General features: G+C 47.0%; 55 protein-coding genes, 1 riboswitch and 1 other annotated feature (1 of these 57 running past the window's edge). Of the genes, 35 read left to right on the top strand and 20 right to left on the bottom strand.

What is annotated here, in order from left to right; translation table 11 throughout:
* Nucleotides 1–9: 9 nt before the first annotated feature.
* Nucleotides 10–1,005 carry an ABC transporter substrate-binding protein gene (locus AC4E8B_RS19660; protein ID WP_490215051.1) on the bottom strand — a complete coding sequence of 332 codons (996 nt, stop codon included), beginning with the start codon at nt 1,003–1,005 and terminating at the stop codon, nt 10–12.
* A gap of 145 nt (nt 1,006–1,150) precedes the next feature.
* On the opposite strand from AC4E8B_RS19660, the gene AC4E8B_RS19655 reads away from it, so the two are divergent.
* Nucleotides 1,151–1,951: an alpha/beta hydrolase family protein gene (locus AC4E8B_RS19655; RefSeq protein ID WP_490219796.1), complete on the top strand. Its 801-nt coding sequence runs from the start codon at nt 1,151–1,153 to the stop codon at nt 1,949–1,951.
* A gap of 21 nt (nt 1,952–1,972) precedes the next feature.
* Entirely contained in the window at nt 1,973–2,215 is a 243-nt protein-coding gene (locus tag AC4E8B_RS19650; RefSeq protein ID WP_490215049.1) for a DUF2584 domain-containing protein, read from the top strand.
* Nucleotides 2,216–2,279: 64 nt separating this feature from the next.
* Here AC4E8B_RS19650 and AC4E8B_RS19645 read toward each other — a convergent pair whose 3' ends face one another.
* Complete coding sequence (locus AC4E8B_RS19645) at nt 2,280–3,365, bottom strand: citrate synthase/methylcitrate synthase (RefSeq protein ID WP_490215047.1); 1,086 nt, start codon at nt 3,363–3,365, stop codon at nt 2,280–2,282.
* A gap of 109 nt (nt 3,366–3,474) precedes the next feature.
* Here AC4E8B_RS19645 and AC4E8B_RS19640 point away from each other — a divergent pair, with 109 nt between their 5' ends.
* Both AC4E8B_RS19640 and AC4E8B_RS19635 read left to right on the top strand, forming a co-directional pair.
* A complete protein-coding gene (locus AC4E8B_RS19640; protein WP_490215046.1) occupies nt 3,475–4,353 on the top strand; it encodes a LysR family transcriptional regulator in 879 nt (292 codons plus the stop codon).
* A gap of 73 nt (nt 4,354–4,426) precedes the next feature.
* Entirely contained in the window at nt 4,427–4,873 is a 447-nt protein-coding gene (locus tag AC4E8B_RS19635) for a DUF4385 domain-containing protein (protein ID WP_490219794.1), read from the top strand.
* A gap of 111 nt (nt 4,874–4,984) precedes the next feature.
* Here AC4E8B_RS19635 and pckA read toward each other — a convergent pair whose 3' ends face one another.
* On the bottom strand, nt 4,985–6,574 hold the full coding sequence (gene pckA, locus AC4E8B_RS19630; protein ID WP_490215044.1) for a phosphoenolpyruvate carboxykinase (ATP): 1,590 nt from the start codon (nt 6,572–6,574) through the stop codon (nt 4,985–4,987).
* Nucleotides 6,575–6,844: 270 nt separating this feature from the next.
* Between pckA and AC4E8B_RS19625 the strand changes: the two genes are divergently transcribed.
* On the top strand, nt 6,845–7,087 hold the full coding sequence (locus tag AC4E8B_RS19625; RefSeq protein ID WP_490215042.1) for a hypothetical protein: 243 nt from the start codon (nt 6,845–6,847) through the stop codon (nt 7,085–7,087).
* Between the two features lie 391 nt (nt 7,088–7,478).
* Here AC4E8B_RS19625 and qoxD read toward each other — a convergent pair whose 3' ends face one another.
* The 4 genes from qoxD to qoxA are packed head-to-tail and all read right to left on the bottom strand — an operon-like array spanning nt 7,479 to nt 11,303.
* A complete protein-coding gene (qoxD, locus tag AC4E8B_RS19620; protein WP_490215040.1) occupies nt 7,479–7,763 on the bottom strand; it encodes a cytochrome aa3 quinol oxidase subunit IV in 285 nt (94 codons plus the stop codon).
* A gap of 2 nt (nt 7,764–7,765) precedes the next feature.
* A complete protein-coding gene (gene qoxC / locus AC4E8B_RS19615; protein ID WP_490215039.1) occupies nt 7,766–8,362 on the bottom strand; it encodes a cytochrome aa3 quinol oxidase subunit III in 597 nt (198 codons plus the stop codon).
* Nucleotides 8,362–10,314 carry a cytochrome aa3 quinol oxidase subunit I gene (gene qoxB / locus AC4E8B_RS19610; RefSeq protein ID WP_490215038.1) on the bottom strand — a complete coding sequence of 651 codons (1,953 nt, stop codon included), beginning with the start codon at nt 10,312–10,314 and terminating at the stop codon, nt 8,362–8,364. Before qoxB ends, qoxC begins: the two co-directional genes overlap by 1 nt.
* A gap of 41 nt (nt 10,315–10,355) precedes the next feature.
* On the bottom strand, nt 10,356–11,303 hold the full coding sequence (gene qoxA / locus AC4E8B_RS19605) for a cytochrome aa3 quinol oxidase subunit II (RefSeq protein ID WP_490215037.1): 948 nt from the start codon (nt 11,301–11,303) through the stop codon (nt 10,356–10,358).
* 364 nt (nt 11,304–11,667) lie between these two features.
* Here qoxA and AC4E8B_RS19600 point away from each other — a divergent pair, with 364 nt between their 5' ends.
* The 3 genes from AC4E8B_RS19600 (at nt 11,668) to asnB (ending at nt 16,187) form a co-directional block, all read left to right on the top strand.
* The gene (locus AC4E8B_RS19600) at nt 11,668–12,036 is read left to right on the top strand and encodes a thiol-disulfide oxidoreductase DCC family protein (protein WP_490219792.1); all 369 of its coding nucleotides are present in this window, start codon (nt 11,668–11,670) and stop codon (nt 12,034–12,036) included.
* Between the two features lie 104 nt (nt 12,037–12,140).
* Nucleotides 12,141–12,319, top strand: a riboswitch (SAM riboswitch).
* 431 nt (nt 12,320–12,750) lie between these two features.
* Nucleotides 12,751–13,950 carry a methionine adenosyltransferase gene (gene metK / locus AC4E8B_RS19595; protein ID WP_490215036.1) on the top strand — a complete coding sequence of 400 codons (1,200 nt, stop codon included), beginning with the start codon at nt 12,751–12,753 and terminating at the stop codon, nt 13,948–13,950.
* A 332-nt stretch (nt 13,951–14,282) separates the two neighbouring features.
* Entirely contained in the window at nt 14,283–16,187 is a 1,905-nt protein-coding gene (gene asnB, locus AC4E8B_RS19590) for an asparagine synthase (glutamine-hydrolyzing) (RefSeq protein WP_490219790.1), read from the top strand.
* Here the strand turns inward: asnB and AC4E8B_RS19585 are convergent.
* Both AC4E8B_RS19585 and AC4E8B_RS19580 read right to left on the bottom strand, forming a co-directional pair.
* Nucleotides 16,184–17,059, bottom strand: coding sequence for a C39 family peptidase (locus tag AC4E8B_RS19585; protein WP_490215035.1), 876 nt, complete (start codon nt 17,057–17,059; stop codon nt 16,184–16,186). The genes asnB and AC4E8B_RS19585 overlap by 4 nt on opposite strands.
* A 120-nt stretch (nt 17,060–17,179) precedes the next feature.
* A complete protein-coding gene (locus AC4E8B_RS19580) occupies nt 17,180–17,692 on the bottom strand; it encodes a gamma carbonic anhydrase (protein WP_490215034.1) in 513 nt (170 codons plus the stop codon).
* Between the two features lie 166 nt (nt 17,693–17,858).
* Here AC4E8B_RS19580 and AC4E8B_RS19575 point away from each other — a divergent pair, with 166 nt between their 5' ends.
* Together AC4E8B_RS19575 and AC4E8B_RS19570 are read left to right on the top strand one after the other, a co-directional pair.
* Nucleotides 17,859–18,662 carry an alpha/beta hydrolase gene (locus AC4E8B_RS19575; protein WP_490215032.1) on the top strand — a complete coding sequence of 268 codons (804 nt, stop codon included), beginning with the start codon at nt 17,859–17,861 and terminating at the stop codon, nt 18,660–18,662.
* Between the two features lie 20 nt (nt 18,663–18,682).
* The gene (locus tag AC4E8B_RS19570; RefSeq protein ID WP_490215031.1) at nt 18,683–19,774 is read left to right on the top strand and encodes a tetraprenyl-beta-curcumene synthase family protein; all 1,092 of its coding nucleotides are present in this window, start codon (nt 18,683–18,685) and stop codon (nt 19,772–19,774) included.
* 137 nt (nt 19,775–19,911) lie between these two features.
* On the opposite strand, the gene mnmM is transcribed toward AC4E8B_RS19570, so the two are convergent.
* Nucleotides 19,912–20,484 (bottom strand): tRNA 5-(aminomethyl)-2-thiouridylate-methyltransferase MnmM, encoded by a 573-nt coding sequence (gene mnmM, locus AC4E8B_RS19565; protein ID WP_490215030.1) that lies wholly within the window; start codon nt 20,482–20,484, stop codon nt 19,912–19,914.
* A 102-nt stretch (nt 20,485–20,586) separates the two neighbouring features.
* The gene (mnmL, locus tag AC4E8B_RS19560; protein WP_490215029.1) at nt 20,587–21,558 is read right to left on the bottom strand and encodes a tRNA modification radical SAM protein MnmL/YtqA; all 972 of its coding nucleotides are present in this window, start codon (nt 21,556–21,558) and stop codon (nt 20,587–20,589) included.
* A gap of 323 nt (nt 21,559–21,881) precedes the next feature.
* Here mnmL and AC4E8B_RS19555 point away from each other — a divergent pair, with 323 nt between their 5' ends.
* Both AC4E8B_RS19555 and AC4E8B_RS19550 read left to right on the top strand, forming a co-directional pair.
* Complete coding sequence (locus AC4E8B_RS19555) at nt 21,882–22,145, top strand: YtzC family protein (RefSeq protein ID WP_490215028.1); 264 nt, start codon at nt 21,882–21,884, stop codon at nt 22,143–22,145.
* A 13-nt stretch (nt 22,146–22,158) separates the two neighbouring features.
* Nucleotides 22,159–22,341, top strand: a complete 183-nt coding sequence (locus AC4E8B_RS19550) for a hypothetical protein (protein ID WP_022544302.1) — start codon at nt 22,159–22,161, stop codon at nt 22,339–22,341.
* Between the two features lie 39 nt (nt 22,342–22,380).
* Here AC4E8B_RS19550 and AC4E8B_RS19545 read toward each other — a convergent pair whose 3' ends face one another.
* On the bottom strand, nt 22,381–23,184 hold the full coding sequence (locus AC4E8B_RS19545) for an alpha/beta fold hydrolase (RefSeq protein ID WP_490215026.1): 804 nt from the start codon (nt 23,182–23,184) through the stop codon (nt 22,381–22,383).
* 253 nt (nt 23,185–23,437) lie between these two features.
* Here AC4E8B_RS19545 and AC4E8B_RS19540 point away from each other — a divergent pair, with 253 nt between their 5' ends.
* The 4 genes from AC4E8B_RS19540 (at nt 23,438) to AC4E8B_RS19525 (ending at nt 28,935) form a co-directional block, all read left to right on the top strand.
* Nucleotides 23,438–24,625 (top strand): MDR family MFS transporter, encoded by a 1,188-nt coding sequence (locus AC4E8B_RS19540; RefSeq protein WP_490215025.1) that lies wholly within the window; start codon nt 23,438–23,440, stop codon nt 24,623–24,625.
* A 454-nt stretch (nt 24,626–25,079) separates the two neighbouring features.
* Nucleotides 25,080–26,444, top strand: coding sequence for a sigma-54 interaction domain-containing protein (locus AC4E8B_RS19535; protein WP_490215024.1), 1,365 nt, complete (start codon nt 25,080–25,082; stop codon nt 26,442–26,444).
* 323 nt (nt 26,445–26,767) lie between these two features.
* On the top strand, nt 26,768–28,087 hold the full coding sequence (locus AC4E8B_RS19530; RefSeq protein WP_490215023.1) for a GntP family permease: 1,320 nt from the start codon (nt 26,768–26,770) through the stop codon (nt 28,085–28,087).
* A gap of 71 nt (nt 28,088–28,158) precedes the next feature.
* On the top strand, nt 28,159–28,935 hold the full coding sequence (locus AC4E8B_RS19525) for a 3-hydroxybutyrate dehydrogenase (protein ID WP_490215022.1): 777 nt from the start codon (nt 28,159–28,161) through the stop codon (nt 28,933–28,935).
* A 295-nt stretch (nt 28,936–29,230) separates the two neighbouring features.
* Here AC4E8B_RS19525 and AC4E8B_RS19520 read toward each other — a convergent pair whose 3' ends face one another.
* A complete protein-coding gene (locus AC4E8B_RS19520; protein WP_490215021.1) occupies nt 29,231–30,091 on the bottom strand; it encodes an IS4 family transposase in 861 nt (286 codons plus the stop codon).
* An 885-nt stretch (nt 30,092–30,976) separates the two neighbouring features.
* Nucleotides 30,977–31,195 (top strand) — a binding site (T-box leader).
* A gap of 99 nt (nt 31,196–31,294) precedes the next feature.
* On the opposite strand from AC4E8B_RS19520, the gene leuS reads away from it, so the two are divergent.
* The 3 genes from leuS to AC4E8B_RS19505 all read left to right on the top strand — a co-directional run bounded on the left by leuS (nt 31,295) and on the right by AC4E8B_RS19505 (nt 34,463).
* A complete protein-coding gene (gene leuS / locus AC4E8B_RS19515; RefSeq protein WP_490215020.1) occupies nt 31,295–33,712 on the top strand; it encodes a leucine--tRNA ligase in 2,418 nt (805 codons plus the stop codon).
* A 161-nt stretch (nt 33,713–33,873) separates the two neighbouring features.
* The gene (locus AC4E8B_RS19510; RefSeq protein ID WP_490215019.1) at nt 33,874–34,179 is read left to right on the top strand and encodes a rhodanese-like domain-containing protein; all 306 of its coding nucleotides are present in this window, start codon (nt 33,874–33,876) and stop codon (nt 34,177–34,179) included.
* 101 nt (nt 34,180–34,280) lie between these two features.
* Nucleotides 34,281–34,463, top strand: a complete 183-nt coding sequence (locus tag AC4E8B_RS19505) for a sporulation protein Cse60 (protein WP_490215018.1) — start codon at nt 34,281–34,283, stop codon at nt 34,461–34,463.
* A 19-nt stretch (nt 34,464–34,482) separates the two neighbouring features.
* On the opposite strand, the gene AC4E8B_RS19500 is transcribed toward AC4E8B_RS19505, so the two are convergent.
* Entirely contained in the window at nt 34,483–35,742 is a 1,260-nt protein-coding gene (locus AC4E8B_RS19500; protein ID WP_490215017.1) for a BaiN/RdsA family NAD(P)/FAD-dependent oxidoreductase, read from the bottom strand.
* Between the two features lie 283 nt (nt 35,743–36,025).
* Here AC4E8B_RS19500 and AC4E8B_RS19495 point away from each other — a divergent pair, with 283 nt between their 5' ends.
* Complete coding sequence (locus tag AC4E8B_RS19495) at nt 36,026–37,642, top strand: putative polysaccharide biosynthesis protein (RefSeq protein ID WP_490215016.1); 1,617 nt, start codon at nt 36,026–36,028, stop codon at nt 37,640–37,642.
* A gap of 128 nt (nt 37,643–37,770) precedes the next feature.
* On the opposite strand, the gene AC4E8B_RS19490 is transcribed toward AC4E8B_RS19495, so the two are convergent.
* Nucleotides 37,771–37,998 (bottom strand): hypothetical protein, encoded by a 228-nt coding sequence (locus AC4E8B_RS19490; protein WP_490215015.1) that lies wholly within the window; start codon nt 37,996–37,998, stop codon nt 37,771–37,773.
* Between the two features lie 117 nt (nt 37,999–38,115).
* Between AC4E8B_RS19490 and AC4E8B_RS19485 the strand changes: the two genes are divergently transcribed.
* Nucleotides 38,116–38,835: a pseudouridine synthase gene (locus AC4E8B_RS19485; protein WP_490215014.1), complete on the top strand. Its 720-nt coding sequence runs from the start codon at nt 38,116–38,118 to the stop codon at nt 38,833–38,835.
* A 66-nt stretch (nt 38,836–38,901) separates the two neighbouring features.
* On the opposite strand, the gene AC4E8B_RS19480 is transcribed toward AC4E8B_RS19485, so the two are convergent.
* Complete coding sequence (locus tag AC4E8B_RS19480) at nt 38,902–39,123, bottom strand: DeoR family transcriptional regulator (protein WP_009795247.1); 222 nt, start codon at nt 39,121–39,123, stop codon at nt 38,902–38,904.
* Between the two features lie 436 nt (nt 39,124–39,559).
* On the opposite strand from AC4E8B_RS19480, the gene AC4E8B_RS19475 reads away from it, so the two are divergent.
* The 6 genes from AC4E8B_RS19475 to dat all read left to right on the top strand — a co-directional run bounded on the left by AC4E8B_RS19475 (nt 39,560) and on the right by dat (nt 46,107).
* The gene (locus tag AC4E8B_RS19475) at nt 39,560–40,855 is read left to right on the top strand and encodes a M48 family metallopeptidase (protein WP_490215013.1); all 1,296 of its coding nucleotides are present in this window, start codon (nt 39,560–39,562) and stop codon (nt 40,853–40,855) included.
* Nucleotides 40,856–40,988: 133 nt separating this feature from the next.
* Entirely contained in the window at nt 40,989–41,717 is a 729-nt protein-coding gene (locus AC4E8B_RS19470) for an MOSC domain-containing protein (protein ID WP_490215012.1), read from the top strand.
* A gap of 52 nt (nt 41,718–41,769) precedes the next feature.
* On the top strand, nt 41,770–42,483 hold the full coding sequence (locus AC4E8B_RS19465; protein WP_490215010.1) for an ABC transporter ATP-binding protein: 714 nt from the start codon (nt 41,770–41,772) through the stop codon (nt 42,481–42,483).
* Entirely contained in the window at nt 42,476–43,663 is a 1,188-nt protein-coding gene (locus AC4E8B_RS19460; RefSeq protein ID WP_490215009.1) for an ABC transporter permease, read from the top strand. Before AC4E8B_RS19465 ends, AC4E8B_RS19460 begins: the two co-directional genes overlap by 8 nt.
* Before the next feature lie 114 nt (nt 43,664–43,777).
* The gene (gene pepV / locus AC4E8B_RS19455) at nt 43,778–45,196 is read left to right on the top strand and encodes a dipeptidase PepV (RefSeq protein WP_490215007.1); all 1,419 of its coding nucleotides are present in this window, start codon (nt 43,778–43,780) and stop codon (nt 45,194–45,196) included.
* A gap of 44 nt (nt 45,197–45,240) precedes the next feature.
* Nucleotides 45,241–46,107, top strand: coding sequence for a D-amino-acid transaminase (gene dat / locus AC4E8B_RS19450; protein WP_490215006.1), 867 nt, complete (start codon nt 45,241–45,243; stop codon nt 46,105–46,107).
* A gap of 89 nt (nt 46,108–46,196) precedes the next feature.
* On the opposite strand, the gene cysK is transcribed toward dat, so the two are convergent.
* Entirely contained in the window at nt 46,197–47,129 is a 933-nt protein-coding gene (cysK, locus tag AC4E8B_RS19445) for a cysteine synthase A (RefSeq protein WP_490215005.1), read from the bottom strand.
* Nucleotides 47,130–47,357: 228 nt separating this feature from the next.
* Between cysK and thpR the strand changes: the two genes are divergently transcribed.
* From thpR to AC4E8B_RS19425, 4 genes are all read left to right on the top strand, one after another.
* On the top strand, nt 47,358–47,915 hold the full coding sequence (gene thpR, locus AC4E8B_RS19440; protein ID WP_490215003.1) for an RNA 2',3'-cyclic phosphodiesterase: 558 nt from the start codon (nt 47,358–47,360) through the stop codon (nt 47,913–47,915).
* A gap of 29 nt (nt 47,916–47,944) precedes the next feature.
* Complete coding sequence (locus tag AC4E8B_RS19435; protein WP_490215001.1) at nt 47,945–48,907, top strand: NERD domain-containing protein; 963 nt, start codon at nt 47,945–47,947, stop codon at nt 48,905–48,907.
* Nucleotides 48,908–49,108: 201 nt separating this feature from the next.
* On the top strand, nt 49,109–51,250 hold the full coding sequence (gene pulA / locus AC4E8B_RS19430) for a type I pullulanase (protein WP_490214999.1): 2,142 nt from the start codon (nt 49,109–49,111) through the stop codon (nt 51,248–51,250).
* Nucleotides 51,251–51,617: 367 nt separating this feature from the next.
* Entirely contained in the window at nt 51,618–52,397 is a 780-nt protein-coding gene (locus AC4E8B_RS19425) for a phosphotransferase (protein WP_490214997.1), read from the top strand.
* On the opposite strand, the gene AC4E8B_RS19420 is transcribed toward AC4E8B_RS19425, so the two are convergent.
* Both AC4E8B_RS19420 and AC4E8B_RS19415 read right to left on the bottom strand, forming a co-directional pair.
* Nucleotides 52,394–52,672, bottom strand: a complete 279-nt coding sequence (locus AC4E8B_RS19420; RefSeq protein WP_490214996.1) for a YtzH-like family protein — start codon at nt 52,670–52,672, stop codon at nt 52,394–52,396. The genes AC4E8B_RS19425 and AC4E8B_RS19420 overlap by 4 nt on opposite strands.
* A gap of 111 nt (nt 52,673–52,783) precedes the next feature.
* Nucleotides 52,784–52,963 (bottom strand): hypothetical protein, encoded by a 180-nt coding sequence (locus tag AC4E8B_RS19415; RefSeq protein ID WP_490214994.1) that lies wholly within the window; start codon nt 52,961–52,963, stop codon nt 52,784–52,786.
* A 284-nt stretch (nt 52,964–53,247) separates the two neighbouring features.
* On the opposite strand from AC4E8B_RS19415, the gene trmB reads away from it, so the two are divergent.
* Both trmB and AC4E8B_RS19405 read left to right on the top strand, forming a co-directional pair.
* Nucleotides 53,248–53,886, top strand: coding sequence for a tRNA (guanosine(46)-N7)-methyltransferase TrmB (trmB, locus tag AC4E8B_RS19410; RefSeq protein WP_490214993.1), 639 nt, complete (start codon nt 53,248–53,250; stop codon nt 53,884–53,886).
* A gap of 470 nt (nt 53,887–54,356) precedes the next feature.
* A complete protein-coding gene (locus AC4E8B_RS19405) occupies nt 54,357–55,196 on the top strand; it encodes a YtnP family quorum-quenching lactonase (protein WP_490214992.1) in 840 nt (279 codons plus the stop codon).
* Between the two features lie 53 nt (nt 55,197–55,249).
* Here the strand turns inward: AC4E8B_RS19405 and AC4E8B_RS19400 are convergent, their stop codons facing one another.
* Nucleotides 55,250–55,564 (bottom strand): PepSY domain-containing protein, encoded by a 315-nt coding sequence (locus AC4E8B_RS19400; RefSeq protein WP_490214991.1) that lies wholly within the window; start codon nt 55,562–55,564, stop codon nt 55,250–55,252.
* A gap of 213 nt (nt 55,565–55,777) precedes the next feature.
* On the opposite strand from AC4E8B_RS19400, the gene AC4E8B_RS19395 reads away from it, so the two are divergent.
* Both AC4E8B_RS19395 and AC4E8B_RS19390 read left to right on the top strand, forming a co-directional pair.
* Nucleotides 55,778–56,851, top strand: a complete 1,074-nt coding sequence (locus AC4E8B_RS19395; protein WP_490214990.1) for a M42 family metallopeptidase — start codon at nt 55,778–55,780, stop codon at nt 56,849–56,851.
* 95 nt (nt 56,852–56,946) lie between these two features.
* Nucleotides 56,947–57,008: the 5' end (the start) of a DUF84 family protein gene (locus AC4E8B_RS19390; protein ID WP_490214988.1), read on the top strand. It continues 460 nt past the right edge of the window; 62 of the gene's 522 nt are visible here — the first part of the coding sequence; it begins with the start codon at nt 56,947–56,949; its stop codon lies beyond the right edge, outside the window.

The following is a 57,008-nucleotide window of genomic DNA, read 5'->3' as shown; positions in this document are numbered from 1 at the left end:
GAACCTTGCCTATTTCATTACTTTTTCGGCAATCTCTGTGTTCACTAACGTTGTATGGTCAATCCGTTTTGGAAGCTCTCCGGCCTCTTCCATAATATCCTGGAGGTTTTTCCATTCTTCTTCATCCAATATCGGATCCGCTGCAAAGGAGCCTTGGCTTCTGTAGCGGTCCACTACCGTTTCAATAATATCCAGATCAGTATCTTCGAAATACTTCTGGATTACCTCAGCTGTTTCTTTCGGTTCATGCGAATCAACCCACTGCTGGGCTTTATAGACTGCACGTGCAAATTTCTCAACCGTTTCACTGTTTTCTTTCATATAGCTTTCTTTTGCCATAAAGGTGGTATAAGGTATATGGCCGGATTCAGTGCCAAAGGAAGCGACAATATGGCCTTTGCCTTCTTTTTCAAATACGCTGGCAGTCGGCTCGAATAGCTGGACGAATTCACCGGTGCCTGAAGCAAAGGCAGGAGCGATATTTGCATAATCAACATTCTGGATCAGGTTTAAATCTTCCTGCGGATCGATTCCATGCTTCTTCAATACAAACTCGCCTGCCATCTGCGGCATTCCGCCTTTGCGCTGGCCAAGGAAGGTTTTGCCCTTCAGCTGATCCCATGAAAAGTCGTCGATCTTCTCGCGTGATACGAGGAAGGTTCCGTCCGTCTGTGTCAGCTGGGCGAAATTGATGACAGGATCATTCGTGCCCTGGCCGTACACGTAAATGGAGGTTTCTGACCCTACAAGCGCCACGTCAGCTCCATCAGAAAGAAGCGCCGTCATTGTTTTATCGCCGCCCGGAGTGGTTGTCAGCGTAACATCAAGGCCTTCTTCTTCAAAAAAACCCTTTTCCAGGGCAACATATTGGGGAGCATAGAAGATGGAACGGGTCACTTCCGCAATCCGGACGCTCTGGACTTCGTCTTTGCCGCAAGCCGCCAGCGGCACAAGCAATACAAATGCAGCCAGCAAAGAAAACCCTATTTTTAAAGATCTTTTCATGCTATTGCCTCCTGTGTGTAAAGATGTGTACTTTTATCTAAGCTATCGTATGATTTGGGAAAAAAATGTGTGAATGCCCAGGAACAGAAAAATGAGGGAAGGCTAATTGCCTATGTTCCGCAGGGCCAAGGAGATGAAAATGTTAATGGAAGAATTCATTATAGATAAGCAGCGGTACCCTTCCCCAAACCCGGCGATCGAACTGAGCCTTGTCACATATATGGCAGGCGGGCTGAAAGTAAAAGGCCTTCTGGCAGAGCCAAAGGCTGAGGGAGTATATGAGGGTTTCCTCTATTTGCGGGGCGGCATCAAGAATGTAGGAAAAGTGAGGCCGGGAAGGATTGTTCAATTTGCTTCAGAAGGGTTCATTGTCTTCGCGCCATTTTACCGCGGAAACCAGGGAGGGGAAGGGAATGAAGATTTTGCCGGTGAAGACAGGGAAGATGCATTTTCCGGCTTCCGGCTGCTCGAAGCACATCCCAGGGTAGGCAGGATCCATATTTTTGGCTTTTCCAGGGGAGGGGTCATGGCGCTTCTTGCCGCCATCCATTTTCCTGATGCAGCATCGGTCGTTACATGGGGCGGAGTCAGCGATATGGCTTTGACGTATGTGGAGAGGAAGGACTTGAGGAGAATGATGAAGCGGGTCATCGGAGGGACCCCGGTTAAATATCCTGAACGATATGAAAGCAGGACGCCCCTCTACCACCTTGAGGACATGAAACCGCCTTTGCTGATCATTCATGGAGCAAAGGACCATAATGTTTCGGTCGAGCACGCCTACAGGCTTGAAAAGCGGCTGAAGTCATTGGGGAAGCCGGTAGAGAGCTGGTATTTCAACGAATATACCCACTACTTCCCGCCTGCTGTCAACCGCAGGGTGGTATCCGATTTAACTGCATGGATGAAAAAACAGGCTGAATGCTGTACTATTAGAGTAGATTAGAGAATGAAGGAGAGATATTCTATGGGAATGCCTTTGGAATTAAACACGATGATTGTGACAAAGGGCAGGGAAACCAGGCTTGAAGACAATTATTTTACACTTGAAAAAGAAGGCTACAGGATTTATCCGCTAGATATCCCCGTAGAAGTCCGCAAAACCAAAGAAGCTGATCTAAGCGGCACCGCCCTCATCAAGAAGCTTGAAATGGAAGAGGGAAAAACACGCATCACCTATCAGCTGGTTGCATTGAATTCAACTAACTAACAGACACAGGCCCCCGCGTAGGAGGCCTGTTATTTTTTTGTGTATAAAGCAAGCTGCATCCAGCTCAACATTCTTTGTGCAGCGGGCCGATATACAGTGACTCCGGGCGGAAAATTGCATTGTTATCCGACTGCTCAATGATGTGGGCTGTCCATCCTGCTATCCGGGCAGCTGTGAATGTGGGCGTAAAGAGAGAGGGATCCATCTCGAGGGCCTTCATGATGGCTGCTGCGTAGTATTCAACATTTGTATATAATGACCGGCCCGGCTTATACTCGTCCAGCAGCCTCAGCGCTGTTTTTTCCGTTTCCATCGCCATATCAAGCCATATATCATCGCCGCCAAACTGCTGAAGCTTCTCCTTTAATGCCGCTGCCCGCGGATCCAGCGTTTTATAGACGCGGTGGCCAAACCCCATCAGCTTTTCCCCCCGCTCCAATTTTTCCCTGATGACAGCTTCTGCGTCCCCCCGCTCCATTATTTCATCCAACAGCTCTATCACCCCTGAAGGTGCGCCTCCGTGAAGCGGGCCTTTCATGGTGCCGATTGCGGAGGTAACAGCAGAAATAAGGTCTGATTCTGTGGATGCAGTCACTCTTGCTGAAAAAGTCGAGGCGTTCATTCCATGTTCCATCGTGAGGAGCATATAAGCTTCTAAAGCCTCTGAATGGGCTCTTTCCGGGACTTCTCCTTTTAGCATAAAGAGATAATTTGCGGCATGGCCCAGCACCGGGCCAGGTTCTACTGGAGGCTTTCCTTCAAGAAATCTGCTTCTGAAGGCGATGATCATCGGAATCAAGGCGGTCAGCTGGACAGCTTGCCTGACAGCAGGCTTTTCCATGCTTCCTCCGAGAGAAGATACAGCGGTCCTTAAAACGTCCATCATACCGAAAGAGGCAGGCATGGCTGCAATGATGCCGGCCACATGCGGAGGAAGGGTGTATGAGTGGAGCTCATTCTTCAAGCCATCCAGTTCTCCGCTGGCAGGCAGGCGGCCATGCCAAAGCAGGAAAGCTGCTTCTTCAAAAGAACATTCCCTTGTCAGTTTCCCTATTTCATAGCCCCGGTAGACCAGCTTACCCTTAAGTCCATCCACTTGGCCAACAGAGGTTTCAGCAGCAATGATTCCTTTCAATCCTTTAGCAATCATTATCATTCTCCTTTCCTTATCTGCTTTCATTGTATAATATATTAATTATTAGGAAAATTAATTATTTTTAATTTAATTGATTAAGAAACTTAATCAGAAAGGATCAGTTATGGATCTAAACTGGGTGACTACATTTATTGCAGCCGCAGAGGCTGGAAGCTTCCGAAGAGCCGCAGATCTGCTTTATATCTCACAGCCTACCGTCACTGTGCATATAAGGCAGCTGGAAAAAGAGATTGGGGCATCCCTTTTTGAACGGGGAGGAAGAAAGGTGGAACTGACCGAAGAAGGCAGAAGATATCTGGAGCACTGCCGGAAGCTGCTGGCTGTCCACCAGGAAAGCCTTGAAGATCTGCAGTCTTTTTCGCAGGGTTTCACGTCATCGCTGAAAATCGCCATTTCCCCGCTGATTGCTGATACCATCCTTCCTTATGTACTGAAAAGCTATACAAAACAGCATCCTCAGGTCGAGGTTTCCGTCATGATAGCTGATTCTTCTGATATAGAAGGAGCCGTCAGCAAAGGGGAAGTGGATATCGGGCTGTCATGTCTTCCGGCTGCCGGACCGTCAATGATATCAGAGCTAATATACAATGACCGGGTAATGCTTGTCGCCGGCCATGACGGGAGAGATTCGGAGAGTGCCCCGCCCCTGGAAGAAGAAGAGGTGCTATTGTCTGCCTATCTTCTTACACATAACCACCCCGGCTATTGGGACCAGCTTTGCAAGGCGGTGAAGATCCGCTACCCCCGCGTGAAAATGATGCGGGTGTCCCAGACGCATATAACCAAGCGCTTTATAGCCGAAGGACTTGGCGTTTCTTTCCTGCCTGAATCGACTGTCAGGCGGGAGCTGCTGGAAGGAAGGCTTCTGGAGATAGAATGCAGGAATATACAGCTGCCGCAAGCTGGTACCTATGCAATCATGAGATATGGCCATTCAAAGCAGAGGGAATTTCTAAGCTTTTTATCCAATTACAGAATCTAGGAATGAGCAAACTGTTTCCATGCTGTTTTGAAGCCTGCCGGAAAAGGAATGGATAAGCAGGGAGATGATAACATTGGCATTTGATTATACACTGGATTTTGATCAAATTGATTTCCGCAAAAACCCGGAGAAGTACAGGGTTGGGAGAGGGGAGCAGGGAGTGCTGCTGGTCGAGCCATATAAAAGTGAAATTCTTCCCCATTGGCGGTTCCGGACGCCGGAGATCGCAAAGGAGTCATCGGAAAAGATTTATCAGCTGTATATGGAGTACAAGGAAAAAGGAGATTTTCCCGGCATGGATATGAGCCGCAAATTCATTCAGATGGGCTATACCCGGGCAAGGAGGTATGCGAATTATAAAGGCGGCCGCAAGTATGATGAAGATGGAGATGTGAAGGAAAGGAATCTTGATCAGGAAAAAGCGGAGTCAGCCCGCATTTTTAAGGAAAAGTGGAATCTGATCAGAGAAGACCAGGAATATCTGGAACTAAAAAAAGAGCATCAGAAGAAATATGGATAAAACAGAAAGCCGTGCCTGGATTTCAGGCACGGCTTTCTGTTTAAGGTCTATCAGTGTGAACGCGCGGGAGGCTGTCCGCTGAAGCGGCTGCCTGCGCGTTTGAATGTGTGGTTAAGCTTCTGAAGGACCGCCTTTTTCCTCGATTTCAGCAGGTACGTCTGTGAATTTCTTGAAATTGGCCCTGAATTGCGCGGCAAGCTCTTTTGCTTTTTCGGCATATGCTTCAGGGTCTGCCCATGTTTTCACTGGCTGAAGGACATCATCAGGCACACCAGGCACATGAAGCGGAATTTCAAGGCCGAAAATTTCATCCTTTGCCGTTTCAGCATGATTGAGTTCGCCGATCAAGGCAGATTGAACCATTGCGCGTGTATAGGCAAGCTTCATGCGGCTGCCTGTTCCATACTCCCCGCCTGTCCAGCCTGTATTGACAAGGAAGACATTTGCATTATGCTCGCTGATTTTCTCGCCGAGCATTTGGGCATATCTCATCGCTGGCAAAGGCAGGAACGGCGAACCAAAGCATGTTGAGAACGTCGCCTGTGGAGAAGTGATGCCGCGCTCCGTTCCGGCAAGCTTTGACGTATAGCCGCTCAGGAAATGGTACATAGCCTGCTCCTTGGACAGCTTGGAGATTGGAGGGAGCACCCCAAAGGCATCCGCTGTCAGGAATATGATGGTGTTCGGGTGGCCGGCGACGCTCGGATCGACGATATTGTCTACAGCCTGGAGCGGATATGCCGCACGGGTATTTTCAGTCAATGTATTGTCGTCGTAATCGGGAAGACGCGAATCCTGGTTGACGATGACATTTTCAAGGACTGAACCGAAGCGGATGCTGTCAAAAATCTGCGGTTCCTTTTCGTGTGTCAGGCCGATGCATTTTGCATAGCATCCTCCTTCGACATTAAAAACCCCAGTTGATGACCAGCCGTGCTCGTCATCGCCGATCAGGCGGCGGCTTGGGTCAGCAGAAAGCGTTGTTTTTCCTGTTCCGGACAGACCGAAGAAAAGGGCAACATCGCCTTCTGTACCGACATTTGCGGAACAGTGCATAGGCAGGATGCCGTTTTCCGGAAGGACATAATTCATGATCGAGAATATCGACTTTTTGATTTCCCCTGCATATTCTGTACCGCCGATCAGAATGGTCCTGCGTTCAAAAGAGACAATGATGAATGTTTCAGATTGAGTCCCGTCAATAGCCGGATCTGCTTTAAAATCAGGGGCAGAAATGACTGTGAAGGCAGCTTCATGCTCGAGCAGTTCCTCCTCGGACGGACGGATGAAAAGCTGATGGGCAAAAAGATTATGCCATGCATATTCATTGATTACCTGAATAGGGAGCCTGTGCTTTGTATCCGCTCCTGCAAAACCCTTAAACACGTAAACTTCCTCTTTATTTCTCAAATGATCGATTACTTTAGTATAAAGGTTAGAAAAGATTTTCTCAGAAATAGGCTGGTTAACCAGTCCCCAGTCAATTTTATCTTTCACGGATGCTTCTTCAACAATATATTTATCCTTTGGCGACCGGCCGGTATATTTTCCGGTTGTGGCGCAGACTGCACCAGTTGCCGTCAGGATGCCTTCCTGTTTATTCAGTACTTTTTCCACAAGCTGGGGTACAGACAATTGCATTTGAATGTTACGGCCTTGCAATAGGGTGCTAAGTTCATTTGGGATGCTTACAGAGTTCATCTGATGAATACCTTCCTTTGCCAATTTGTTTTTGAAAGTGATTACATCTCAGTAATAGTATAACACATTTATATAATTAATCTATACTATTTAACTTTTTTCCTTGTGGTAACAATAAATTGTAACAATTCTCCTATTCTCACATGAATACTGCATGAATTACCTTTATGATGGGTAAAAAAATACTAAAGTCAAGGGATATTTTGTGAATATATATTGACAATATAGTGAACAAAGATGGATAATAATGAAAAAAGGGGAGCGATAAGCATGAACAACAATCAAAAGATTATTATCTTCACCAAAAATATCGGCGGAGCCATCCTGGCAGCAGGAATTCTCACTTTTCTGGCTGGATTTTTTGCAAGCGGTTCCAGCTTACTGACTCCTGTCGGAATCGGGATGGTCATCGGGGCAGTTTTCATTTTCCTCATGGGCACCTTCTTTAAAGCAACAGAAGAAATGCTCGAAAAAACAGAAGGCTGCAGACTGACAGTACAACATAAAAAATAGGAGCGTCCGTTGACGCTCCTTTTGTTTTGCAGGAAAAAGGGTACTGAAATATTTTCACTGCCTTTTGGGTTCTATGTGCTTTTTTAGATGAAGCTATGATCATGAACTACAGGTATAGTAATGGATTAATAAATACGGGAACCCAAAAAGCACAAAAAAATTGGAACCGCCTGTTGATTGGAGTGCAAGGCACGTAGACTCCTGCGGGATTGCAGCGAAAATGTTGAGACCCCACAGCGCGGAGCGCGAGGAGGCTCAACTTCGCCCCGCGGAAAGCGAAGTGCCTGGAACGCAAATCAACAGCCCTCATTTATAAGCCAAAAAAAATAGGAGCGCCACAAAAGGCTCTCCTATTTCTTATGCCTTAAACAAGGCGCTTCCGCTTTTAATCCTACATATAACCCCAAATCATAGTGAGCAATGTACCAAACACAGTCACCAGGGCAATAAAGATCGAATAATAAATATTGGTAAAAATCGTACCTTTATCCTCTGACTCACCTGCGTGCATGAACACAACCAGCTGCAGGGCAGCCTGGATGAATGCCGTAATAACAAGGATCGTCAGCCCGACTGCATAGGACATATCAAAGAAGTAAACCATGAGGGCCACCGCTGTCAGGACTAACGAAGCCACAAAGCCCATCACTTGTTTGCGAGGAAATAATTCGCTCATGTTTACATCAGTCCTTTCAGATAAATGAAGCTGAAGATGAAGATCCACACAACATCAAGGAAGTGCCAGTAAAGTGAATAGATGAACGACTTATTGGCAGTGTGGGGATTCAATCCGCGTTTTTTCACCTGAAGCATGATTGCCAGTCCCCAGAAAATCCCGAATGTGACGTGAAGTCCGTGAGTCCCCAGTGTAGTGAGCAGAATCGCTGTAAAGGCGCTTGTCTGAAGCCCTGCACCTTCATGCACATAAGTGGTGAATTCAAAAATTTCTACTCCTAAGAATCCTGCTCCAAGAGCAATAGTGATCCCGAAGAATGCAAGCATTGCTTTTTTATTGCCGAGCCTCATAGCGTGAATAGCCAGCCCGATCGTGAAGCTGCTTGTCAAAAGAACAAATGTCTCTATTAAAACCGGTGTGATTTCAAAGATTTCACCGGCAGACGGACCGTTTCCGGTCCTGTCCACCAAGGTAAAATATCCGGCAAAAAGTGTTGCGAAAAGCATGATTTCCGCACCAAGGAAAATCCAGAATCCTAAAATCTTCGTCTTATTTTCTTCAGTACTGAATTCAAGCGGCAGCGAGTGATCTATTTTCATTAGTTAGCACCCCGCATTTTAGTTTCATTTTCAGTTTGTTCGATTTCCTTAACCGGGATATGGTAGCCATAATCTTTTTGGAACGACCATACTGCCATGCAGGCAAAGATGCCGATCGTCGCAATGATGACTGGAATCCACATAGCAAAAATGAAGGAGAAGCCCCATGCAAAGAAGATGCAGCTCAGTATGAAAGGCAAGCCGCTGTTATTCGGCATATGGATTTCTTCATATTTGCCAGGGAACAAATTGTGTCCGTGCATTTTCGCATCCCAAAGCCCTTCAGAAGTCTTAACTTCAGGCAGCACGGCAAAGTTATATACCGGCACCGGTGTATTAGTCGCCCATTCAAGAGAACGTGCATCCCAAGGATCTGAACCGATATCTCTTGAAGCGTAGCGTGTGCTGTAGTACACATTGTAAACAATCAAGGCGAATCCGACAGCAAGGCCTGCAGCTCCTATAAAGGAAAGCATATTCCAGATGCCGTATCCTGTAGCTTCAGAATAAGTGTACGCACGGCGTGCCTGTCCGTCCAAGCCTGAGAAGAACATCGGCATAAAAGCAAGGAGCGTACTCATGGAGATGATCCATGCAGTCAGCTTGCCGATTTTTTCGTTCAGGATATAGCCGAACATTTTCGGCCAGTAGAAATGGAATCCGGCAAGCATCGCGAATACAACACCCGGGATGATAACCATGTGGAAGTGGGCAACCAGGAACATAGTATTATGGTACTGGTAATCCGCAGCCGACATGCCGAGCATAACGCCTGTTACCCCGCCTATTGTGAAAATCGGGATGAAGAGCAGGGAGTAAAGCATTGGCGTCGTAATGGTGATTTTCCCTTTCCAAAGTGTCAGGAGCCAGTTGAAAATCTTAACCCCGGTCGGCACGGCGATCGCCATGGTCGTAATAGAGAAAATACTGTTTGTTAAAGCTCCCTGGCCCATTGTAAAGAAGTGGTGAGTCCAGACAAGGAAGGACAAGAGTGAAATGATCACCATGGATCCTACCATTGATTTATAGCCATAAAGGTTCCTGCGTGCGAACGTTGAGATGATTTCGCTGTATATACCGAAAGCAGGAAGTATCAGGATGTATACCTCAGGGTGTCCCCATACCCAGAAGAAGTTAGCCCACAGCATATCCATACCGCCATTGCTGGTCGTAAAGAAGTTAGTGGCAAATAATCTGTCAAGAGATCCCATTGCAAGAGCAACAGTCAGCACAGGGAAAGCAAATACGATAATGATGCTGGCAACAAGTGATGACCAAGTGAACATCGGCATCTTCATCAATGTCATGCCAGGCGCACGCATCCTGAGGATGGTTGTTACCATATTGATACCGGTCATCAATGTACCCAAACCTGCGATTTGCAGTGAGAACATATAATAGTTCGTTCCGACTGATTCGCTGAACTCTGTCCCTGCAAGCGGGAAGTAGGAAGTCCAGCCGGCATCAGGCGAGCCGCCGATGACGAATGAGATGTTCAGCAGCATGGCACCCATGAAGAAGAGCCAGAAGCTGAGTGCATTAAGCTTAGGGAAAGCAACGTCGCGTGCCCCGATCTGGAGCGGCACGACAAAGTTCATGAATGCCATGATGAATGGCATTGCCATGAACAGAATCATAACTGTTCCGTGCGTTGTGAAAATTTCATTATAGTGCTGTGCGTCAAGAAGGGTATTATCAGGCACAGCCAGCTGGGCGCGCATCATGATGGCATCTGCGCCGCCCCGGAAAAGCATGAGCAGGGCAGAAATCAGGTACATGATCCCAATCCGTTTATGATCGACTGTTGTCAGCCATTCTCTCCACAGATAGCCCCATTTTTTGAAATAGGTCAAGCCTGCGATGATGGCAATAACCGTTAAACCTATAGCAACCATTGACGCATAGATAACAGGGCTGGGATGCGGAATGGCAAAACGTTCAAAGAATTCCATAGGATTTTAAACTCCTTTCTAGGGTAGCGGTTCTGTTCTTATTAATGGCCTTCATGTTCTGAGTGGCCATTGCTGCCAGATCCGTCCTCTTCCATATCCATATGTTCATGATCTGAGTCAGCATCATCACTGTCAGAGCTGGAACCATGGTTATGGCCGCCATGCTCGCCTTCAGGAGCAGGCATGAATTCAAGATGTGTTCCGGTATAGGTGGACTGTCCAAGATGACCCGGTTCAAGCAGTTCATCGAATTTTTCTTCAGTAAGCGGCTCAGCCGTCTTTTTGACGTCAGCCACCCATTGGTCAAACTCTTCCTGCGGCATGGCTGTTACATTGAATGTATTTTCAGCAAAGCCTTTTCCGTTGAAGTTGGCATTGCGCCCCATATATTCGCCGGGTTCATCTGCGCCCAGATGCAGCGTATTGACCATGTCAGCCATGGCATATTTTTGTCCGCCAAGCTGCGGGATCCAAAAGCTTGTGATCGGTCCGTATGAATAGAGCTTAAATTCAAGCGGGCGGTCAGTCGGTACATATAGATAGTTGACTGTTTCGATATCTTCTTCAGGATAGCTGAAATGCCATTTCCAGTTGGAAGATGATGCGTATACGACTAAAGGCTCTTTGTCGCCATATCCTGTCGGTGCTGATTCCACTTTATAGTTGCTCTGAGTGGATACGACTGAAAGGAAGATGACGATCAGGACAGGGATTCCGACGCAGACCGCTTCGACGAGCAGGTTTCCTTTAATATGCGGCGGTTCATAATCCTTGCTTTGCTTCGAAGAGCGGTATTTATAGAGCATGTAAGCAAGCATGGCAAAAACCACAAGGACGATGACAGACATGATTGCCGTTGACAGAATAATGTCTTTTGCCTGGACGGCAGCCTGAGGACCTTTGGGATCCAGCACCATCAGCGGCTCACAGCCTGATAGAATAGTAATGATTGTAAATATTCCTAAAAGCAAAGAATATTTCTTTTTCATGGATAAGCCCCTTTCTCACTGGCTGAAAGTTTAATAACATAAAAATAGTGTATATGTTACATAGTTCACAATCTGTTATCATCATAAGCAATTTTATAGGGTAATTCAATAGAATGTGAAAGGTGTCACAAATTGTTCAAGAAGATAGAAATTCTTTCCGAACTTTGCGGCATATTATTTGCACAACACAAATTCAAGGGGGTGCTTAAAGCGGTGAACGCTGCTGGAGATAAAGAGGGAAGGCATTATATTCATTGAAACATATATTATATAGATATAAGTTTATCGTGCTTTAAGAATGATTGAAAGGTATGGTAAAATTTAATAAGATGAACGACTACAGGCGGGAGATGGTAATGTGAAAATGATTGCCCTTTACGACAATACTTGCCAGCTTTGCCAAATGACGAAGAAATCTTTCGGGAAGCTTGACCTGCTTCATCGGGTAGAGTGGGTTTCATTGCAAAAATATGAACAGGAACATGGAGAGCTTCAATTCAGCAGCAGGGAGCTGAGGAAAGAGCTTCATATTATAACACCTGAAAAAAAGGTCCTGAAGGGTTTCTATGCAGTCAGAAGGCTGCTGCTGCTGTTCCCCCTTACCTTCGTTTTAGGGCTCTGTATGCATCTTCCTTTGGCATCTGCTGCCGGGGTTCCGGCATACAGGTGGATTGCACGGAACAGGCATAAACTGCTTAGGAAGAAATGCAAGGATGGCAGCTGTTCCCTCTGAGTCATTTCCATATATGAGACAATATAAAATTGTTCTTGCTATAGTGGAGAAAATGATTGACGCCACTACATCTGTACGTTATGATTTTACCTTGAACGGATACTCTCTTATCCCGAGCTGGTGGAGGGACAGGCCCGATGAAACCCAGCAACCTGCTAATGATGCTTTTTGAAAACGGATATATGCTGAAAAGAGCATAACGGTTCAAATTACAGCCAGCGATGGCCTGTTTTTAGCAAAGGTGCTAACCTGACGCAAGGAAGAATTCCTTGAACGATAAGAGTGAAAGGCGCGAATCATTTTGCTTTCAACCTTTTCACTTTGGGAAGGTTTTTTATTTTGCATTTTGAGGGAAGTCTTTTAATTGCATATTATGGAAGTTTTTGCATAAAGCTGATTTACAAGGGCTATGCATTTAACAGGATAAAATCATACAATCTGATTGTGCCTGGCTTATATATAATGCCTTTGACCGGTTCTCTGCATCAGCGGCGGCCTGCTCTTTCAGCACTTGTCTGAAGGCTTGCGGTCCCGGGGGACAGGACCAGCCGGTTATGCAGATTGTGAAGCAATGCATACGCGAGAGCGGGATAAAAACTCCATGTTTATTCAATACTACTTAGGGAATGAGTACCGTATCAATCCGAGGGGAAGAATAAGGTGTAGCGCCGGATAAGAACCTCACTCTATTCTTATAAATAAGGAGGAAATCAGATGTCAAATAAACGCCGTTTGTTTACTTCTGAATCAGTTACTGAAGGTCATCCGGATAAAATCTGTGACCAGATTTCTGATGCTATTTTAGACGCTATCTTAGCAAAAGACGCAAATGCCCGCGTTGCTGCTGAAACATCTGTTACAACAGGACTAGTGCTTGTTGCAGGTGAAATTACAACATCTACATATGTTGATATTCCAAAGCTTGTCCGTGAAACAATCAAGGAGATCGGCTATACCCGTGCTAAATATGGCTTTGATTCCGAAACTTGTGCCGTACTGACATCCATTGATGAGCAGTCAGCTGACATTGCAATGGGTGTTGACCAGGCGCTTGAAGCACGCGAAGGACAAATGTCGGATGAAGAAATCGAAGCAATCGGCGCAGGAGACCAGGGCCTTATGTTCGGCTTTGCCTGCAACGAAACGAAAGAGCTTATGCCTCTTCCGATTTCCCTGGCACATAAACTGTCGCGCCGCCTGACAGAAGTACGCAAAGAAGAGATTCTTCCTTACCTCCGTCCGGACGGCAAGACACAGGTGACTGTTGAGTATGATGAGAACGACAAGCCTGTGCGCATCGATACCATCGTCATCTCTACACAGCATCATCCAGAAATCAGCCTGGAGCAAATCCAGCGCAACCTGAAAGAACATGTCATCAATCCGGTCGTTCCAAAAGAACTGATCGATGAAAATACTAAATACTTCATCAACCCTACAGGCCGTTTTGTTATCGGCGGACCTCAAGGCGATGCAGGTTTGACTGGCCGCAAAATCATTGTTGATACTTACGGCGGATATGCGCGCCACGGCGGAGGCGCATTCTCCGGCAAAGATCCTACAAAGGTTGACCGTTCAGCAGCTTATGCAGCCCGCTATGTAGCGAAGAATATCGTCGCTGCCGGTCTTGCTGATAAGGTTGAAGTCCAGCTTGCCTACGCAATCGGCGTAGCGCAGCCGGTTTCCATTTCAGTAGATACCTTCGGAACAGGGACTGTAAGCGAAGATACGCTTGTCGATCTTGTCCGGGATAACTTTGATCTTCGCCCGGCAGGCATCATCAATATGCTGAACCTGCGCCGCCCAATCTATAAGCAGACTGCAGCTTACGGACATTTCGGCCGTACAGATGTTGACCTTCCATGGGAGCGCACAGATAAAGCAGACTCATTGAGCCAGCAGGCTGGGAAATAAATATGATATGAACATAAAAAAGCGGGAGTGCTGAAATAGGCAGCTCCCGCTTTTTTTCTATTCCGTCTAATGTGACAGAAGCGTTTAACGGCCTGCTGATATGTTAATAATTCAGGTAAATGCCTAATTTTTCCCGGACCCATTTTTCATGTTGATAGTGCCATTTTTTTGTGTTTAGTGGTAGTATTAGAGAGTATGTTTTTTGGGAAAACAATGTGTTTTATTGTAAATTATGGCTGGCCGGTCAAAGACTGCGCTGGCATGAATGCCTTCCGCTGGCTGTTTTTAGACGGAATGGGATTGTGACTAAATTGAAGAAGGTGAACTACATAATGTGCGGTTTTATCGGCTGTGTCCATGAAAATGCGCAAGTTCTGAACGATGCGCAAAAACAGCAGTTTGAAAATATGAATAATATCATTACCCACAGGGGACCTGATGATGCAGGTTACTATCATGATGAGCATATTCAGTTCGGCTTCCGCCGCCTGAGCATCATTGACATCGAATGCGGCCATCAGCCTCTTACCTATGAAAATGAAAGATACTGGATCATTTTTAACGGAGAAGTCTACAATTATGTGGAGCTCCGGGAAGAGCTTTTAAAAGAAGGCCTGACATTTGAGACGCATTCTGATACAGAAGTAATCATTGCGCTCTACAGCCACCTGAAGGAAAAAGCGGTGGAGAAGCTCCGCGGGATGTTTTCATTTGTCATCTGGGATAAGCAGGAGCAGTCCTTATACGGTGCCAGGGATCCTTTTGGCATCAAGCCTTTCTTCTACCTTGATAATGACGGGAAAACATTCTTTGCTTCTGAAAAGAAAAGCATCCTGATGGCGCTGGAAAACGACGTCCTCAATTATGAGTCCCTCCAGCACTATTTGACATACCAGTTCGTTCCGGAGCCGGAAACCATGTCTGCAGGCATCCACAAGCTTGAGCCTGGCCATTATTTTACAAAGAAAATCGGTTCTCCTATGGATATCAAGCGCTATTGGAAAGCATCCTTCCAGCCTGTCCGGAAGTCTGAGCCGGAATTTGTGAAAGAAATCAAGGATGTTCTGTTCGACTCTGTTAAAATGCATATGCGAAGCGATGTGCCGGTCGGTTCATTCCTGTCAGGCGGCATTGATTCTTCCATTATTGCATCCATTGCAAAAGAATATCATCCGAATATCAAAACTTTTTCTGTCGGTTTCGAGCGGAATGGCTTCAGTGAAATTGATGTGGCTAAAGAAACGGCGGATAAGCTCGGCCTTGAAAACATCAGCTATGTGATCTCGCCGCAGGAGTATATGGATGAACTGCCACGGATTATGTGGCATATGGATGATCCGCTGGCAGATCCGGCCTGTGTGCCTTTATACTTCGTTGCCCGTGAAGCGCGCAAGCATGTAACAGTGGTCCTTTCAGGGGAAGGTGCGGATGAGCTGTTCGGCGGCTATAATATCTACCGTGAGCCCCAGTCGCTTGAAATGTTCAATAAAATACCGCAGGTTGGGAAATCCCTCCTGAAGCTGATTGCCAGGATGATGCCTGAGGGCATGAAAGGCAAAAGCTTCATTGAACGAGGCGTGACGCCGATGGAAGAAAGATATATCGGAAATGCAAAAATGTTCTCGGAAGAAGAAAAGCGCAGGCTGCTTGGCGTCTACCAGAACGGCATCGATTATAAAGATATCACAAGGCCTTTATATGCGGAGAGCCAGGGCTATGATCCTGTGGACCGTATGCAGTATATTGATATCCACACCTGGATGCGCGGCGATATTTTATTGAAGGCTGATAAAATGACTATGGCCCATTCCCTTGAGCTTCGCGTGCCATTTCTTGATAAAGAAGTCTTCGATGTAGCATCAAGGATCCCGACAAATCTGAAGACGGCCAATGGAACGACCAAATATATTCTGAGGAAAGCAGCGGAAGGCGTTGTGCCTGACCATGTCCTCACCCGGAAGAAGCTCGGCTTCCCTGTCCCGATCCGCCACTGGCTGAAGGATGAAATGAACGAGTGGGCAAAAAAAATAATCCGCGAAAGCAGCACGGATCATTTGCTCAATAAAGATTATATTCTGAAGCTTCTTGAAGACCACTGCCAGGATAAAGCAGACAACAGCCGGAAAATCTGGACTGTGCTCATGTTTATGCTCTGGCATGACATATATGTCGAAAAGAAATATTCATTTGAAAAGGAACTGATCGGCGAACCATCCTTTCAGCCAATGAAAGGCTAGCGGGAAAGATAGGTGATTGCCTGTCTTCCCATCTGCACCCAGGCTTCTTCAAAGCCATCAATGGGTGCTTTTTTATTTTTCTCTCCTGTGAGCGGATCATTGAAATATACATATTGGGCATCATAGCCGGTGATAAGGACAGAATGCTCTTTATAAGTGATTTCAACCGGCCCGCTAGGCGTCTCCCAGGTCTGAAAAAAATCCGGCGCCAATTTCTTATAGGCCGTGTTCGTAATCACCCAGACAGGCTGTCCATCGGATAGATGCGTTTTCAGCTCTGTGAAGTCAGAACCTGTCAAATCGATTATACCGCCAGGCAGGTATTTTTCAGCCAGTTCCTTGACCGGCTTGTGATAGACGCCGAGACCTGGCTTATCAAGAGAGTACATGTCCCCGATGAAGCCATCGTTTGGATGGCCGTAATAAACTTGGCTGCCGTCCTTCTTATAGGGAGTCGGTTCCTTTTTAATCTCCTTGGCCAGCGTCATTTTGTCTGCCTGCACCCCTGCGTGCTGCAGCAGCATGCCGAGGCTGGTGACTTCGCAGCCGCGCGGAAGCTCCGGAAGCTGGTGCAGGACAGGAGCATCAAGCAGCACTTCTTCCTTGATCTTGATGATCGGCCGATCAAGCGTTTTGTCCAACAGTGAACTTGCTGTTGACAAAGGAGTCCTGATCCATGACTTAACCAGGTCCGCAATTCCCCCTGATGAACCTGGGCGATTATGGTCAAAAGCCATGGCCCCTGCAAGGATTACAGCAATGAAGATAAATAGAATAAAAGGGCTGAAGAGCCGTTTCCCTTGCTTTGCTTTAAAAAGAAGAGAAAGAAAAAAGATCAGCAGCAATAGAATAACAATATAGAGATAATTCATCTGCACCACCCTGTGTTATCTTTGTTCCGTCACATGCATCCGCACTTGGCTGATAAGCATAAGTTTCTTCCAATAGGGTAAATATAAAGTAACTAGCATGTCCGTTCTGCAGCCGCTTTTCTAGTTCTTGAGCGACTTATAATACTGGCCTTTTTCGGCATATTCGCGGCTGATCCGCTCCATATCTTTAATATCATCGTCTGTCAGTTCCCTGACTACTTTGGCTGGCCTTCCGAATGCAAGTGTATTGGGCGGTATCTTCTTGCCCTGAGCCACAAGGCTGCCGGCCCCGATGAAGGCGCCTTCCCCGATTTCAGCGTTGTCGAGGATGATGGAGCCCATCCCGATCAGCGCTTTTTTCCGGATGGTGCAGCTATGAAGAATGACCTGGTGGCCGATGGTCGCTTCATCTTCAATGATGAGCGGGTTATCAGGACTTTGATGAAGGACGGAATTGTCCTGAACATTTACTTTTTTGCCGATGATAGTCGGGGCTACATCGCCGCGGATGACGGTATTGAACCAGATGCTGGATTCATCTCCTATTTCCACATCCCCGGTGATGGTTGCATAATCAGCAATGTACGCTGTCTGCGAAATGCGGGGCATCTTCCCTTTATATGGGTATATCATTTTATACACTCCCTAATCGTAATAATTAGATTTTATCATTTTTTGTCAGAGCGGGCTGTCATTTTTTGCAATGGTGTATTTTTAAACGCTGCTGCCATTTGGCAAAAAGGTTCAGATTATAGGATAATGCAAGTAGGAAAATTTGTGTACAAACAGGAGGAAGACTATGTGGAAATGGGAAGCTGAAGGTGAAGCTAAAGCGGTTATCGTTATGGTCCATGGGGCCATGGAGCATCATCGCCGATACGGCTGGCTTATCGAAATGTGGCGCTTATCCGGTTTTCATGTAATTATGGGCGATCTTCCCGGCCAGGGCATGACAACCAGATCAAGAAGAGGCCATATCGACTCCTTTGATGAATACATATTTGAAATTAAGGACTGGGTCCAGGCTGCCTATCAGTTCGAGCTGCCGGTATTTCTGCTCGGCCACAGCATGGGAGGCCTTGCCTCGATCAGATTGATTCAGGAAGAACGGATGAATCTTGCGGGGATCATTTTGTCCTCGCCATGCCTCGGGCTGATTCAAAAGCCATCCGGGGTGCTGAATCTTTTATCTTACGGTCTTAATAGAGTGGCGCCGAGCCTCAGGATGAGTTCCGGGCTGACGATCGAAATGGCCACAAGGAACAAGGATGTGCAGGAAGCAGACCTGAATGACAGCCTTTATGTGACGAAGGTGTCTGTCAGATGGTACAGGGAGCTGGTCCATGCCATGAAGCTCGCTTTTGAAAATCAGGAAAAGACACATGATATCCCCATGCTTGTCATGCAGGGAGGGGAAGACAAGATTGTCAATAAAGCGACGGTCAAAAACTGGTTCAATCAGGCGCCCCTTTCTGAAAAGAGGTTCAAGGAATGGCCTAAATGCTATCATGAAATTTTCAATGAACCGGAACGGGAAGAGATTTTTGAATATGCCAAGGACTTTGTCGACAGCCAGCTGAAAACGCTCGGCTACCTTGTATAACTTGTATAAGAGGTGTTGAAATGACTGTACCCTCCATGCCGATTCCTTTAATGACAAAGGTATATAAAAAAATAATCCCTGAAGTCCACCGCGAGCTGGCGTATTGGAGGGAAAGGGCAGAGAGCATCCCTGATCCGGAACTGAGAAAGCAGGCGATGGCAAGCATCGCCCATAAAGCCTTTCACTGCGAGGGAGGCGCCATCATGGCCCTCTTGGCCAAAGACCGGTACAAGGAGGCTGTCCGGTTCATTGTCGCCTATCAGACTATCAGTGATTATCTGGATAACCTTTGTGACAGAAGCACTTCTCTGGATCCTGCCGATTTCTCAGCCCTTCATGAAGCGATGGCAGATGCTCTTTCCCTTGAGCCGGGAACCGGGGACTACTACCGGGAGCGGCAGGAGAAAGAAGACGGCGGGTATCTCGCAGAATTGGCCGGAGCCTGCCGGGGGATGCTCCGGGCCTGCAGCCATTATGAAAGCATCCGCCCTTATCTGAACGAGCTTTGCCGCTATTATTCCGATCTGCAGATCCATAAACATGTCTGTCTCGAAGAACGTGTTCCAAGGCTGCAAAATTGGCATGCAGAATACAGGGATTCTGTGCCTGAAATGGAATGGTATGAATTTTCAGCGTGCTCCGGCTCAACACTCGGCATATTCAGTCTTGTGTCCTGCGCACTGTCGGATGAATTTGCCGAGGAGGATGCAGTAAAAATCCGCCGCGGCTATTTTCCTTATATCCAGGGACTTCATATCCTCCTCGATTACCTGATCGATCAGGAGGAGGATCTGGAAGGGGGCGATTTGAATTTCTGCTTCTACTACCAGGATGAACAGCAGCTGTTTGCACGGCTTCAGCATTTTATTGCCGAAGCGGATAAGCATATTGAAGAACTTCCCCACAAAAGCTTCCACCGGCTCATCAACAGGGGGCTGCTCGGCATTTACCTATCCGATGAAAAAGTGAGGAGGCAAAAGCATGTGCGCCGCCTTGCCCGCCATATTATAAAAACAGGCGGCCCGGTCAGCCTTTTCTTTTATTTTAATGGAAGGGCCTATCGGACCGTGCAGAAATGGGTGCCCGCAGGATTGGCCAGGCTGCTTTTTTAAAATAACATTATACAGCGCTGTCTCAGATCAGCGCTTTTTTCATTGGAAAAAGAGAGTACCATCTTGCCAAACCCGGCACTGTTTACCTCATCTTCAGTGCAGCACTATAACAAAGAAGCCTGCACAGCGGCAGGCTTTCATCTTTTTTCGATGGCTATAATAAAAGGCGGTTTATTGGCCTGATTGATAAATTGGTATTGCAGGACATGGGCGCGCTCCTGCTCAATCGTTTTAACATATCGCAGGAGATAGTCCCTCTCAACGGCCCCTTCAAAATGGCCATGGTAGATCACCAGGACGATGACAGCTTCTGCTGGCATGACTTCCAGGAGCTGTTCAACCGCTGAAATGGTTGTGCGCGGACGGGTGACGACGGTTTTATCGCTGCCGGGCAGATAGCCAAGATTAAAGACGGCTGCAGCAATCTTGCCATGATGGACAGGCGGAATGCATTCCAGCAGATGTTCATGGCCGCTGTGGAAAAGGGTTGCCCTCCCTTCCATCCCATGCTCTGATAAGCGGAGTTTGCTGTTGTGAATCGCCTGTTCCTGGATGTCAAATCCATATACCCGCCCATTCGGCCCGACCAGATTTGCCAGGTAAAGGGCATCATGGCCATTGCCAAGAGTGGCGTCTACAACGATATCCCCGGGACTTACCGCTTTCTCAAGGATGGTCCGGGCATAGGGAAGAATTCTCTCAAGTTTCATGACAAACCTCCAATTGCATAACAGTATGTATTATTGGTATAAGCTATAAAGACAAAACAGGCTGCACCGATTGTTGCCGGTGCAGCTGAAGCAGACATGAATTTACTGTAAAGCACCGGTTCCGGAAGGCTGTTTATAATATTTCCCCTGCCAGCTGCCGCGGCGCTTCAGCTCTGCATCAATGGAATTAAGAACATCCCATTTATTGACGCTCCACATCGGGCCGATCATAAGATTGATTGGACCATCCCCGGTTATCCTGTGAATGATCATTTCTGGAGGAAGGATTTCAAGCTGATCGCAGACGAGCCGGACATAATCTTCCTGGGAGAGGAATTCAAGCATCCCCTTTTCATACTGCTTGACCATCGGCGTTCCTTTCAGAAGGTGGAGCAGGTGGATCTTAATTCCCTGAACGTCAAGCTTGGACACCTCAAGGGCCGTCTCCATCATCATGTCCGGCGTTTCAAGCGGAAGGCCGTTGATGATGTGTGAACAGACGCGAATGCCATGCCTGCGGAGCTTGCTGACACCGTCAGCATAGCACTGGTAATCATGTGCCCTGTTAATCAGCTGGGCTGTTCTTTCATGCACCGTCTGCAGTCCAAGTTCGACCCATAGATAAGTTCTTTCGTTAAGTTCAGCCAGATATTCAACGACATCATCGGGAAGGCAGTCAGGGCGCGTCGCTATCGACAGGCCGACAACATCTTCCTGGGCAAGCACCTTTTCGTAGCGCTCCCTCAATACTTCTACAGGTGCATGTGTATTGGTGAAGGCCTGGAAATAGGCCATATACTTGCCATCCTTCCATTTATGGTGCATCTTTTGTTTGACTTCATTAAATTGGGTTTCCAAATCATCAGTACGATTGCCGGCAAAATCTCCGGAGCCGGCGGCACTGCAGAATGTACAGCCGCCAAAGGCCCGTGTACCGTCCCGGTTCGGGCAGTCGAAGCCTCCGTCAAGAGCCACTTTAAAGACTTTATGGCCAAAAACCTGGCGGAGATGGTAGTTCCAGGTATGATATCTTTTATTGTCTGAAGCATATGAAAAAGGATTGGCCTGATTCATGTCAGACACCTCCTTTAATAGACGCGGGCATCCGCTTTACTATTATGGATTTTACCATAAATTAAATTGAAGGGGCACAGTGTGCCATTATTTACTTTTTTAGCTTAGTTAGTGTTCTATGTTGATTTTGGGCTAAATGATCCCAAAATCAACCGCAATGTTTAACAGAGCAGTTTTTTTTGAAAAAACCAGCCAATCAGCCGGATGGAGAATCGGAGCTGCCATGATTTCCCGCCTTAAGTCTGTGATAGAAATGTTCCCGTGAAACACACTAATAGGGAAGCTTAAAGCTTCTCCACTGAGATTTATAAGGAGGGTATAAGATGGCTACCCGTCAATCTGTAGAACAATGTCTTCAGCAGTGTGAAGATGCGATAAGAAATGCAAATGAGCAGTACCAGCAGGCAAGCATGCAGGAACACTTCAACAATCATGAATACACAGATGCGATGCAGGGGCTTGAGGCTGCTTTCAATGATATGGCGGACCTTGCACACAGCGCCAATGCACAGCAGCGGGAGCAGCTCCACAGGATGAGGCTTCAGCTGCAGCAGCTTCAGAACAGCATGACACTGCTCAGGCATTAAGGGGGGAAGCGGGATGAAAAAGCGTTCAAAACAGAATAATCCGGAGCAAAAGACGCGAAACGGCATTAACAATCAGGATATTGAGCTTGGCAGGGATTATGATCCTGTAAAAGAATCAAAAAAGAAATATGAAAAAAATCTGGGGAGCCAGCCCATCAAGTCCAAGCAGCATCCTGAGCCTGAACAGCTATCATAAAAAGAAGCCGGCTCATCCTGAATGAGCCGGCTTCACCTATTATCCCAGCCTGGCAAGGAAACCTTCAACCGTTTGATTGAATAAATCAGCTTCTTCAAGGAAAGGGCAATGGCAGCTGTCTTCAAAGATGACCAGCTCAGAATCAGTGCTGTGTTCCTGTATATATTGGCCAGCTGCGACCGGTATCAGTTTTTCCTCCCTGCCATAGCAGAGCAAGGACGGCTTTTTCAGGGTAGAATAGAGCGTCCGATAATCAACAATCGATTGATCAAACAAGATGCTTGAAGCGATCGATTCAGGCATTGCTGTAACAGCCTCCATCATCCACTCTAAATCATTTTCTGCAATATTTTCCCTAAACATCAGCGGCAGAAATCCCCTCACAAACTCCTGTCTGTTATTTTGGATTTCCTGCATGAACTGGATTAGGGTTGGCATATCAAATGCACCCATCGGAAAGTCCGGCCATTTGAAGTCAGAAGGCAATTCATCCACAATGATCGTACCTTTCAGGTTTTCCTCCCCGAACTGCTGAATATACTCCCAGACAACAAAAGCTCCCATTGACCAGCCTGCCAGGACTACATTTTTTAACTCAAGCTTTTCGATAAAGGCATGGAGATCTTTTGCATACGAAGAAATAGTATGGCCAGAGTGCGGCTGGCTTGATTTTCCATGTCCTCTCATATCGACTGCGATGGTCCTGGCTCCAGAAATATTTCCCATCTGCTTTCTGAAAAAAGCGCTGCTCATCCAGACGCCATGTATGAAAATGACCGGCGTCCCGCTCCCAGATTCCTCATAATACAGTTCAAGTGAATCGTTGATGGCTGCCTTTGGCATAAAAAACCCTCCTTCATGAAATTTTCATTTGACAAAAATTGAATATAAACCCATAAGCTATACAGGCCTGCCGCGAGGTTTTTACTGTGAAAAACAGCCGCTGGGCCGGACAATATTTTCTTCTGTTTATTTTTATTCATTTCCTGTTAACATTAGGCGGAAAAACATGAAACTTTTCTATTGCAGGGAAGGGTAAAAACCACTAGAATTGTTTTGGTGTTCGAAATATCATTCAAGCAAAGGAGCGTTTTTCATGCCTCGTGCCCTCTGGCTTTTAATTATAGGGATGGCGGTGAATGTAACAGGCTCTTCTTTTTTGTGGCCTCTTAATGCCATTTACATTCACGACCATCTGGGCAAGTCGCTGTCGGTTGCGGGGATTGTGCTGATGCTCAATTCTGCAGCCAGTGTTGCCGGAAATTTATACGGCGGATATCTTTTTGATAAAATCGGGGGATACAAATCGGTCCTCCTTGGAATAGGCATTACTGTACTTGCTCTCACCGGACTTACCATCTGGCATGGGTGGCCGCATTATGTGGTCTTTCTGACAGTCATCGGCTTCGGATCCGGGATTGTTTTTCCGTCCATGTATGCCATGGCCGGTTCGGTCTGGAAGGAAGGCGGGAGGAAATCCTTCAACGCCATCTATGTGGCACAGAATCTGGGTGTTGCGGTTGGGGCAGCTCTTGGAGGGCTTGTCGCCTCATATTCTTTTCAATTGATTTTTCTTGCGAATGCATTGATGTATATTATTTTCCTTCTGATAGCCGTCTTTGGTTATAAAGGGATCCAGACGATTTCCGGAAACCAGACATCTGTTCTGAAGGAAAACAAAAGGATCAAGAACCATGCCAAGCTGTACGCATTATTGATCCTTTGTGCCGGCTATCTGTTATGCTGGGTCGGCTATGTCCAGTGGCAGTCCACGATTGCAGCTTATACACAGGAAATCAACATCTCCCTAAGGCAATACAGCCTGCTTTGGACAATCAATGGAGCGCTTATAGTCCTTGGGCAGCCGTTCTTAAATGTAATCCTGAAAAAAATCGGCAAGAATCTGAAGACGCAGATCATTACCGGGATCATCATATTCATCGTTTCATTTGCCCTGGCAGCTTCTGCTGAGCAATTCTCGGCATTTATTGCCTCCATGGTCATTTTGACAATCGGTGAAATGCTCATTTGGCCGGCTGTGCCGACTATCGCCAATGATCTGGCCCCAAAAGGGCGGGAAGGTTTCTACCAGGGAATCGTCAACAGTACGGCGACCGGCGGCAGGATGATCGGTCCGCTTCTTGGAGGGATCCTTGTAGATTTGAATGGAATGGGCATGCTGTTTTCAGTATTGATCGGTCTGCTGTTCATTTCCATCTTTACAACCATTATGTATGATAAAAAGCTGAAACAGTCGGAAGAAATGACTGTTCGTGCATCCTGAGCGCCGGATTCCGGCGCTTTTTTTCTATTTGGCTGTATTGCTCCTTGTTGATTTTGGGCTCAGGCGTGTAAGACTCTGTTTCACCCAGATTTCAGACATCCAATCTGTCCAAGTGTTCTGTGAAATTGTTATTTACAAAGGCAGGCGACAAGATGGGGGTTCATTTCCGTTCCAGGCACTTCGCTTTCCGTGGGGCGACGCTGAGCCTCCTCACGCTGCGCGCTGCGGGGTCTCAGCATTGCCGCTATCTCCCGCAGGAATCTACGTGCCTTGCACTGCAATGAACAGTGTTTTCCACTTTGATGGCAATCAGAAGCAACTTAAAAGAACTTAAATATTATTTTTATCAAAAAGAAACATCAACCCAGCTTGTCCCAATTTTTTATCTCTCTCCATTATTATCAGAAAAATGTGATAAAATTCGAAATAAGATTAGAGTTAAAGGGAGAAGCAGATGAACAAAACATTAATGGAGCTTCCATACGAAATCCTGGAAACGATTGTTGAAAATGCCTTCGGCTGGCTGGTAGTGGTCGATAGGGAAGGCAATATCATCTATATCAACCGCAATTATTGCGAGTTTATCGGCTGTGAACGCGACGAAGTGATCGGCCGGCATGTGACCGGTGTGATCGAAAATACAAGAATGCATATCGTTGCCTCGACCGGGAAAGAAGAAGTGGCAGATCTACAATATATAAAAGGGAATTATATGATTGCCAACCGGATGCCGATCATGTCGGGGGGAGAAATCATCGGCGCATTCGGAACCGTCTTTTTCCGCGATACACAGGAGTGGATGAAGATGAACAGCCATGTCAAAAGCCTCCTGAACAAAATCCAGAATTATATCCAGCATATCGACAGCGGCGTGAAATACAGCCTTGAGGATATCCTTGGAGATTCCAGGCAGATCGCCAGCTTGAAGGAAAAAGTAAAAATGATCGCTTCCAGCGATATATCCATTCTGATCAGGGGGGAAAGCGGGACAGGCAAAGAGCTTTTTGCACACAGCATCCATCAGCTCAGCGCGCGGAGCCACCAGCCTTTTGTCAAAATCAATTGCGGTGCGATCCCTGAGCATCTTCTGGAATCCGAGCTGTTCGGCTATGAGGAAGGTGCCTTTACCGGGGCGAAAAAGGGCGGAAAAAAAGGAAAGTTCCAGCTGGCGCATGGTGGGACCTTATTTCTGGATGAAATCGGCGATATGCCGCTCAATATGCAGGTTAAGCTTCTTCGAGTCCTTCAGGAAGGTGAAGTAGAGGCCGTTGGTTCCGTTAAGCCCATCTCAGTGGATGTCCGGATCATCGCTGCGACAAACAGGCCGCTGGAGAAAATGATGGAGGAAAAACGCTTCCGGGAGGATTTGTTTTACAGGATAAATGTTGTGCCGTTTTTCATTCCGCCCATAAGAGAACGAATGGAAGACCTGGATGAGCTGGTCGACTATTTTACAGGCAAAATCACTAAAAAGTCCGGAAAGAGAATAACGGGCATCGATGAAGAGGTGCGCCAAATCTTCCGGTCCTACAGCTGGCCGGGAAACATCAGGGAAATAGAAAATGTGATGGAAGCATCCATTTACCTGACCAGTGACGAACGAATTCAGAAGGGATCTCTTCCGGAATATTTGCGGGAAAGAGCTGTCCTCCCGATCGGGAGCAGCAAACTGAAGGAAATCCTTGAAGAGACAGAGAAGAGAGTACTGGCGCAAAGCCTGGAAAAGTATAAAGATGATAAGCTTAAAGCAGCTAAAGTATTAGGCATCAGCAAGTCGACTTTTTATGAAAAGGTGAAAAAATACGGGTTGGAAATCTAGCAGTCCGGAAGGTCGGAAAGTTTTCCGATTTTCCGGACTGTCGCTTTTAATAGGAAAGAAGACAAACGAACTACATGCTTTTTTGGCCAAGTCAAGAATCTAGTGATATATACTTCCTCCCAATATTAATCAGCAGAAACTATAATTCCGGAAAACTGGAAAAACAGTTCACAGAATGGCCATCTTTCCCCTCAAATCCTTATCCAGGCACTTTGGCACGCATCTTGCATTATGTAATCATGCAGTCATTTATTGCGATGGGAGGGTGCATTCATATTAAAATGTAAACGGTTTCAATAAAAAGATAATAAGGGGGAAAACGAATGCTTAGTATGATTGGATTGGTAGGGGGGCTTGCCCTTCTGATATTCCTGACGATGAGGGGCATGAACCTGCTTGTGGTCGGGCCGCTTTCAGCTCTGTTTGTTGCGATGTTAAGCGGGATGCCGCTGTTTCCGCAGTTGGCTGGTGAAGGGGAGGCCAACCTGGTAGGAAATTATATGACCGGTTTTTCCGGGTTTGTGACATCCTGGTATCTGATGTTCCTGCTCGGCGCCATCTTTGGAAAAGTCATGGAGGACAGCGGTGCAGCCGACAGTGTTGCTGAACTGATTGTCGGAAAGCTGGGAATGAAATATGCTGTCCTTGCGATTGTGGCTTCCTGTGCGGTTTTGACGTATGGAGGCGTGAGTTTGTTCGTTGTGGCATTCTCTGTTTATCCGATGGCATTGAGCCTTTTTAAGCAAGCCAATCTTCCGCGCCGCTTCATTCCGGCCGCACTTGCATTCGGGTCGGTCACCTTCACCATGACATCAGCGGGGTCTCCTGAAATTCAAAACTGGATTCCGATTGAACACCTGGGGACATCTCCGTATGCCGGCTGGGAGGTCAGCCTTATCGTCGCGGTCTTTATGATGATTTTCGGATACTGGTGGCTGAAAAGGATCATTACAAAGGCAGTCAACAAGGGCGAAACCTTCATTTCGAGGGAAACAGATCCAGTGGCAGAGAAGAAAGAGCTTCCGCATCCTGCAATGGGAGTCCTGCCTTTGGCAGTCGTTCTGATTATTGCCTTTATCTTTCATGATTCACTTGCACAATCCGCACTTATCATTGCTTTATTGGGTGGAGTCATCGCTACTTATCTGCTGAACAGGAAATATTTCCGGAACTTCTGGAATGCCGTTTCGGAGGGGACGCTTGGAGCGCTTATTGCCATAGGCAATACTGCTGCGGTTGTCGGCTTTGGGGGAGTGGCCAAGGCTGTGCCTGCGTTTCAGACAGCGGTCGATTTTATGACAGACATCCCTGGAAGCCCTCTGATCGGGGGAGCAATCGCGGTCAGTGTTATCGCCGGGATGACTGGCTCTGCTTCCGGCGGACAGGTAATCGCCCTGCCGCTGATTGCGCCGCACTATATGGATATGGGAGTCAACCCTGAAGCCCTGCACCGTGTAGTGGCCATTTCGTCGGGTGCATTGGATTCCCTTCCGCATAACGGCTATGTGGTCACAACGGTCAGGTCCATCTGCGGAGAGACCCACCAGGATGCATACGGAGCTGTCGGCATTGTGACTGTCATCGTTCCTCTGCTCGGCCTGGCGTTGGCTATCCTCTTATTCTCGCTGGGACTGGGCATTTAACAGATTTGGAGAAAAAGGCAGAACGGGATTATGTTCAATCCTGTTCTGTCCCTTATGGAAGGAGAAAAGAAATGGTGCAGGGAAAAACAGTTCTTATCACCGGGGCTGCCCAGGGGATAGGATATGAGATAGGAAGAAGCTTTGCCAGGCAAGGAGCCAATCTTGTGTTGACGGATATCCAGGAAGAAGCGGTAGAAAAGGCCGCTGAACAGGTGAGGGCAGAGGGATTCAGGGCAGTGGGACTGAAATGTGATGTGACGCTTGAAGAAGACATCAAGAAGTCCATTCATTCTGCAGTGGATGAATTTGGAAGCCTGGATATACTGATCAATAATGCAGGCCTTCAGCATGTATCCATGCTTGAAGATTTCCCGACAGAGAAATTCGAGTTGCTTTTAAAGGTCATGCTGACTGCTCCATTCATCGCGATCAAGCACAGCCTGCCCCTCATGAAAAAGCAGGGCTTCGGCAGGATCATCAATATGGCCTCGATCAATGGCCTGGTTGGATTTGCAGGGAAGGCTGCCTATAACAGCGCCAAGCACGGGGTCATCGGGCTGACGAAGGTAGCGGCGCTGGAAGCTGCCCCTTATGGAGTCACCGTAAATAGCATCTGCCCGGGCTATGCGGATACCCCGCTCGTCAAAAACCAGCTGAAAGACCTGGCAGACACAAGAAAAGTCCCTCTGGAAAAAGTCCTTGAAGAAGTAATCTTTCCTCTGGTCCCGCAAAAAAGGCTGCTGTCGGTAGACGAGATCGCCGCCTATGCCATTTTCCTGGCCGGGGAAGGTGCAAAAGGCATAACCGGGCAGGCTGTTGTCATTGACGGGGGATATACGGTGCAGTGATAAAGATGCAGGCAGCCTGCAGGGCTGCTGCATCTTTTTTTAGGCTCTTCGCATGATGGGAGCGGTGACAGGTTGAACAATAAGCGGAGAAATCCCCTCTAAAATCAAAAAAACGCTAAAAATAGCTAAAATAGACGGAGAAATTCCGGCTATCGACTCAAAAAACACACTAGTCTTGCAAATAAGAGGTTAAAAATGGAAATTTGTTCAAACTAGCTTTAATTAGCTTGTTTTTTCGAAAATGAGGGCATGCCAAAAAAGACATGACGGTCGCATTTTTTAAAAATTTTCCTTCTTAGTTTCCGTGGATGATTTGCACAGTCTTCAATTTTTTAGGATGTTTCCTTCGTCTACCTGGCTTTCCTTTTTTCCTTCTTCCTTTTGATGGTTTGGTAGGTTTTCGATCCAGAGCCTGGATAAACCGGTCCCAGCTATCATGCCAATAGAACCGAAGAAGCTTAAGCACCCGCCATGTTGACCGCTTAGTACCTGTCTCGATTTTAATCAGTTCGCTTATGCCATATGCAATCATTGCGAGCCATAATTGATTCCAAACAGCTGCGGGCTTATGGTTGTAAAGCTTGACGAGTTTAAGGTGCTGTTTCACCCACTTGAAAAAAAGCTCGATTTTCCAACGCATCCTGTAAATTTCAGCCACTTGTTCGGCGGAAAGATCTCTTCGTGTGGTCAGGATTCGAAACTTATTGTCCTTTTCATCCCGGAATTCCACCAGCCTGAGAGGGAATTTCCGGTCATTCTTGATATCGTGGATTTCAACCTCCGCATCCTTAACAATTCGGCTGTTGGAAGGTACCGAATGCTCCGTGAGGAGTTTGGTCCTTGAATTTCCTTTAATACGAACGACAAAATTGATTTTCCTCTCAATCCAATTATGGAAATGGCTGTAGTTGATATACCCGCGATCCATTACGTAAGTGGCATCCTTATCAACTACTAAATCAATGGATACTTCCTTATCTGCAACGCCTGTTGTGGAAAGTATTGCATCTTCCGGATAATAAGTTTTTTCATCCAGAACGGCCAATTTCAAGTGGATTTTAACGCCATTTTTGGATTTTGAGGAATACGCCCATTCGCCTGCCTTTTCCGGTAAAGAGATTTCAGTCGAGTCAATTACCGAAAGCCTCCCGGCCAAAGGGGATCCCTTTGGGATTTGGAGGAAAACCTTAAGGCTAAGGATAAACTGCAGGAACTGACAGAACTTGAGGGAATCCACTCCTCCACTCTGTACCGGAAACTTGAAAAACTTCCAACCTGGCTTCTGCAGGATACAGCCATGAAATTATTCTCCCGGATTGATAGAAGGAAAGCTTCTACGAATAAAAGGATGGCTTTACCCGATAACAATTTCTTGGCTCCGTGGTCAAGGTAAGGGTCTCGGAAATTTTCAAGTTTTAATAGGCACAAACACTTTTCAACGACAGTAGAATTGGGTAAATGATCAATGAGCATTTTACCATCTCCTAATTGTTGAAGTGTATTAAGGTGTTGCGACCGCCTTATTTGTCTTACTTCTTCAATTAGGAGATTTTTTATTATCTAAACCTTTAATGCTCAGGAAATATATACCATTCATTTGCAAGACTAGTGCAAAAAACAGGAAAAAGGGCAGCTTCGCTCCTCTTAACCGGAATTTCTCCGCTTATATATACCCATCCGTGCCATATTCAGCAGCCTAACCGGAATATCTCCGCTAATTTTAAGGCTTGCTGGTCCCCAAAATAAGGCTAAGACTTCCTGTTTTTAAAAAACATTCCTTCACTATCCTGCCGCGGTAGCTGAATAAGCCTCTTTTCTGCAAGCCCATAAAATGTGAATCCCACCTTGTTATAATTAAAATAAACAACATTACCAATAAATCCTTTTTTTATGCCAAATTTATTTTCCGTTAAAGTTCTTGAAATGCTTGTATGCACGGATGTAAAGCACCTGCATACATTGAAAAGTATATTTCTTCCTATTCAAGAGCATACTTGCATACACAGGAGAATTTTAATACAATAGCTTTATATATTTTTATGTAAAAACTATGATAAGGAATAGTAATGATGGAGTTCCGCTCAATAGAGAGCTGGCGGGAGGTGCAAGCCAGCCGGGACAGTCATGAACTCGCCTTTGAGTTGCAGGTGTGAACAACAGTAATGCCTGCCGTTTTCCGCGTTAAGGATGAATGAAGAGAGCGGCGATGCCGCTAATGTGGGTGGTACCGCGGGAGAATACATATCCTCTCGTCCCTATTTTGGGATGAGGGGTTTTTTTATGGTCTTTTTCGCTGTAAAGCAGACCGGCAAAACCTTTCCCCAAAAGAAAATCTCGTATTATACAGGAGGAAAGCACGATGAGCTTCAATCACAGAGAGATTGAAAAGAAATGGCAAAGTTCTTGGGATGCCAACAAAACATTTAAAATGGGCGATGAAAAGGGAAAAAGCAATTTTTATGCGCTTGATATGTTCCCTTATCCATCAGGCGCCGGACTTCATGTCGGGCACCCGGAAGGATATACAGCGACTGATATTCTGTCCCGCGTAAAAAGGATGCAGGGGTATAATGTACTCCATCCAATGGGCTGGGATGCTTTCGGGCTTCCGGCAGAACAGTATGCACTCGATACAGGCAATGACCCGGCAGAATTCACAAAGAAAAATATCGATACATTCCGCCGCCAGATCAAATCGCTTGGATTTTCATATGACTGGGACCGGGAAATCAGCACGACTGATCCCGAGTATTACAAATGGACACAATGGATTTTTACAAAGCTGTATGAAAAAGGGCTTGCCTATATTGACGAAGTGGCTGTGAACTGGTGCCCGGCACTTGGAACAGTTCTGGCCAATGAGGAAGTAATCGACGGCAAGAGCGAGCGCGGCGGCCACCCGGTGGAGCGCCGCCCGATGAAGCAATGGATGCTGAAAATCACGGCCTACGGCGACCGGCTGCTTGAGGATTTGGAAGAGCTTGACTGGCCTGAAAGCCTTAAGGATATGCAAAGGAACTGGATCGGCCGTTCTGAAGGTGCAGAGGTGACCTTCAGCATTGAAAACCATGAAGGCACTTTCACGGTCTTTACAACCCGTCCTGATACGCTGTTTGGCGCGACTTATGCGGTGCTTGCACCAGAGCATTCACTTGTTGAAAGCATCACGGCCGAAGACAGAGCAGAGGCGGTCGAAGCATACCTTGAAAAAGTGAAGAGCAAGAGCGACCTGGAGCGTACAGATCTGGCAAAAGAAAAAACAGGCGTATTTACTGGGGCTTATGCCATCAACCCTGTAAACGGCGAAAGAATGCCGATCTGGATTGCCGACTATGTGCTGGCAAGCTACGGTACGGGCGCCATCATGGCCGTTCCTGCACATGATGAGCGTGACTATGAGTTTGCAAAAGAATTCAGCCTGCCGATCAAGGAAGTTGTCGCAGGCGGTGATATCGAAAAAGAAGCGTATACAGGCGATGGAGAGCATGTGAACTCCGGATTCCTTGACGGTCTTCAGAAGGAAGAGGCCATTTCCAAAGCAATCGAATGGCTTGAAGAAAAGGGCATCGGGACGAAGAAGGTAACATACCGCCTCCGCGACTGGCTGTTCAGCCGCCAGCGCTATTGGGGAGAGCCGATTCCGATCATCCACTGGGAAGACGGCACGATGACTGCCGTTCCGGAATCAGAGCTGCCGCTGATGCTTCCGAAGACAACGGAAATCAGGCCATCCGGAACAGGTGAATCACCGCTCTCCAATATTGATGAGTGGGTTAATGTGACAGATCCTGAAACAGGCAAAAAAGGGCGCCGCGAGACGAATACAATGCCGCAATGGGCGGGAAGCTGCTGGTATTATCTGCGCTATATCGATCCTAAAAACGAAAATGCGATTGCTGATGCCGATCTGCTGAAAGAATGGCTTCCGGTTGATATTTATATCGGCGGTGCCGAGCATGCAGTGCTTCACTTGCTGTATGCACGATTCTGGCATAAGTTCCTGTATGATATCGGTGTGGTTTCTACCAAGGAGCCTTTCCAGAAACTATTCAACCAGGGGATGATCCTTGGTGAAAATAATGAAAAAATGAGCAAATCAAAAGGCAATGTAGTAAATCCTGATGAAATTGTCGAATCGCATGGTGCGGACACACTGCGCCTGTATGAAATGTTCATGGGGCCGCTTGAAGCCTCTGTTGCCTGGTCAACGAACGGCCTCGACGGAGCCCGCCGCTTCCTTGACCGTGTGTGGAGACTGCTGATCGACACTGATGGAAGCCTGCACAGCAGAATAAAGGATGCAGAGCCGGAGTCAAGCCTGGAAAAAGCCTACCATCAGACAGTCAAAAAGGTAACGGAAGACTATGAAGGACTGCGGTTCAATACTGCCATTTCACAGCTGATGGTATTCATCAATGAAGCATATAAAGCAGAGACGCTGCCAGTAAGCTATATGGAAGGATTTGTGAAAATGCTGTCGCCGATTGCTCCGCATATCGCGGAAGAGATTTGGGAAAAGCTTGGACACAGCGGCACAATCTCATATGAAGCATGGCCGGCATATGACGAAGCCAAATTGGTGGATGATGAAGTTGAAATCGTCATCCAGGTCAACGGCAAGGTCAAAGCGAAGCTTATGGTGCCTTCCGATGCGGGGCGTGAAGCCTTGGAGCAGATTGCGATGGAAGATGATAAAATCCAGGAGCAGATCGAAGGCAAAACAATCCGCAAGGTCATTGCCGTACCAGGAAAGCTTGTCAACATTGTAGCCAACTAAAGCAAGGGATCCCCTGTTTCGACGAGAAACGGGGGATTTTTTGGGCAAGTTAAGGCTGGTGAGAAAAAGCTGTCAGGAATGGAAGCTGTTTTTTGCCTTATATTCCTTCCTGTGTTTATACTATTCATATTGGATCGACGAATCTAGAGAGGGTGTCATAGATGGAAAACATTGAAATCATCACAACAGAAGAGCTTGAGCAATTGCTGAAGGAAGGCAAGAAGCTGGAGCTTGTAGATGTAAGGGAAGACGAAGAAGTGGGGCAGGGCATGATTCCCGGCGCCAAGCATATCAGGATGGGAGATATCCCTGCCAATATGGACTACTTTGATGATGAGAAGGAATATATATTTATCTGCCGCTCCGGCCGCCGCAGTGAGAACGTCTGCTATTACATGCAGGACCAGGGCTTCAAGGTCCGCAATATGGCTGGCGGAATGCTCGAATGGAAAGGCGAAACGAAGTAAAGAAGAAAAGCTGCCTGCTTAAGCAGACAGCTTTTTATCAAACTTATAATTTCTGAAAATTTCGTCCATACTCTTAAAAACGGTTAAGAGGAGGGGCGAAATTGATTAAAGTAAAGCTCTTTGACCATGAGCATGAAAAAGATCTTGAAAAGGATATGAACATTTTCCTGGAAAGGATTGATGAAAACAGGCTGATTGATATCAAATATAATGTCGCAGCCATCCAGGAAGAAGATGAAGACCAGATCTACTGCTTTTCCGCTATGGTTGTTTACCGGTCTTGAACAGAAGGGCCGTTTTTTTTTATATTACAGCAGCTTCTGCAGCATTGGTTCCGGCAAGCCTGCCTGTCACCAGTGCAGAGGTTATGTTATATCCGCCGGTATAGCCGTGGATATCAAGGATTTCTCCGCAGAAGAAGAGGCCTGGCATCAGCTTGGAAGCCATTGTCTGGGGTTCGATTTCCTTTGTGGATACACCGCCGCCTGTGACAAAAGCTTTCTCGATCGGAAGGGTGCCATCAGCTTTAAAATGAAAAGCTTTGCAGCCTTTTACAAACATGCGGATCTTTTCATGGGAAATGGTGCCGCCCTGTGCAGAAGGGTCGATTTCATTCCACTCGAGCAGGAACAGCAGATAGCGCTCCGGCAGCAGCCCTTTCAGGATATTTTTCATGCTCTTTTTCGGGTCTGCCTTTATCATCGCGGACACTTCCTGGAATAGGGGCTCTTCCTTTTTGTCCGGAACAGCATCAAGGCTTAATACGACTTCTTTCAGATCCCATTTTTTCATCGCTTTCACCACATATTGCGAACATCTCAGGACGGCAGGACCGCTTACGCCGAAATGGGTGAAGAGCATATCCATTTTATGGGTGATAAGGGGCTTGCCCTTGGGATTCAGGACGCTTAGGGCTGCATCCCTGAGCGCAAGTCCTTGCAGTGTTTTATTTTTTATGAACGGTTCAGAGGAGGTGACAGGCACCTCTGTCGGGAAGAGATCGGTGATCGTGTGTCCGGCTTTTTCCGCCCATGCGTAGCCATCCCCTGTAGAACCGGTATGCGGGACTGATTTGCCGCCCACGGCAATGACCAGCGACCTCGCTTCATACTTTGCCCCATTCTTCAGGAATACTGTATGGCCATTCTCCCCATACGAAACATCCTCTGCCGGGGAATCGGTTTTCACCTCGACATGGAGCTCCTTCATTTTTAAAAGGAGGGCATCAACGACCGATTGGGCTTTGTCTGTGACAGGGAACATCCTGCCATGGTCTTCCTCTTTCAGCTGAATGCCCATATCCTCGAAGAAGCTGATGATATCTTCATTGCTGAAAATTGAAAAAGCACTATATAAGAATCGGCCGTTGCCGGGAATATGCTTTATGATTTCATCAATAGGCAGGCGGTTCGTGACATTGCACCGGCCCCCGCCTGAAATGGCGAGCTTTCGGCCAAGTTTGTTTCCTTTGTCGATAAGGAGGACCTTCATTTTCTTTTCTGCCGCCGCAATCGAAGCCATCAGGCCGGAGGGGCCGCCTCCAATTACAATTACATCGTACATTTTTTCACCAACTTTATTTACTTTTGCTTTTTTAACATTAGTACAAACAGAAGGGAAAGGCAAATTTTTCAGGGGAAAGCCGTCCAACAGGCGGCAGGCCGGGGATATGCTTATTTTTTCTGAAGAGAGCGCCCGCAATCTAGTGGCATTGGGGACAAAAGAAAGGTAAACTACTAATAGTGTGTTTACATTTCGACAGAAACTGATAAAAATAGCGTTTTTGCGGCTTTTGCCGGCCGCATGGATGAATCAAGCAAGATTTTTCTTTTTAGGAAGGGATTATATGTCATCTAAGCTTTTAAGAGGGACCTTTATATTAACCCTCGGCACCATTATATCAAAGGTCTTGGGCCTGTTTTACGTGATACCGTTCTACCGGATTGTAGGGGATCACGGAAGTGCTTTATATCAGTACTCCTATGTCCCGTATACGATTTTCATCAGCATTGCCACAGCGGGAATCCCCCTGGCTGTATCCAAATTCATCGCCAAGTACAATGCCCTGGAGGAGTATGCGGTCGGCAGGAAGCTCTTTAAGTCCGGCCTGGTTGTTATGCTCTGCAGCGGGATTGTCTCATTTCTTATTCTCTATTTTGCAGCACCGGGCCTTGCCGGTTTATTCATTCCAGACACTGACCTGGATTCCAGTGTCAGTGATGTTATTACTGTCATCAGGGCAGTAAGCTTTGCTTTGATTGTTGTCCCTTTCATGAGTTTGATCAGGGGCTACTTCCAGGGCCATCAATCGATGGGGCCGTCAGCTGTTTCCCAGGTTGTAGAGCAGATTGTCCGCATTGTCTTTTTGCTGGCAGGTGCCTATATTGTCTTGAACTGGATGGGCGGAAGCCTGGTCAAAGCTGTCAGTGTGGCTACTTTTGCGGCCTTCATAGGAGCCATCGGCAGCCTCGCGGTACTTTTCTGGTACTGGTATAAGCGGAAATCCCATTTGGATGACCTCCTCCTGCAAGACAAAGGGACCATGGACATTTCCCTGAAAGATATGTACAAAGAGATTCTCGTTTATGCTGCACCGTTTGTATTCGTCGGCCTTGCCAACCCGCTGTTTCAAATTATTGACCAGCTTACATTCAACAGGGCGATGGCAGGAATAGGCCTTGCGGATCAGGCGGAGACATCACTGGCCGTGCTGAACTTCCAGACGCACAAGCTGGTGATCATCCCTGTGTCGCTGGCAACGGCATTTTCACTGACACTTGTCCCTGCTATAACGAAGGCTTTTACCGATAATGACCGCACGAGCCTGAACAAGCAGCTGAACCAGACATTCCAGGTTCTCCTTTTCTTGACTTTGCCTGCAGCAGTGGGCCTTTCCCTGCTGGCTGAGCCGGTATTCACTGTCTTTTATGAACATAAGGAATTGGGTACAGAAGTTTTGAGGACATATGCGCCGGTAGCGATGCTGTTTTCCCTGTTTTCAGTAACAGCGGCGATCCTGCAGGGGATCAATGAGCAGAGATTTACGATCCTGAGCCTGCTTGTCGGCCTGCTCGTCAAGCTGAGCCTTAATATCCCGCTCATCAAGCTGATGGAAACACAGGGGGCGGTACTGGCCACGACCCTTGGATACACGGCTGCCATCCTGATCAATCTATATGTCATCAGGGCCTTTGCAGACTACCCATTCCGCCTTGTGGTCAGAAGGAGCCTGCTGATCATCCTGTTTACGGCCTTTATGTTTGCCGGCACTGCAGTATCTTATAAGCTGCTGACCTTATTCCTGTCACCGGCTTCTACGATCCAGTCGCTGATCATCATTTTCATTTGTGCAGGCATTGGAGCAGCCATCTATTTTTATTTGGCATTCAGGACGAGGCTTATTTATTTCCTATTTGGGCAGAGAGTGGAAAAAATCAAAAAGAAGCTCCGCCTCCGCTTTTAAAAAAGGCTGTGCTGAAACAAAGTTGTACACGAATGAGCCCAAATGGGATTATCTAAAAAAAGTAAATCCAACGAAAGGCCGCCGCTGCTCTTTGCGGGGCTTTTCGTTTTTTTCCGGCAGGAGGGACTCTAAAGCTCCGGATTATAATAGACTGGAGCTGAGCCGCCGATCCCGAGTCTCCGCTCGATGCGGCCCAGCCTCCTGCTGAAACGGGCGCATTGCTTGTTAAGCTGCTGGACTGTACGCTCAAGCTCAATGATTCGCTCAAGGATTTGTCCATTCCCAGATGGAATCAGGGCAGGAGATGTGCGTAAAGCAGGGTGCTGGGGATAAGGATAAACGGGAATATAGTGCAAAATAAGCTCTCCTTTCATTTTGTTAAAAGTTCTACTATACTCAGGTAAAAAAACAGATAATGCAGTCTATGATAAAAGCAATGGTTCCGGGACTGAAATCTTTAAGGAGGAAGAAGGATGAGAATTGATAAAGTACTGGCCAACCTTGGATATGGCAGCAGGAAAGAGGTTAAAAAGCTGCTTAAGGACGGTTCGGTGACCGTCAATGATGAAAAGATCAAGGATGCCAAGCAGCATGTTGATCCTGAACAAGATGCAATCCGTATAAACGGGGAAACCGTCGAATACCGGGAATTTATTTATTTGATGATGAACAAGCCGCCGGGCGTCATTTCAGCTACAGAGGATAACAGGGATGAGACAGTCATTGATCTTCTCGAGGCAGAGGATCTCATCTTTGAGCCTTTTCCGGTCGGAAGGCTTGATAAGGATACAGAAGGTCTGCTGCTGATTACCAATGATGGCCAGCTGGCCCACCGCCTGCTTTCCCCAAAAAAGCATGTGCCGAAAACCTATTTTGCTGTCATTGACCAGGAAGTAACGGAAGAAGATGTCGCCGCATTCCGCAAAGGGGTCGTCCTTGATGACGGGTATGCGACAAAGCCTGGGGAGCTTAAAATTTTGAAGTCAGGTGAAAGGTCTGATATTGAGCTGACGATAACAGAAGGCAAATTTCATCAGGTCAAAAGAATGTTTGAGGCAGTGGGGAAGAAAGTGGTCTATCTGCAGAGGCTCTCTATGGGTTCCCTTCAGCTGGATGAAACGCTTGAGCTTGGAGAATACCGGGAGCTGACAGAGGAAGAACTGCAGTCCCTGAGGGAGTATGAAGTGAAGTAACAAAAAAATCGCCGTAAAAGGGCGATTTTTTTGTTTATGTATCCCCCGGATCCCGGGAGACTGTATTTACGATGATAATTTTACTTTTCTTTGTGTCGTCGTCCATTTTCCTCTGCTCGGACTGATGACTAAATCATTATAGGCCAGGACATTCAAATCTCGTTGTATGGTGCGAGGAGTAATACCAAATTCCTCTACAAGCTCCTGAGTTGTTACAGTTCCGCGCTTACAAATAAACATGTAGACGGCTTTAATGCGGTTTAACATCCGGTTAGTCGAAGGTTTCAAAGAACCACTCCCTATCCTTTTTTCAAACCTTTGGCAAATTCCTGCAACCGACAGCTTCGATGAAGAAACATGTCTTCAAGGTATGTAGTTTTCTTTTCCCCAGACAACTCCTTTTCTAATCATTAAAAAATGTTCTAGATGTCATACTTCTACAATAATTGTACTCTTTCTTTCTTGATATTGCTACTTTAATACTTGAATTTACAAAAGATTAACACAATTTGGGTGAAAATGGCTTCATTTCCAAACTGATGCCCGCCTGATCAGGAACCTGCATGATGCCTGGCTCTCTTTATATCCCTATGCACCAGAGCATCAGCATATGTGTATATCGGCCTTTTTCCAATGGGCTTATTTACCTATATTCCCAAATAGGCAAATTCATTATAATCAATGAGTGATTTACACAGATAACCGAAGGGATTGGAAAAAACATTTGGATCAGTCATTGCGTGAACAGCTTGTTCACAGGAAAGAAAGCCTGTATTTTGCTTTTGTCATTTTGTTCGGAATTCTTACGTATTTGCTGTTATCTATAACCGTTATCGGTATTATAGTGCTGGGCATTTTGCTGATTGCCACTATCATTCTCCACTGGCTGATGTTGGGCGGGATCCGCCGGAACGGAGTAAAGCTGGGGGAAAGGCAATTCCCTGAATTATATGGGAAGGCAGTTTCAGTCGCCGGGGAGATGGGGCTTGCAAATGTCCCGGATATTTATATTGTGGAATCCGAGGGGGTCCTCAATGCCTTTGCATCCAGATTTTTCAGAAGGAATATGGTAGTACTATATTCCGGCATTTTTGAATTGATTGAGCAGAAGGCGGAGAAGGAGGTACTGTTTGTGCTGGCCCACGAATTTGCCCATCTGAAAAGAAGGCATGTGACCGTAAGCTTCCTGCTTCTGCCCGCCCTGTGGGTGCCATTCTTGGGAAATTCGTATTTAAGAGCCTGCGAGTATACTTGCGACCGCTATGCCGCCTGTTATACCGGGTCCTATGAAGCTTCCAGGAATGCGCTGACAATGCTTGCCATCGGGAAGGAACTATACCGGAAGGTCGATCAGGAAGCCTATATGGAACAAATCGAGTCGGAGCAGGGCTTGTTCATCTGGCTGAATGAAAAGCTGTCCACCCACCCGCATCTTCCGAAAAGGCTTTATGCACTGGCTCAATTTTTTGCTCCTGAAACGGCCCCGGTCCTTAAAGAGAGGAAAAGCACTCTCTGGTTTGGTTCCGTGGCAGCCGCTCTTTTCCTGGCCCTTGCTGGTACCGGGCTCTGGCTGGGCTTTAAAGAGATCGAAAATCTTGCTGTATTCTCAGACATTCCAATTGATGGGCAAGCAGAAGAGGTGGAAGGAATCACACCTCTGATGGAGGCTGCAGAGACAAATGACCTTGCTTCTATTGAAACCCAGATTGGCGATGGAGCTGATATTAATGCTGCTGACAGTGAAGGCTCAACTGCCCTGCACTGGGCTGTGTACAGCGGGCAGAAGGATGCCGCCCGGCTCCTGGCAGAACACGGAGCAGATCCAAATACAGTGGATGACTATGACACAACTCCTTTGATGAGCGCCGTTTTTGCAGATGATGCCAGTATGGCTGAGTTGCTTCTGGAATATGGGGCAGATCCATCATTTTCAGATGCGGAGGGCCTGACAGCCTATGATTACGCTCTGGAATACCAAAACCCGGATGTATTGGACGTGCTTAAACCGTATTATGAATAAAAAATGGACGCTGCTGAATAATTCAGCAGCGTTTTTTGATGTTTATCCTCGAGTTTTCAGCTAAGCGCTGTGTGCCGTCTGAACAAACACCGTGCTATAATATGGAAAAAAGCAGGGGGAAGGGGAGAGAGGCATGAAAGTGGGAACTATTAAAGAAATCATCAGGCACCCAGTTAAATCCTTTGGCGGCGAAAGTGTATCAGAGACGCGGCTGATGCCTTATGGATTATATGGGGACAGGAGCCATGCTTTCCTGGATGCGTCGAGGCCCGGCAAATTCCTTACCATCACACAGGTTTCCGAGATGGCAGCATTTTCAGCGTGCTTTGCAGGAGATGAACAGGATGGCATGTTTCCGCCGGTCATCATCAGCATGCCTGACGGAAGCCGCGCAAGATGGGGAGATCCACGGGTAGTAAAGTATATGGAAAATCTTTCAGGCATTAAAGCCGGGCTGATTCAATATACGCCTGAGAATGTGCCTTTAGGAGCAATTGAGGAAGAGCATCTGCAGCTTGTTTCCGCCGCTTCGCTGAAAAAAATCAGTGAAATGCGCGGCAGTGATGTTAACCATCGGCGCTTCCGGCCCAATCTGATCCTCGACTTAGAAGGTTCTGTCCCCTTTGCAGAAGAAAACTGGTTCGGAAAAAAATTGATCATTGGCAGAGGCGGTTCGGCAATCCGCATTAAACGCCATTGCGAAAGATGCCAGATCATTACGGTTGATCCTGCTGATGCCTCGAAGGATGCAAAGCTCTTAAAAATGATAAACAAAGAACGGAACAACCATTTCGGGGTTTATGCATCGGTGCTTCAAGCAGGAATCATCCAAACCGGTGATGAAATTTATCTTGAAGATTGAACAAGGAAACTTTTCCCTGCCTGTCTTCGTATAACTACCGGGAGGGAAAACAATGAAACTATTAACAGCACAAATTAAACAGGCAGGATACAGCAAAGAGGCGCCGATCCTGCAGGATATAAATATAGAAGTCCATTCCGGAGAACTGGTCGGCCTGATCGGGGCAAATGGGGCGGGAAAAAGCACAGCCATTAAAACAATCCTGGGCCTGATGGAATATACGGAAGGAGAAACGGCTTTTAAAGAAGGGATCAAATACTCTTATGTCCCTGAGCGGCCTATCTTTTATGATGAACTTACATTATGGGAGCATCTTGACTTCATCGCCGCGGTTGAAGGGCTCAGCGACCAGGAATACAGTAAGCAGGCTGCAGGGCTGCTGGAGCTGTATAAGCTGGCAGACTATGCACATGATTATCCTCATACATACTCAAAAGGGATGCAGCAGAAGGCGATGCTTGTCCTCTCATTGATCATCAATCCTTCTGTGTATATCATTGACGAGCCTTTCATCGGCCTGGATCCGAATGCAACCAGGCTTTTCCTGGAATCTGTGGAAAAGGAGCGGCAAAAGGGAGCGGGCATACTGATGTCGACCCATGTTTTGGACACAGCAGAAAAGGTATGCGACAGATTTGTGGTCATTAATAAAGGCAGGGTCATGGCATCAGGGACAATGGATGAAATCAGGCAGCAATGCGGCCTGCCGGGCGGGTCTCTGTTTGACTGCTTCCACAGATATGCAGAGGAGCAGGGGAATGACTAGCAGCAGGCTACTCTTCAAAAGGCTGTCTGCAGAATGGAAGTACCAGTACAGCGTAATCAAATCGATTGCGGACTGGACCATCATTCTTTATCTCTTGGTTCCTGCGGCTGTTATATCCTTTTTCATCTACAGATCCTGGTGGACAGATATGCCGGACTGGATCGCATTGGTGCCGGCAGCTTTCCTGTTCCTTCCCGGCTACATAGCCTCATGGAGCGGCCACTATCGAACCTTTATCCAGGAGGCAGATAAGGTATTTCTTATTAAAAACTGGAAGCTTTACTTTGGCCTGAAACAAGGAGCTTTTTTCTATTCTCTTCTGGCCGGTGCATGCCAGACAGCCTTCATAGCGATTCTGCTGCTTCCCTTTCTAATGGGGCACTACGGTTTTATGCTGGCACATGCCGCTTCCTATTTCCTGTTTTTCTTTTCCAGCAGGGTGTTTATTATGTGGCTGAAGCAAGTTCTGAGGAAGATAGAAGGAAAGTTTTTGAGGGTACTGTCCAGTATTGGTAGCTTTGTGCTGCTCAGCTGGGTGGTCCAGCTGGTTTTTACCTTGTGGCTCGGAGGATATCTGCTGATCTTTAATATGTCGGCAATCCTTCTTCTTGCTTTGGGAGTATTCCTATATAACAGGAATCTGCCCAAAACACATACCTTCGACAGAGAAGCTGCGTTTGACAGGGAGGAAAAATTCAAATATGTTGCCATGATTTTTCAGCTTTCTTATGAAGTTGAGATGCCTGCTGTTTCTGCTCGGGGGAAAAATCCTTTTTTGTTCAGGCATTCAAAAAGGATATTCAAGAAAAGGACAGTCTCCGCCGGATTTCTGGAAGTGTTCATTAAAGTGTTCCTGCGCAACTCATCTTATTGGGCGAACTATCTGAAAATTATTTCACCTGCGGCGGCAGCGATTATATTCATCCCGGCAATTTGGTTAAAGGTGCTTATTGCCATCGGCTTCCTCATCATGATGTTATCCTGGCTGCAGATGATATGGGGGAAAATTACGGTCTCCCACCCCCTCACAAAGAAATACGGTGAAAAAGTTGAATATTTTACAGCACGGACCAAAGGGGTGTGGGTTCTCTTCCTTCTGTCCATTATTCTTGTTATACTGGCGGCAGCAGCAGGACTCTGGCTGACGGGCATGATGCCTGCTGCCGGCCCTTCTCTCTGATTTAAGGTTTTCCCCTTAAATGATTTATAATGGAAGAGAACCTGGACAGAAAATGATTTTAGAAATTCAGCGGCAGCGGAAGCTGTTTCTGGGGTGTACATAAGGAGGATTTTAATGAAAAACATTGATTGGCAGAAAGAAATAGAAAAACGCGAGCCTGCTTTTTTGGCTGATACTCAGAAGCTTCTGCAAATCAGGAGCATCCTCGATGAGGAAAATGCGACAGAAGATGCACCTCTTGGGATTGAGGTCAAGGAAGCGCTTGATTTTATGCTGGAGCTGGGCAGCAAGGATGGGTTCACTGTAAAAAATACCGGCAATCTGGCAGGTCATATTGAATTCGGAAATGGAGAAGAAATCGTCGGGATCCTTTGCCATGTCGATGTTGTTCCTGAAGGTGACGGATGGACAAGCGATCCATTTGCTGCAGAGATAAGGGATGGGAAAATTTTTGCGCGGGGGGCACTTGATGATAAGGGGCCTACGATGGCAGCGTATTATGCTATGAAAATAGTCAAGGAGCTGGGACTGCCTCTAAGCAAGAAGGTGCGGATGATCGTCGGAACGGACGAAGAAAGCGACTGGCGCTGTGTGGAACATTATTTCAAGCATGAACAGATGCCTGATATCGGCTTTGCCCCTGATGCTGATTTCCCGATCATTTATGCGGAAAAAGGCATTTCCGACTTTGACCTTGTCCAGGAAAGCACGGCAGAAAACCTGGATGGGGATGTTAAGGCAGAGGTTGCTTCTTTCCAGTCGGGCCGAAGATACAATATGGTTCCCGACTCTGCCAGAGCGTCCCTGCTGGTCCATCACGAGCAGACAGAGGTGCTGCAGCGCTTTGTCGACTTCCAAAAGCAGCATGACCTGAAAGGCAGCTATCATGTGGATAATGGAGAATTGATCCTCGAGATAGAAGGGGTATCTGCGCATGGAATGGAGCCTGATAATGGAAAGAATGCCGGCTTGTACCTTGGTAAATTCCTGTCAGAGCTCTCAATCGATACAAAGGCAGCACAATTTTTCAGCTTTGCTGATCGCTATTTCTTTAAAGATTCACGCGGAAGGCAGCTGGGAGTGGCCTTTTCTGACAGTATCACCGGCGACTTGACCATTAATCTCGGAAAAATGAGCTATTCACAGGCAGAAGGCGGACGGCTTGGATTGAATCTCCGCTACCCTGTCACCAATGATATGGATGAAACAAAGGAAAACGTTATGAATGCCGCTGGAAAAGAAGGATTCCGCCTGGAGAGGTTTACAGATTCCAAGCCTCATCATGTGGATGAGGATACTTTTCTTATCCAGACGCTGAAAAAAGTATATGAAGAGCAGACCGGCGACGAAGCCAGGCTTATTTCGATCGGCGGCGGAACGTATGCCCGTTCCCTGAAGGCCGGCGTCGCTTTCGGCCCTTTATTTCCTGACAGGGAGGACATTGCCCACCAAAAGGATGAATATATGTTTATTGAGGACCTTGTTAAAGCTGCAGCCATCTATGCCCAGGCTATTTATGAGCTGGCAAAATAAAAAGAAAAGCACAGGCTGAAATATTGTATAGGGGAGGAACGGAAGTGGAATATGCAATCCTGAATGGGGAATTGATCGAACGCAAAGATGCCAAAGTTGACATTGAAGACAGGGGCTATCAGTTTGGCGATGGCGTCTATGAAGTAATCCGGGTATATAACGGCAGGATGTTTACAGCTGAGGAGCATTTAAAAAGGCTGTCTGAAAGCTGTGACAAGATCGGCTTGAGTTCTGGATATACAAAGGAAGAGCTTCAGGAGAAACTGGAGGAGCTGATCGTGAAGAATAAGATCGGTTCCGGAACAGTTTACCTTCAGTTTTCAAGGGGCATTTCACCAAGGAACCACGCTTTTCCCGGCGGGGATGTCCCTGCCGCTTTCGTGGCCTACACCCGTGAAGTTGCGCGGCCGGAGGACAATATAAGATCCGGGATCAAGGCCATCTTGACTGAAGATATACGCTGGCTCCGCTGCGATATTAAAAGCCTTAACCTGCTCGGCAATCTGCTGGCGAAGCAGAAAGCTGCCCAATCAGGCTGCTTTGAAGCCATCCAGCACCGGGACAGTACAGTGACCGAAGGCAGCTCATCCAATGTTTTCATCGTAAGCGAAGGCAAACTGGTGACACATCCTGCCGGACACTTTATCCTGAATGGGATTTCACGGCAAAAAGTGCTTGAGATTTCCCGGGAGAACGGGATGCCATTTGAAGAAAGGGCATTCACTATTGAAGAGCTTCTGGATGCAGATGAGGTTTTCATTTCCAGCACAACAGCAGAAGTGATGCCAGTCATCGAGATAGACGGGAGCCCTTTAAAGGACGGGAAGCCAGGAGAGATGACGAAGAAGCTGCAGGGCCTGTTCCTGGAAAAAATCGAAAAGGCATGTGGAAGCATTCAGCCGGTGCGCTGAACATAAAAAAACCGGCCAGACTCCCTGAATGGGAAGTTTGGCCGGTTTTCATTTTGATTAGAAGCATTTACGCAATGTCTATCTTCAGCTTACTCAAAACGGAACAGGTCGCTCGAAAGGTATCTTTCCCCGGTATCACACACAATGAAGACAACAACATCTTCGGGTGTGAGCCTTTTGGCGACTTCGATGGCCGCAAAGCAGGCTGCCCCTGAGGAAGGGCCGACAAGGATGCCTTCCTCCCTGGCGAGCCTCCTTGTTGTGTCATAAGCCTCTTCGTCCTTGATCTGGTGGATTTCATCATAAACATCCTGATTAAGGATCTCAGGGATAAAGCCGGGACTGGTCCCTACAAGCTTATGCTTCCCGGGCTTGCCTCCCGAAAGGACTGGAGAGCCCTTCGGTTCGACAACGTGGACCCCGAGGCCCGGATATTTCTCTTTCAGCACCTCTCCGGTTCCGGTGATTGTTCCGCCTGTGCCTGCAGTCGCGACGAAAGCAGACAGAGGTTTTCCGATCTGTTCCATCCCATCAATGATTTCGAGAGCCGTGGATGTTCTGTGGGCTTCAGGGTTTGCTTCATTATCGAACTGCATCGGCACAAAGCTGTCCGGGATTTCCTTCGCAAGCTCCAGTGCTTTTTTTATCGAGCCGGGCATCTTCTCATCACCGGGAGTAAGGACAACTTCCGCCCCGTATGCTTTCAGCAGATTGATCCGTTCAAGTGTCATTGTGTCAGGCATAACAAGGATGGCGCGATAGCCGCGTGCCGCTGCATTCATCGCAAGGCCGATCCCGGTGTTCCCGCTGGTAGGCTCAATGATGGTCGAGCCCTCTTTCAGCATTCCTTCTTCCTCTGCTTTAACAATCATATTGAAAGCTGCCCGATCCTTGACGCTTTTGCTCGGGTTGTAAAATTCGAGCTTAGCATAAATGGCTGCCCCGTTCTCTGGGGCCAGCCTGTTCAGCTTCACGAGGGGCGTATCGCCAATCAAGTCAGACAGGTTATCTACAACCTTCATAAAACTCTTCCCTTCGAAAAATAATAATAAAGCTATTTTGCATTCCTTTAGCAAAACCCATGCAAAAGGAACAAAATTAAATGATTTTCATTTAATACTCTGCTCTACAATCATACCTAAAAGGGTGGAAGGCTATCAAATCTTATGGGTTATCCCGCAGCTTTTTCTTCCCGATCGTGCAAATTTTGATAAAATAAATAGAAATGTCGTGGAAAGGGCGTTTTATTGATGCAGACACATTACTTTTTTGCCGTGCGGCTGCCTTTGGCTGCAAAGGAAAAGCTGAAGCTGAAATGCGAAGCGGCAGCAGAAATGCTTGAATTCCAGAAATGGGTCCATTACCAGGACTACCATATTACACTGGCCTTCCTTGGCAATGCCGGGAAGGATCAGCTGCAGCATGCAGCCGGCCTTGTCCGGAAGGCACTTGAGGAAGAAGAGGCTTACAGCCTTTCCACCTCGAGATTCGGTATTTTTGGAAAACATGATCAGCCAAGGATCTTTTGGGCGGATACAGCAGCCCAGCCGAGGCTCTCAGAAGTAAGGAAGAAAGTATTTGATGCCTGTTCGGCAGCGGGCTTTCAGCTTGAGTCCCGGCCCTTTAAGCCACATATTACTCTGGCGAGGAAATGGACAGGCAGCGGCCCTTTTGACCCGGCCCTATTGGAAGGGAAAGCTCTTATATCAGAGACAATCCCGTTTACTGCGGCAGAAGTGGTTTTATATCAGACACATTTGGATAGAAGTCCTAAATACGAAGCAATCGAGGTCTTTACACTGAAATAAAATACAAAGAAACAAGGAAGGCAGAGGGAATGGGACAGTTAATAAAGCTACAGGATTATATTTCGCGCTATGAACAGGATATCTTCTTATATCCTTCCAGATATGTACGTTTAAAAAAGCAGCGGTGGGAACGGCTTGTGGATGCCTGGGAAAAGAATGATGGAAGCTTTTTCGGCCCCGGGCCGGGTGAATCTGCGGCAGATGATTGGAAGCTGGAAGAAAAACAGCCCCTGTCAGAGAAAATCAAAGGAATATTCAGCCTTAAAAGGAAGACGGAGGAACCGGAAGAGCTGCCGGTTCCTGAGAAGGCAGCGGAAGAGAAACTCGATTTTGATCCCCGCTTTGCCTTAAGGCCGGATACGGTGGATGAAATGAAGCAGCAATTCCTGGATCAGCTTTTCAAGTTTCAGATGAAGTGGGCAAGCTCGACCATCATGGAAAAATCTTTTGTTCAGAATTCCTTTTTCTATGATCCGGAGCTCCGCTTCCTCCTGCAGCGTTTTCCGGACACCTATCTTCTCCTCTATAAGCCTGTATTCCGGTTGAAGAAAGCGCCTGTGGAGGCAGAATCGGTCTTCCTCACGCCGACAGGGGCCTACTGCCTGTCATTTATGGATGAAGATGAGCAGGCTGTTTTCATCGGCTCCAAGGAGCATTTCTGGACAAAAAGGACCGGGAAGGAAGAAAAGAAAATACTGAATCCGCTCATCGCCCTGGACCGGACAGAAAAAGTGGTGAAGAGCATTTTTCAAATGTATGAAATCGATTTCCCGGTACATAAAGTATTAATAAGCCGGAAAGGCTACTTTGATTATCCGAATGTACCATATGGGGTGGAATTGATTGAGAAGCGGGGGTTTGAGGAGTGGTTTGCAGCTATGAGAAAAAACACGTCCCCCATCAAGCACGTCCAGCTGAAAAGCGCACAGACCCTGCTGCAATACTGCCAGACAACCTGTGTGAAACGGCCGGAATGGGAAGCTTCGGAATAAGGGCTGCAGTATACCTTAATTAAATGCTCGGACAACTTTTTTAAAGGCTTTTTTACTGATGCACACGTATGAGCCCAACATCAACAGCAATGTTAAACCAGCCTTTTAACAAAATGCCCTGGGCAAGGTTTGCGGAAGCTTGTATTAAAGGTAATAAGGAAGTACTCGGAGGATACCCGAGAAGAGAAGCGGAGTGAGACGATGATCACAGTGGAACGGATATACCATGCTTATCTGGATGAATTGAATATCATTGCCGTCCTGCTTCCCCGTTCTTATTACGATGGCAGCTGTTCTGAATTTGCGCTTTCAGGCCCGGACGGAAAGAGGAAGCTCATCATTAAGGAACGGCAGGAACTGGAAGAGGAAATTAAATATATATGCACATTTGAAGGAGATCTGGATCTGGGAACAACCTGCTGGATCCATGACGAATATGGGGGAGAAACCGATCTTCAAATCGGGTCGGTGATCAGGACCGCGGCATTTGATGAGAAATATTATTATGATGGGGAGCTTGGATGCTTCTACACCGAGGGACAAACGGTATTCAAGCTCTGGGCCCCAACTGCTACTCAAGCCAGGATTGCGATTGAGGAGCCTGGGAAGAGTGCCCTGGAATATGCCATGGCAAGAGGGGAGTCCGGCGAGTGGTCTTTTTGTGCTGAGGGTGACTTTGAACTGCAGGCCTATTCTTACAAGGTATGCATCGATCTTGAGTGGCGGGAGGCTGCAGATCCATACGCTGTGGCACTCACTGCCAATGGAGAGAAAGCCGTCATTGCCAGCCCCGGGAAAGTGGAAATGGCTGAGCATGAGCTTCCATCCCTGGAACATGATACAGACGCGGTCATTTACGAAACCCATATCCGGGACTTAACCATCCATCCCGGGAGCGGGGCGGATAAAAAAGGCACATACCGCGGTGCGGCAGAGTCTGGGACAAAGGGACCGGGCGGCTGTTCGACCGGCCTCTCCTATGTAAAGGAGCTGGGGGCCACCCATATCGAGTTCCTCCCTTTCAACGACTTTGCGGGAGTGGATGAGCTCGGGGAAAAGTCGGATTATAACTGGGGTTATAACCCGCTCCATTTCAATGTGCCTGATGGCAGCTATTCCGAGGACCCGACAGACCCTTATTTGCGGATCCGCGAGCTGAAAGACCTGATTTCTTCTGTCCATTCCCAGGGGCTGCGCGTCATCATGGATGTCGTGTACAACCATGTCTATGTCAGGGAAACGTCCAGTTTTGAAAAGCTTGTACCAGGCTATTACTTCCGGCATGATGAGTTCGGGATGCCTTCAAATGGAACTGGGGTAGGCAATGATTTTGCCTCTGAGAGGAAAATGGCCGGGAAATTCATTGTCGACTCTGTGAAGTTCTGGCTGCGTGAATATAAAATTGACGGGCTGCGTTTTGATCTTATGGGAATCCTGGACATCGGGACAATGAAGGCGGTTAGGAAAGCCGCAGATGAAGCCGGCAGGCCTATTCTTGTCATCGGTGAAGGCTGGGACCTCAACACCCCTCTCCCGCAGGAACTGAAGGCGAATCTGCGCAATCAGGCCAAACTCGAGAGAATCGGCCAGTTCAATGACTGGTTCAGGGATTCGATAAAGGGAAGCACATTCAATCATTATGATAAAGGCTATGCACTCGGAAATTTGCATTACCGCGAGGATGCAAAACAAGTGCTGGCCGGAAGCATCGGCATGGGCAAAAGAGCTAAGCCTCTTTTTCATTCCCCGGTGCAGTCTGTGAATTATGCTGAATCGCATGATAACCACACATTATGGGATAAGCTGGGCGCTTGTTTCCCTGAAGAGGCAGATGAGTTCAAGGAGAAGCACCACCGCCTAGCGACGGCAATGGTCATCCTTTCGCAGGGGATTCCTTTTCTTCACAGCGGACAGGAGTTCTTCAGGACTAAAAAAGGGGACGGAAACAGCTATCAGTCGCCTAATGAAATCAATTGGCTTGATTGGGAGCGCCGCCTTCACTATAAAGATAATGTGGATTATATAAAAGGGCTGATTGAGATCAGGAAGAGCATCAGGGCTTTCCGCTTTCACAGCACAGACCTGATCAGGAAGCATCTGCAGTTCATCCAGACAGAAGAGCCGATGATTGCCTTCGAGCTTCAGAATGTCAGGGAATTCGGGGGCTATGATTCCATCAGGGTATGGTTCAATCCTTCCTGGGAAGAGAGGACGGCGTCTGCTGAAGGAGAATGGGAAATATTGGCGGATGGAGACAGGGCAGGTGCAGAACCGGTAAATACTGTGAATTCGGGTGCTGCAAAAGTCGCCCCATGCAGCCTGCTGATTCTCGCCAAAAGGTGATAGGTGCTGACTTATTGCCTGTCCGTGCCTGGATCGGGTTCAAAACATAAAGAATTAAACAGTAATCATTATAATAAAATACTGTTTTTATCTCTGATAGACTTGACTAAAAAACACGCTAAGAGATAAAATTTATAAGATAGCTATTGCAGGACATTGCTTCAATAGCTTTTTTTTATTTTTTCTTTTCTATACCATAGCCCTTTAATAGATTCGCGGCGGAATGGCCAGGGGAAACAGAGCTCTGCTTCTCCCCAGCGCATCCGCGTATATAGATGGAAGACTGTGCAGAAGGCCTGCCTAAAGAAGCGGGCCTTGTACCTTCCTATTCGCATTTATTTGCAAAAAACATTGTAGGTGAACAATTTTGGAACATTTATTCGGACAAGATTGGGAGATAGTTCCTGCCGGAGGAGCGACAGGTGAAGCATTTTTTGCCCAGCATGAAGAGCAGCAATTATTCTTGAAGCGGAATTCTTCGCCATTTCTCGCTGTTTTGTCAGCTGAAGGAATTGTTCCAAAGCTTGTATGGACAAAAAGGCTTGAGAATGGGGACGTCATAACAGCCCAGCAATGGCTGGCCGGAAGGGAATTGAAGCCGGGGGATATGGAAGATGAACGGGTGGCCAGGCTTCTCAAGAAAATCCATGACTCCAGGCCGCTCCTTGGGATGCTTAGCAGGCTGGGGAAGTCTCCCCTGAAGCCGGACGCAATTTTGAACGCGGTCACAGAAGAGCTGGATGAAGAGATCGGCAGACTGGACGCTGTCAGGAATGCCCTCGGGTTCCTTGAAGAAGAAAAGGGGAATATCAGCTGTGAAGATATGGTCGTCTGCCATTGCGACGTCAATCATAACAACTGGCTGCTCACAGAGAACGACCAGCTGTATCTGATTGATTGGGATGGTGCAATGATTGCCGACCCTGCCATAGATCTCGGGATGCTCTTATACTGGTACATCCCGCAGGATAAATGGCATTCCTGGCTGAAGCGGTATGGCATGGAATTGACAGCCTCGCTGGCCCTTCGCATGAAATGGTATGTGGCTGCCCAGACACTGACCTCGATTCAATGGCATAAAAGCAAGGGAAGATATGAAGAAATGGATAAGTGGATCCAGTTCATCAGGGAGCTTGACCTGGGCTAGGAAAGCTGGTCAATGCTCTCTACCCACTGGGAGAGCTCCTGCTGGTGCAGCTCTATGTGGCCGTCGAGATTGGAAGAGCCTGCGCCGTTATGGCTGTAGCTGTAAATCTCCTCCAGTACTGTCTTGACCCCCTGGCCGATATTTGAATTGACCATGAGGGATTTAACTAAACGCTCCAATTGTTCACATTCTGAAACCGATCCGCAGCAGTCTGTCTGATGGCTGCTTAATATATCCTTTAGCAGGGTTAATTGATCCGTATGGCTTAGCGGCATATGATTCAGCATCCTTTCTATTTGTGCATGAATGGGATTTTGGCCAAACAAAAAAAGGAATTCACATTTATCATGTGAATTCCTTTTTTTTATTATTCGTCGGCTTATCTTCTAGGCATGGTTGACAGGCTTTCCGATATAGAGGCTCTGCCTTTTCGATCTTACTTTCTGCGTCCATTTCCTGTTCTTAAGCTTCTCGTAAGGATAAATAGTGATACTGTAGCCAAGGAACATAATGCCTATAACTAAAAGGACGAGCATCTCCGATCCTGTTTCAATCAATTTTTTCATGTTTTTCCATCCAGCTCCTTATCGCGCCTGAAGGCAGAGCCTGCCAGGCGGCTTTTTCCCGTTCGCTTACACTCTTAAAACCTTAACAAAACATCCTTTAAATGCAAAACGCGGTTTCGTTTGATATACAGGAGATATTTCCGGTAACATAAGATGAACGCGCTTTAACAGACAGTGCCCTTACATATGCGGCCAGATGCTCCCTGATCCTTCCTGAACCAGGGTTGCATCGATTTAGAAGGCATGGTATTGTTTGAACGATATTATTTTTTAGGGGTGTCCTCATGAGACAAAGAAACAAGCCTTGGGCTAAAGATAAATTAATGCAGAATCCTCAATATGTCATCCTGGAGCCGGATCAGCATAAAGGAAAATGGGCTGAGGTTTTTGGGGCGGACCAGCCGCTTCATATTGAAATCGGGACAGGGAAGGGCAGGTTCATCACAGGGATGGCGAAGGCCAATCCTCATATTAACTATATCGGCATAGAATTGGCAGAGAGCGTCATCGTTACTGCGCTGGATAAGCTCATCGAAGAAGAACTGCCAAACCTGAAGCTGATGAATGCCGATGCCAAGAATCTGTCTGAGTATTTTGATAATGGGGACGTAGACAGGGTTTACCTTAACTTCTCAGATCCATGGCCAAAGACCCGGCATGAAAAAAGAAGGCTCACTTTCAAAAGCTTTCTTGATGTGTACAAAAGCATCCTGGTGGATAATGGAGAAATCCATTTCAAGACCGACAACCAGGGGCTGTTCGAATATTCACTAAGGAGCTTCTCCGAATACGGACTTCTCCTCACATATGTCAGCCTCGACCTTCATAACAGCGACTATGAAGGCAATATCATGACAGAATACGAAGAAAAATTCTCAGGCAGAGGCAGCAGGATCTACCGCTCCGAAGCGAGATATCAATAAAAATGCAGAAGGCTGCCGGTTGGCGGCTTTGGTATAGACTAAAGGAGTACGGACATTACGTGCTCCTTTTTTGTGATTTTTAGGATTTAACTGTGAAAGGCCATAATTAATGGTTTGTTCAGCTTTTCATATGGGCTGTTAATTTCCGTTCCAGGCACTTCGCTTTCCGCGGGGCGACGCTGAGCCTCCTCTTCGCTGCGCTCATGCGGGGTCTCAGCCTTGCCGCTACCTCCCGCAGGAGTCTGCGTGCCTTCCACTCCAATTAACTGGTTTAATAACCTATACAGCAATGCTACTAAGCCTTTTAAAAGATAAAACCAAGAATCTTCCTGTGATCAATACTTCTAAATAATTCTGATATATCTTATTTTCTGCTGGCGGTATTGAGCAAATATTCCACCAACTCCTCTCCTAATGATAAAATGAACAAGACAGGTATACATACAATCTGCTGAAAAGGGAGTGTGCAAATGGAAACCTTAGAATTGAAAACGGTTAAGCTGACTTGGCTGAACGGAGGGGTCACACATTTGGATGGAGGCGCCATGTTCGGCGTTGTTCCGAAAGCACTGTGGGAGAAGAAGTATCCCTGCAACGAAAAAAATCAGATCGAGCTGAGGACAGATCCAATCCTTGTGGAAGCTAACGGGAAAAAGATGCTTATAGAAACAGGCATCGGTTCCGGCAAGCTTAACGAAAAGCAAAAGCGGAACTACGGAGTAACCGAAGAGTCCCATCTTGAGGAATCCCTGGGACAGCTGGGCCTCAGCCCGAAGGATATTGATTATGTCCTGATGACCCATCTGCATTTTGATCATGCATGCGGCCTTACAAGACTTGAAGGGGAAGAATTTGCATCTGTGTTCCCCAATGCAAAAATCATCACATCAGAAATTGAGTGGGAAGAGATGCGCAACCCGAACATCCGGTCCAGAAACACTTACTGGAAAGAAAATTGGCACGGGATAGAAGACCAGGTGATTACATTCAAAGAAGAATGGAGCTTCGGCCCAGTGAAGATGGTCCACACAGGCGGACACAGTGACGGACATTCCGTCATCCTTATCGAGGATGAAGGGGAGACAATTGTCCATATGGCAGATATCATGCCTACGCATGCCCACCAAAATGTCCTTTGGGTGCTTGCTTTTGATGATTATCCGATGGATTCAATCGCGGCAAAGCAGAAGTGGCTTGAGTACGGAATCAGCAGGGATGCATGGTTCACGTTTTACCATGATGCCTATTGCCGGGCGGTGAAATGGGACGGTGATAAACAGCTGAAGGAAAAACTGAAACGCAACAGATAAAGGCATGGAAAAGGCCGGATCAAAAGAATCCGGCCTTTGCCAGCTTGCAATTTCTAAGACAGCGGGTAGGCATCCAAAATCGTTCCGGTGCTGCTGTCTGCGACAAACTCATATTGTGAAACCGCACCATCAGCTGTCCTTGAAATGCCGCCTTTATAAACCTTATAGGTAAGCCCATGCTTTTCATAAGGCTCAGGCTGCATATGTATCCATGATCCGCTGATCGGCCCATTTTCCTTGAAAGCAGCTTTAGCGTGCTCAAGCGCTCTCTCTGGAGATACTGCTGTTTTATCTGCCAATAATTCCTTTGCAGCCAAGCCCCCGGCGACTCCTACTCCAACACCAAGCAAAAATGATTTCCAGTTCATGATCTGCCCCCTCCGTCTTTTTCCATCATGTTCTTCATTCCATTCTACCAAATATAACCGGATATATTAAAGCGATTCACAAAAAGAGGACGGAGGACGGAACCATATTCCGGGACAGGTTAAGAGGAAAAGGTGGTAAGAGGTATGAAAGTTCTGTAAAATAAATGTATACATAATAAGATGGACAAAACCCAATAAAGGAGCAGGTGTAAAATGAATAATAAAACGTTGCAGCTTTTTAAAACACTGACAGAACTGCCGGGAGCGCCGGGAAATGAACATCTTGTGCGCAAGTTTATGCGCGAGCAGCTTGGCCAGTATGCAGATGAAGTGGTACAGGATAAGCTTGGGGGAGTATTTGGAGTAAAAAGGGGAGATGAGGAAGGACCGACCGTGATGGTAGCCGGCCACATGGATGAAGTTGGCTTCATGGTCACATCAATCACCGAGAACGGGATGATCCGCTTCCAGACCCTTGGAGGCTGGTGGAGCCAGGTCCTTCTTGCCCAGAGAGTCCAGATCATGACGAATAATGGTCCGGTCACAGGCGTCATCGGTTCCATCCCTCCCCACTTGCTGGATGAAGCTAAGCGCAGCAAGCCAATGGATATTAAGAATATGCTGATTGATATCGGTGCGGATGACCGTGCAGATGCAGAAAGGATCGGCATCAAGCCAGGACAGCAGATCCTTCCGATCTGTCCGTTCACGCCGATGGCAAATGAAAAGAAAATTATGGCGAAAGCCTGGGATAATCGCTATGGCTGCGGATTGGCGGTCGAGCTTTTGGAAGAAGTAAAAGATGAAAAGCTGCCGAATATCCTTTATTCCGGGGCGACTGTCCAGGAAGAAGTCGGCCTGAGGGGCGCGCAGACAGCCGCCAACATGATCAAGCCTGATATCTTCTTTGCATTGGATGCAAGTCCGGCAAATGATATGACAGGAGATAAAAGGGAATTCGGCCAGCTCGGCAAAGGGGCGCTGCTCCGCATCCTGGACCGCTCCATGGTTACACACCGCGGCATGAGGGAATTTGTGCTGGATACAGCGGAAAAGCATAATGTGCCTTACCAGTATTTTGTTTCCCAGGGCGGAACCGATGCAGGGCGTGTCCACACTTCAAATGAAGGAGTCCCAAGTGCGGTAGTCGGCATTTGTTCCCGCTACATCCATACTCATGCTTCCATCATCCATGTAGATGATTATGCAGCAGCCAAAGAGCTTTTGGTCAAGCTTGTTAAATCCTGCGACAAAACAACTGTTGCATCCATCCACGAAAACGCATAATTACTACAGCCCGGAGGCAGCAGCATTGCTGCCTCTTTTCAATGTGCAATTCAGGGCAATATAGAAAGAAGCAATGAAAAAAGGAGAACAGCACTATGAAAATTATAATAGGTTCTAAAAATCCGGCGAAAATAGGTGCGGTGGAAGCCATTTTCAA

It is taken from the genome of Bacillus sp. SRL543 (assembly GCF_984799205.1).
The sequence above is the reverse complement of the archived record's forward strand: the minus strand, read 5'-3'. Positions and strand labels throughout refer to the sequence as shown.

What these genes read in the sequence shown, in the direction of transcription:
- trmB (WP_490214993.1), top strand. Translation starts at nt 53,248, where the DNA reads ATGAGACAAAGAAACAAGCCTTGGGCTAAAGATAAATTAATGCAGAAT.
- qoxC (WP_490215039.1), bottom strand. Translation starts at nt 8,362, where the DNA reads ATGAAAATAGATCACTCGCTGCCGCTTGAATTCAGTACTGAAGAAAAT.
- AC4E8B_RS19470 (WP_490215012.1), top strand. Translation starts at nt 40,989, where the DNA reads ATGAAAGTGGGAACTATTAAAGAAATCATCAGGCACCCAGTTAAATCC.
- AC4E8B_RS19500 (WP_490215017.1), bottom strand. Translation starts at nt 35,742, where the DNA reads ATGTACGATGTAATTGTAATTGGAGGCGGCCCCTCCGGCCTGATGGCT.
- pckA (WP_490215044.1), bottom strand. Translation starts at nt 6,574, where the DNA reads ATGAACTCTGTAAGCATCCCAAATGAACTTAGCACCCTATTGCAAGGC.
- AC4E8B_RS19485 (WP_490215014.1), top strand. Translation starts at nt 38,116, where the DNA reads ATGAGAATTGATAAAGTACTGGCCAACCTTGGATATGGCAGCAGGAAA.
- AC4E8B_RS19640 (WP_490215046.1), top strand. Translation starts at nt 3,475, where the DNA reads ATGGATCTAAACTGGGTGACTACATTTATTGCAGCCGCAGAGGCTGGA.
- AC4E8B_RS19655 (WP_490219796.1), top strand. Translation starts at nt 1,151, where the DNA reads ATGGAAGAATTCATTATAGATAAGCAGCGGTACCCTTCCCCAAACCCG.
- pulA (WP_490214999.1), top strand. Translation starts at nt 49,109, where the DNA reads ATGATCACAGTGGAACGGATATACCATGCTTATCTGGATGAATTGAAT.
- pepV (WP_490215007.1), top strand. Translation starts at nt 43,778, where the DNA reads ATGAAAAACATTGATTGGCAGAAAGAAATAGAAAAACGCGAGCCTGCT.
- AC4E8B_RS19650 (WP_490215049.1), top strand. Translation starts at nt 1,973, where the DNA reads ATGGGAATGCCTTTGGAATTAAACACGATGATTGTGACAAAGGGCAGG.
- AC4E8B_RS19580 (WP_490215034.1), bottom strand. Translation starts at nt 17,692, where the DNA reads ATGATATACCCATATAAAGGGAAGATGCCCCGCATTTCGCAGACAGCG.
- AC4E8B_RS19625 (WP_490215042.1), top strand. Translation starts at nt 6,845, where the DNA reads ATGAACAACAATCAAAAGATTATTATCTTCACCAAAAATATCGGCGGA.
- AC4E8B_RS19575 (WP_490215032.1), top strand. Translation starts at nt 17,859, where the DNA reads ATGTGGAAATGGGAAGCTGAAGGTGAAGCTAAAGCGGTTATCGTTATG.
- AC4E8B_RS19435 (WP_490215001.1), top strand. Translation starts at nt 47,945, where the DNA reads ATGGGACAGTTAATAAAGCTACAGGATTATATTTCGCGCTATGAACAG.
- thpR (WP_490215003.1), top strand. Translation starts at nt 47,358, where the DNA reads ATGCAGACACATTACTTTTTTGCCGTGCGGCTGCCTTTGGCTGCAAAG.
- AC4E8B_RS19600 (WP_490219792.1), top strand. Translation starts at nt 11,668, where the DNA reads ATGATTGCCCTTTACGACAATACTTGCCAGCTTTGCCAAATGACGAAG.
- asnB (WP_490219790.1), top strand. Translation starts at nt 14,283, where the DNA reads ATGTGCGGTTTTATCGGCTGTGTCCATGAAAATGCGCAAGTTCTGAAC.
- AC4E8B_RS19465 (WP_490215010.1), top strand. Translation starts at nt 41,770, where the DNA reads ATGAAACTATTAACAGCACAAATTAAACAGGCAGGATACAGCAAAGAG.
- AC4E8B_RS19540 (WP_490215025.1), top strand. Translation starts at nt 23,438, where the DNA reads ATGCCTCGTGCCCTCTGGCTTTTAATTATAGGGATGGCGGTGAATGTA.
- AC4E8B_RS19495 (WP_490215016.1), top strand. Translation starts at nt 36,026, where the DNA reads ATGTCATCTAAGCTTTTAAGAGGGACCTTTATATTAACCCTCGGCACC.
- qoxD (WP_490215040.1), bottom strand. Translation starts at nt 7,763, where the DNA reads ATGAGCGAATTATTTCCTCGCAAACAAGTGATGGGCTTTGTGGCTTCG.
- cysK (WP_490215005.1), bottom strand. Translation starts at nt 47,129, where the DNA reads ATGAAGGTTGTAGATAACCTGTCTGACTTGATTGGCGATACGCCCCTC.
- AC4E8B_RS19510 (WP_490215019.1), top strand. Translation starts at nt 33,874, where the DNA reads ATGGAAAACATTGAAATCATCACAACAGAAGAGCTTGAGCAATTGCTG.
- AC4E8B_RS19545 (WP_490215026.1), bottom strand. Translation starts at nt 23,184, where the DNA reads ATGCCAAAGGCAGCCATCAACGATTCACTTGAACTGTATTATGAGGAA.
- AC4E8B_RS19460 (WP_490215009.1), top strand. Translation starts at nt 42,476, where the DNA reads ATGACTAGCAGCAGGCTACTCTTCAAAAGGCTGTCTGCAGAATGGAAG.
- AC4E8B_RS19535 (WP_490215024.1), top strand. Translation starts at nt 25,080, where the DNA reads ATGAACAAAACATTAATGGAGCTTCCATACGAAATCCTGGAAACGATT.
- qoxB (WP_490215038.1), bottom strand. Translation starts at nt 10,314, where the DNA reads ATGGAATTCTTTGAACGTTTTGCCATTCCGCATCCCAGCCCTGTTATC.
- AC4E8B_RS19570 (WP_490215031.1), top strand. Translation starts at nt 18,683, where the DNA reads ATGACTGTACCCTCCATGCCGATTCCTTTAATGACAAAGGTATATAAA.
- mnmL (WP_490215029.1), bottom strand. Translation starts at nt 21,558, where the DNA reads ATGAATCAGGCCAATCCTTTTTCATATGCTTCAGACAATAAAAGATAT.
- AC4E8B_RS19405 (WP_490214992.1), top strand. Translation starts at nt 54,357, where the DNA reads ATGGAAACCTTAGAATTGAAAACGGTTAAGCTGACTTGGCTGAACGGA.
- leuS (WP_490215020.1), top strand. Translation starts at nt 31,295, where the DNA reads ATGAGCTTCAATCACAGAGAGATTGAAAAGAAATGGCAAAGTTCTTGG.
- AC4E8B_RS19525 (WP_490215022.1), top strand. Translation starts at nt 28,159, where the DNA reads ATGGTGCAGGGAAAAACAGTTCTTATCACCGGGGCTGCCCAGGGGATA.
- metK (WP_490215036.1), top strand. Translation starts at nt 12,751, where the DNA reads ATGTCAAATAAACGCCGTTTGTTTACTTCTGAATCAGTTACTGAAGGT.
- AC4E8B_RS19420 (WP_490214996.1), bottom strand. Translation starts at nt 52,672, where the DNA reads ATGCCGCTAAGCCATACGGATCAATTAACCCTGCTAAAGGATATATTA.
- AC4E8B_RS19555 (WP_490215028.1), top strand. Translation starts at nt 21,882, where the DNA reads ATGGCTACCCGTCAATCTGTAGAACAATGTCTTCAGCAGTGTGAAGAT.
- AC4E8B_RS19395 (WP_490214990.1), top strand. Translation starts at nt 55,778, where the DNA reads ATGAATAATAAAACGTTGCAGCTTTTTAAAACACTGACAGAACTGCCG.
- qoxA (WP_490215037.1), bottom strand. Translation starts at nt 11,303, where the DNA reads ATGAAAAAGAAATATTCTTTGCTTTTAGGAATATTTACAATCATTACT.
- AC4E8B_RS19645 (WP_490215047.1), bottom strand. Translation starts at nt 3,365, where the DNA reads ATGATTGCTAAAGGATTGAAAGGAATCATTGCTGCTGAAACCTCTGTT.
- AC4E8B_RS19415 (WP_490214994.1), bottom strand. Translation starts at nt 52,963, where the DNA reads ATGAAAAAATTGATTGAAACAGGATCGGAGATGCTCGTCCTTTTAGTT.
- AC4E8B_RS19530 (WP_490215023.1), top strand. Translation starts at nt 26,768, where the DNA reads ATGCTTAGTATGATTGGATTGGTAGGGGGGCTTGCCCTTCTGATATTC.
- AC4E8B_RS19585 (WP_490215035.1), bottom strand. Translation starts at nt 17,059, where the DNA reads ATGAATTATCTCTATATTGTTATTCTATTGCTGCTGATCTTTTTTCTT.
- mnmM (WP_490215030.1), bottom strand. Translation starts at nt 20,484, where the DNA reads ATGAAACTTGAGAGAATTCTTCCCTATGCCCGGACCATCCTTGAGAAA.
- AC4E8B_RS19400 (WP_490214991.1), bottom strand. Translation starts at nt 55,564, where the DNA reads ATGAACTGGAAATCATTTTTGCTTGGTGTTGGAGTAGGAGTCGCCGGG.
- AC4E8B_RS19660 (WP_490215051.1), bottom strand. Translation starts at nt 1,005, where the DNA reads ATGAAAAGATCTTTAAAAATAGGGTTTTCTTTGCTGGCTGCATTTGTA.
- AC4E8B_RS19550 (WP_022544302.1), top strand. Translation starts at nt 22,159, where the DNA reads ATGAAAAAGCGTTCAAAACAGAATAATCCGGAGCAAAAGACGCGAAAC.